Raw genomic sequence first — 57,137 nt, 5'->3', positions numbered from 1 at the left:
CCGTATGTATGGTTACTGACTTCGTCAGTTCTATCCACAACCTCAAAACAGTGTTTTGAGCTGACTTCGTCAGTTCTATCCACAACCTCAAAGCAGTGCTTTGAGCAACCTGCGGCTAGTTTCCTAGTTTGCTCTTTGATTTTCATTGAGTATAATCAGTCTAGACTTGCTTGCTATGAACTAGGGATTTGATAGGAATATCAAGATAAGAAAAAACAGCCGAGGGTAATCCTTTCGGCTGTTTTTGATGGGGGAAACTAAAGTGTAATGCTGTTGCTTTTAGAGATTTTCATAAATAAGAGCAAGGAACCTACTGTTAGAACAGTTAGGATAGTTGACAAGGCTGCGGCTACACCGTAATTTCCTCTGAGAACCTCTGTATAAATGGCTACAGTCATTGTTCTTGTTTTGACATTGTAGAGGAGGATAGAAGTAGAGAGTTCTGAAATCATTGTGACCCAAGATAGGATGGCTCCAGAAATAATACCAGATAGCATCATTGGAGTTGTAATCTTGGCAAAGGTATTGAGACGGCTACTTCCTAAGCTCTCAGCAGCTTCTTCAATACTTGGGGCTATTTGTTGTAAGCTAGCAACAGATGAGCGAATAGTATAAGGCAATCTTCTGACAGATAGGGACATAATCAAGATGAAAGCAGTTCCTGTAATCATAAGAAATCCACTTCCAAATAGGCCAGTATTGAAGGAAGAAATGAAGGCAATCCCTAGAACGGTTCCTGGTACAATATAAGGTACCATACTGAGGCTGTCAATTAAGTTTGTAAACAAATTCCGTTTTCTAACGGCTAGGTAGGAGATAAATGTTGCGAATAAGACAACTAGGACTAAGGCAATCAAAGGGATACGAATGGTATTGAAAATAGCAGAGCCCATACGATTGAAAGCTACCTTGTAACTGTTTAGAGAATAACCTTTGACAAATACCATACCTGATGTTTTTAGGAAAGAGGTATAAATCAAGTAGATTTGAGGTAAAACAGAGATAAAGATAATTCCGTAGACTGTTGCATAAATGGCAGCCATTTTTCCTTTTGTAGTTTTTTTAGGCTCAATTGGATGGAGCGAATTCATGCTGAAACTGTAGCGATTTGCAATGTGTTTTTGGATAAGGAAAATTGCCAAGGCAATGATAATCGCCATAATTGCTAAAGCAGATGCGAAAGCAGAATTTCCTCCAACCTCGCTAATGAATTGGGTATAAATCAAGACCGGGAAAGTCCGATATCCTTCACCAATTAACATAGGCGTTCCAAAGTCTGAGAATGCTCTCATAAATACAAGCAAGGCAGCAGCTAGTAAGGTTGGAACGAGGAGAGGTAAAACAACCGTTACGATACGCTTAAATCCGAAGGATCCCATGCTTTCAGCGGCTTCAAGTAGAGAATTATCAATACTCTTCATTGTCCCAGCAACGTATAGAAATACCAGTGGGAATAGTTGCAGTGTAAAGACAAGTACAATTCCTTTGAATCCATAAATATCGATAGCTGGAAGATGAAGGGCATTTGTCAGGAATTTAGTAATGACCCCATTTCGTCCCAGCAAGAGAATCCAGGAGTAGGCTCCCACGAAAGGAGCTGACATGGAAGCAATGATAATCAATATTTGTAGAAATTTCTTCCCCTTGAAGTCATACATAGAGAAGAGATAAGCTAATAGGGTTCCTACAACTAAGGAAGTGACAGTAGCGGTAATGGAAACCTTGAAACTGTTGACAAGTGTCTCAGAGTAGTAGGCTTTACCAAAGAAAGTGACAAAATTAGCTAGTGAGAATTGTCCTTCATGTATGAGTGCTTGCTTGAGCACGGTAACGATAGGATAAACGAGAAAGACAAGATAGGTAAGAAAGATGAAGAAAGAGGAGGCTGTCCAAATATTTAGTTTTTTACGTTCCATGGTTGACTCCTTTTATCAGGTTTTGTGAACCATCTGCAGAAAAGACGTTTAATTTTTGAGTATTGATTCGTAGACGAATACGATCGCCTTTTTGTAGATCTTCTTCAAAAGTTGATTCTTCGCTAACTTGAATTTTTGAGGCAAAGCCTGTCTCGATGAAGTACTCCGTATTTAGTCCAAGATAGACGCTATCGCTAATAGTTCCTTCAATATCTCCAGATTCATCTTTGATAAACTCTTCAGGACGAATGCTTACATGAATAGCTTGTGCTTCAGCCTGATCAAGGGCTGGCATTCGAAGAGCATAGCCATCTGAAAAGACGATATAAGCGCCGTCGCTCCGTTTTTCAAGAGTGGCAGGGATAATATTTGTGCGTCCGATAAAGGTTGCTACAAACTCATTAGCTGGTTTATGATAGAGTTCTTTTGGCCGACCGATTTGTTGAATGACCCCATCTTTCATAACAGCAATTTGATCTGAAATAGCCATAGCTTCTTCTTGGTCGTGGGTCACATAAACGGTTGTAATTCCTACTTCGTGTTGGATTTCTCGAATAGCTTGACGCATATCCAAGCGAAGTTTGGCATCTAGGTTACTAAGTGGCTCGTCCATGAGGAGAACACTTGGATTAACAGCTAAGGCACGTGCCAAGGCGACACGTTGTTGTTGTCCACCACTGAGTTTATCGGGCTTTCGATCCGCATATTGAGCAATTTGCATGAGTTCAAGATACTTGTTGGTCTGTTGAATCAATTCTTCTTTTGGAACCTTCTTTTGCTTGAGACCAAAAGCGACATTATCTCGGACAGTCAAATGTGGGAAAATAGCGTAGTTTTGGAAAACCATGCCAATATTGCGTTTGCTGGGTTCCATATTATTGATTTTTGTATCATCGAAGTAAAATTCTCCACCTTCGATACTGTTGAAACCTGCAATCATACGAAGAAGGGTCGTTTTCCCACATCCTGAAGGTCCAAGAAGGGTAAAGAGACTTCCTTTTGGAATTGTAATGTTCAAATTCTCAATAACAGGGACATCGTGGTAGATTTTTTTGGCGTTAATAATTTTGATCTCACTCATAGTGAACCTCTTTTACTGTTTAGATTGGATATCTGTAAAGACTTCGTTGTATTTCTTAACGATATCTGATTTATTTTTGATGACATAATCATAATCTTCAGTGAGTGTTTTGATTTTGTCAATTGGTTTCATGTTTTCGCTTGTTTTGGCATTTTTACGAACAGGACGGTTAGTAGTGGTTGTACCAAGTGTATCTTGTACTTCTTGAGAGATGATGAAATCGATAAATTTCTTGGCATTTTCCATGTTCTTAGCTTTTTTAACGATAGCAGCACTAGCAGGTAGGAAGACTGTTCCTTCTTTTGGATAGACAACTTTGATGTTAGCTCCGTCATTTAAGAGTTTAACAGCTGGATCTTCATAAGAGAGACCAACAGCCATTTCTCCATCAGCGACTGCTTTATAGACACCAGATGAACTTGAACCGATTTTACCATCAATAAGTGTGAAGAGATCTTTTACATAAGACCAAGCCTTATCATCTTTGTAACCACCTTGAGCTTGTAGCATATTTGTTAATTGAGCAAAGGCGCTAGAAGAGTTTGCTGGGTCAGCAGTTGCGATTTTTCCTTTTAGTTCAGGTTTGAGAAGGTCGCTATATCCTTCGATGTTCATGCCTTTCGTTAAATCAGGATTGACGATTAAAACACTACCATCTAGTGTATAAGGTGTAGAGTAACCAGTTGTGTTTTGATATTCTTTGATAACATTATCATTTTCTTTTGATGTATAGTTTTCAAAGAGTTCTCCGTGGGTAGCATATTGTGTATAAGAACCACCAAAGATGACATCAGCTACAGGAGCTTCTTTTTCTGACTCTAGTTTTTTGAAAAGTTCTCCAGTACCAGCTTGAATCAGTTCTACTTTGATACCATATTTCTCTTCAAAGGCAGGAATAGTTGCTCCGATTAAGCCCTCTGAGTTTGGTGAATAAACGACTAGCGAACCGCCGTCTCCTTTATCAGATGAACCGCCATCGGCAGATTCATTAGAAGAACAAGCAGCAAGACCAAAAAGGGCTAGTCCGCAAGCAGCATAATACATCCATTTCTTTTTCATGATGGATACCTCCGTTGTGTTATTTAAGTTTATTTTAAAACAATGTAAGCGTTTTTAAAACCGACAATTCTATTCTATTAGAGTAAAATTCTCTACAAAAAGAAGAATAGCTTATTTTACTATTCTTCCGAGTGATTTCAATTCCTTTGGGGAAATATGGAGATACTTTTTAAATACTTTGGCAAAATATTTATAGTCTGAAAATCCAACTTGGTCAGAAATGTCGCTTAGAGGGGAGTTGGGAGATTCAGCCATCTTATCTATAGCTTGTTTCAGACGATATTGTAAGATATATTCATTTAGAGTCATGGGGAAGTCTTCTTTGATCACTTTATATAGATAGCTTTCGCTATAGTTTAAAGCTTCAGCAATAGTCGAAATCGTAAAATGCTCTGCATAATGCTTGTGGACAAAGGAAATAATTTGTTGAATGATTTGGTTTTGTGTATCAATCTGTTGGATAGAGGTGAGTAAAGTTTGATATTCTTCTAAAAAAGGAGTTTCTTGATAGGTGCTACCTTGTAATCGCAAAACAATGTTTTGAAGACATTCTGTCAATTCCTTGGTATCAATTGGCTTGGATAAGAAATCAACTGCTCCATATTGCATGGCTTTTTTGGCGTTTTGAAAATCGTTATAACCTGATAAGATAACTTTTTCATAGGAGAGGGTACGAGTGGCTTCAAACATCATAAAAGCATCCATAATTGGCATTGTGATGTCTGTTAAGACAATATGAGGTTCTTTTTCTTGGATGAGTTTCATTCCCTCTTGACCGTGACTGGCAGTTCCTACGACTTGGATACCCAAGGCAGAGTAGTCTACGGCAATCTCTAGCCATTTTCGAATGAGGTGTTCGTCTTCTACGATAATGAGCTTAAACATGAGTTAGTCCTTTCGTTATAAATTTGACCCAAGTTTCTCCTTGGCGATTGACTCCTAAATCTAGCTGGACATCAGAAAAGAAATTACTCAATCGTTTGTAGCTGTTCACGATGCCATGCTGGGTATGAGGGCTTTCTAAAGAGTCTAAAATAGCGAGTCGCTCTTGTTTTGTGAGTCCTCCAGCATTATCTTTGACTAAAAAAGTCAGAGAATCTGCTTCCAAGGTAATTTGGATATCAATATGAAGATCAATACGGTATTGCATCCCATATTTTATAGCATTTTCTACTAGAGGAAGCAAGAAAAGTTTAGGAATAGATTGATTATCGACAGTTTCTGGGCAGACAATATCATAAGAAAAGTGCTCAAAACGAATCTTATGAATCATCAGGTAATCCTCTATAATCTTTAAATCTTGGCAAATGGTTGTTTCTTTTTCTAAATCGGTGATACTGTAGCGAAGAATGCGCGTGAGGTTTTGAATCAGGTCTTGTGTGAGAGCAGCATCCATTAAAGAAGTGATTTTAATCGTCTCAAGTGTATTGTAGAGAAAATGAGGATTGAACTGAGCTTCCAGCATTTTTCTTTCAAAAATCCACTTTTCTTTTTCTATGGTTAGCATTTTTTGATGAAGTTGATCTAATTCGTACAACATATTGTTGATTTTTTCTGCCATAAACTCAAACTCATCCCCTGTTTGTAGAGAAAGCCTTTTTTCTGCTTGTTTAGGAATTTCTTGAAGTTGGTAAACCAAACTTTCAATAGGAACAGCATTGTGTGTCGCAATTTTATGAGCAATTCGCCTTGCTTGCCAAAAGTAGAGGAAGAATATACATAAGGTGAGAATGGAGGCTAGGCCGAGTAAGCTAGGAATGGGAAAAAAGGATTGAAAAGTATAGATTGAAAAAATAGCACCGACTTTTTCTTTTTGAACAATAAGCGGTTCATTCGCATACCAGTGGGTGCGAGAGTGTAGGAGTTTTTCATCAAATTTTTCAAGAGTGGAGCGAGTAAACTGATTTGTATTGTTGGAGAACATATTTCCAAAGCTATCGGTAATGATGTATTTGGAATTGATCATTGGGAAACTTGAGATGAAATCATTCTCATTTACGAAAGCAATAGTATAGGCCTTAACTCGTTGGTTTTGAAGTAGTGGTTTGATAAAGAGTGTGTAATGTTGCTTATCTGAAGAGAGTGCAATTTTTTCTGTAACTTTATCTTGAGAAGGATTTTGAATGAGCAGTTTTAGATAGTAGGGAGATAAAATACTTTCTTGATGATTTCGATTGGTACTAAATAGTAATTCACCTGTATCGTTTAGAATAATGAGGTCAGAACTAAGTTTTAATTTAGCTTTTGTCTCGTAAAATAAGCTAAAGACTTCTCGCTCTGTGTGTTTGCCATCCAAAAATCCAAGAATCATTTTATGGTTCATGGTAGTCAGGAGCTCATTATTTGCTTCTTTCATTTCTTGAACCTGTTTTACAATCTGTCTTGTATCTTTGGAGAGTTGCTGCTTTTGTAAAAAATAGGAAAAACCAAAAAGTAAAATGAGCAGTAAAAGGGAGGTCATAAAGGCTGCGATAGAGCTTCTATGGAGAATTTCTTTTTGGAGAGATTTTTTAAAGGAATGAGACATCTGCTACCTCCTTGGAAGGGTTTTCTGTTATAAGTATAGCAGTTTAAAAATTTTAGAGCAAGGTAAAATAGAAAAGTATAGAATAGAACGAGACCAAATTCTCTCAAAAATGGTATAATAGTAACATCACAAAATTGGAGAGAGACCATGAGTTTTTACAATCATAAAGAAATTGAGCCTAAGTGGCAGGGCTACTGGGCAGAACATCATACATTTAAGACTGGAACAGATGCATCAAAACCTAAGTTTTATGCTCTTGATATGTTCCCTTATCCATCTGGAGCGGGTCTGCACGTAGGACACCCAGAAGGTTATACTGCAACCGATATTCTCAGCCGCTACAAACGTGCGCAAGGCTACAATGTCCTTCACCCAATGGGTTGGGATGCTTTTGGTTTGCCTGCAGAGCAATATGCTATGGATACTGGTAATGACCCAGCAGAATTTACAGCTGAGAACATTGCTAATTTCAAACGCCAAATCAATGCGCTTGGATTTTCTTATGACTGGGATCGTGAAGTCAGTACAACCGATCCAAACTACTACAAGTGGACTCAATGGATTTTCACCAAGCTTTACGAAAAAGGCTTGGCCTATGAAGCGGAAGTGCCAGTAAACTGGGTTGAGGAATTGGGAACAGCCATCGCCAACGAAGAGGTCCTTCCTGATGGAACGTCTGAGCGTGGAGGCTATCCAGTTGTCCGCAAGCCAATGCGCCAATGGATGCTCAAAATCACGGCTTACGCAGAGCGCTTGCTCAATGACTTAGATGAACTAGATTGGCCAGAGTCTATCAAGGACATGCAACGCAACTGGATCGGTAAATCAACTGGTGCCAATGTAACCTTCAAGGTTAGGGGAACTGATAAGGAATTTACTGTCTTTACCACTCGTCCTGATACCCTTTTCGGTGCGACTTTCACTGTTTTGGCTCCTGAGCATGAATTAGTAGATGCTATCACAAGTACAGAGCAAGCAGAAGCAGTAGCAGACTATAAACACCAAGCTAGCCTCAAGTCTGACTTGGCTCGTACAGACCTTGCCAAAGAAAAAACTGGTGTTTGGACTGGTGCTTATGCCATCAACCCTGTCAATGGTAAGGAAATTCCAATCTGGATTGCGGATTACGTTCTTGCTAGTTACGGAACAGGTGCCGTTATGGCTGTTCCTGCCCACGACCAACGTGACTGGGAATTTGCCAAACAATTTGACCTTCCAATCGTCGAAGTACTTGAAGGTGGAAACGTTAAAGAAGCTGCCTACACAGAGGATGGTCTTCATGTCAATTCAGACTTCCTAGATGGACTCAACAAAGAAGACGCTATTGCCAAGATTGTGGCTTGGTTGGAAGAAAAAGACTGTGGACAAGAGAAGGTTACCTACCGTCTCCGCGACTGGCTCTTTAGCCGTCAACGTTACTGGGGTGAGCCAATTCCAATCATTCATTGGGAAGATGGAACTTCAACAGCTGTCCCTGAAAGTGAATTGCCACTTGTCTTGCCTGTAACCAAGGACATCCGTCCTTCAGGTACTGGTGAAAGTCCACTAGCTAACTTGACAGATTGGCTTGAAGTGACTCGTGAGGATGGCGTCAAAGGTCGTCGTGAAACCAATACTATGCCACAGTGGGCAGGTTCAAGCTGGTACTACCTCCGCTATATTGACCCACACAATACTGAGAAATTGGCCGATGAGGATCTTCTCAAACAATGGTTGCCAGTAGATATCTACGTGGGTGGTGCAGAGCATGCCGTTCTTCATTTGCTTTACGCTCGTTTCTGGCACAAATTCCTCTATGACCTTGGTGTTGTTCCAACAAAAGAGCCATTCCAAAAACTCTTTAACCAAGGGATGATTTTGGGAACAAGCTACCGTGACCACCGTGGGGCTCTTGTGGCAACCGATAAGGTTGAAAAACGTGACGGTTCTTTCTTCCATGTGGAAACAGGAGAAGAGTTGGAGCAAGCACCAGCCAAGATGTCTAAATCCCTCAAGAACGTTGTTAACCCAGACGATGTGGTGGAACAATACGGTGCCGATACCCTTCGTGTCTATGAAATGTTCATGGGACCACTTGATGCTTCGATTGCTTGGTCAGAAGAAGGTCTGGAAGGAGGCCGTAAGTTCCTTGACCGTGTTTACCGTTTGATTACAAGCAAGGAAATCCTTGCGGAAAACAATGGCGCTCTTGATAAGGTCTACAATGAAACAGTCAAATCTGTTACTGAGCAAATCGAGTCTATGAAGTTCAACACAGCTATTGCCCAACTTATGGTCTTTGTCAATGCGGCTAACAAGGAAGACAAGCTCTATGTTGACTATGCCAAAGGATTTATCCAATTGATTGCCCCATTTGCACCTCACTTGGCAGAAGAACTTTGGCAAACAGTTGCAGCAACAGGTGAGTCAATCTCTTACGTAGCTTGGCCAACATGGGACGAAAGCAAACTAGTTGAAGACGAAGTCGAAATTGTTATCCAAATCAAAGGAAAAGTCCGTGCTAAAGTCATGGTTGCTAAAGACCTATCACGCGAAGAATTGCAAGAAATTGCTCTAGCGGATGAAAAAGTCAAAGCAGAAATTGACGGTAAGGACATCGTGAAAGTGATTAGTGTACCGAATAAATTGGTTAACATTGTTGTGAAATAAGATAGGAATCCTTCAGAGTAGAATCTGGAGGATTTTTTGAATGAAAATATAATTCTGTTTCCACCATCTCACCACTTAACCTCTCATTTCAACCACTTATCTCAAAAGTCGATTTTTCTTTCATACTTTTTGTTAAACTAGTGAGATAAAAGGAGGGAAGAAATATGATTTTACAAGCTAAACATTTGACCAAATGGTACGGCGATTATATGGCTGTTGACGATATTCAGTTAGAGTTTGAAAAAGGGAGTTTTAATGCTATTTTGGGTCCCAATGGTGCAGGGAAATCAACCACTATTTCCATGTTAATCGGTTTGAAAAAGCCGACACAAGGTCAGATTCGATATGCACCAAATACGAAAATCGGAGTTGTTTTTCAATCTAGTGTACTGGATGAGATGTTGACGGTTAGGGAAAATCTTACGATTCGTGCTCAACAGTATAAGGAGATTGTAGCAAGTCGTGTGGATGATTTGATCCATCAACTGGGTTTGACTGCTTTCCAGAAGCAACTATATGGGACTTTGTCAGGTGGGCAAAAACGTAGGGTTGATATAGCGCGTGCTCTTCTTTCACAGCCAGATATTCTTTTCTTAGATGAACCAACGACAGGTCTAGATATTCAGACTCGCAAAGCCATTTGGGATTTACTGTCTCGACTACAAAAGGATGAAGGGATGACTATTATTTTAACGACTCATTATCTGGATGAAGCGGATGAAGCGGATCAGATCTATATCGTTGATCATGGGGAAGTGATTGCGCAAGGTTCTGCGACTGCTATCAAAAGTCAGTATGCATCTAATATCCTAAAAATTCGTTTTAAGGAAATGAAGGATTTAGAAAAGTTGCTACAGACTGGAATGACAGTAAAGAGAGAAAATGAGTTGGAATATATTTTTTATCCAAGGACGTCACAGGAAGCTATTGAATATTTGGCAAAAGTTCGAGAAGAAATTGATTCTTTTGAGTTTCGTCCAGGTACCATGGATGATGCCTTTATTGCACTTACAGGAAGAGAGGTTCGCTAATGTTAGCTTTATTGAAACGGAATTTTATCTTATATTTTCGTAATCGTTCAGGAGTATTTTTCTCATTATTGGGGGCATTGATTTCCTTCCTCCTTTATATCATTTTTTTGCAGAAGAACTTGACGGATGCTTGGTCTCAACTCCCTGATAATACGAATCTTTTAAATAACTGGCTGATGGGTGGGACCTTAGCTGTGACTGGGATTACAACCAGTTTTACGGCTCTTACACAAATGGTGCAGGATCGTGAAAATCAAGTGGATCAAAATCTTTTCTTGACAGATTTAGGTAGCTGGGGTTTACAGGTGTCCTATCTAATCAGTAGTATTGCGATCTCTTTTCTCATGCAGGTGTTTATGTTTGCTGTTATGGGGCTTTATTTTAAAGAAAGTCCAGTTATCAGTCATTTACCGGAAATTGCTTTGATTATGTTGTTAAGTAGTCTGCTTTCAAGTTTGATAAATATTCTCTTGATTTATCGTTTTCAATCTGTAGATAGTCTTGGCAAACTGGCAACTATAGTGGGAACTGCTTCTGGATTTTTAGTAGGAACTTATGTCCCCATTGGAGTTTTACCTGATTTTGCACAGATTATCATGAAGTGTACCCCTACAACTTATATTGCTTCTCTTTATCGACAAATTTTAATGAAAGAACCATTAGAGACCGCATTTACAGGAAATAGCAGATTGTTAAAGGAATTTCAAGAAAAAATGGGAATCCAAATCAACTGGCAAGAACTATTGACAAAGGAAGAGACATACTTTATAGTGGTTATTATCAGTCTCGTCGCTATTCTTATTTGGCTTTTATTTGTTAAAGTGTTTAGCAGGAGAAAATAAAAGTATATTGGAGAGAAAATGAAGATTCGTTTTGAAATGAAGGCAGAGTTTTCAGAAAAGGACCCACATATTGTAATTCAGGCAGCTCAATTAACTGACCAAGCAAGAGAAGTCATGGAGTATTTAGAACAATTTTCAAAAACCAATCAGGTGGTCATTCCTATTCGAACAGATGATTATCTGGTCATGGTGAAGATTGAGGATCTTATTCTAGCTGATATTGACAAGAATTTATTAACCATTTATACGGTAGATGGGATTTATAAAACTAAGGAAACATTGATAAACTTTCAGAATCGGATTAATCGGCGTAACTTTATACAGATATCACGCCATTCAATTATAAACATTGACCACTTAGAATCGTTATCAGATAGTTTTTCAGGGAACATGATGGCTAAAATGACTCGGGGTATCAAGTCTAGTGTGAGTAGGAAATACGTCAAGTCCTTAATGAATTATCTAGGTTTATAGGAGGAAATCATGAAACGATTAATTGATTATTTTGTATCGGGAATGCGTACGGCTTCCTTCTTTTATTTGAGTATGATGGTGTTGACTCAGTTTTATCCAGGTATTACCTATCCTGAACCAATGATAAAAAATATTCTAGCTCTGTTTTTAATGGGTGGAATTATGGGGGTATTGACTTTAATACTTGAAAAGCTAGAGTTTCTTGCTTTTAGTATACGTGTAGGAGTTCATTTATTAGTGACAGCTACTATTTTAGTATTGACCTCTCTATTTTTTGGTTGGGGTTCAGCCTTGTGGAGTCCCTTGCTTTGGTTCTTTTTCTTGTTAATTTATGGATTGATATGGTTGTATCAAATCTGGCAAACTCACAAACTCACCCAACGAATTAATCAAGCCTTAGAGGATAAAAGACAGAAAACGGGTCACTAATATAGTGTTGAGGATGAAGCTTGAAGACAGTGCCAGTTTCCAAAGAGAACAATTTGTGATATAGTATTTTCAGCGTAAAACAAGGAGAAGAAAAATGCCAGTAAACGAATATGGTCAGATGATTGGTGAGTCAATGGAAGGTTATACACCCGGTGCACTGCCTTCTATTGATTTTTTAGAAGGGCGTTATGCTCGAATAGAGGCTCTCTCGGTAGAAAAGCATGCGGAGGATTTATTAGCTGTTTATGGCCCTGATACGCCTCGGGAGATGTGGACATACCTCTTTCAGGAACCAGTGACAGACAGAGAGGAACTGGTTACCCTCTTAAATCAGATGTTGGCTCGTAAGGACCGTTTTTACTATGCAATCATAGACAAGGCAACTGGTAAGACTTTGGGAACTTTTTCTCTCATGCGCATTGACCAGAATAACCGAGTAATAGAAGTGGGAGCTGTCACTTTTTCTCCAGAGCTCAGGGGGACACGGATAGGGACAGAAGCCCAGTATCTCTTGGCTTGCTATGTCTTTGAGGAGCTTAACTATCGTCGCTATGAGTGGAAATGCGATGCTCTTAACCTGCCATCAAGACGAGCAGCGGAGCGTTTGGGCTTTATTTATGAAGGAACCTTCCGTCAGGCAGTGGTTTATAAGGGGCGTACGAGGGATACGGATTGGTTGTCCATGATTGATAAGGACTGGCCTCAAGCCAAAGCTCGTTTAGAAATATGGTTGGCTCCTGAAAATTTTGATAAAAATGGACGGCAATACAAGAGCTTGAGAGAACTCTAAGAGGTGTTGAGATGATTACTATTAAAAAGCAAGAAATTGTCAAGCTAGAGGATGTTTTGCATCTCTATCAGGCTGTCGGTTGGACAAATTATACCCATCAACCTCAGATGCTGGAGCAGGCCTTATCTCATTCATTAGCGATTTATGTGGCACTTGATGGCGATGCTGTGGTGGGCTTGATTCGTTTGGTTGGAGATGGATTCTCATCAGTATTGGTTCAGGATTTAATCATTTTACCAATCTATCAGCGTCAAGGGATTGGTAGTGTCTTGATGAAAAAGGCTTTAGAGGATTACAAAGATGCCTATCAAGTCCAGCTGGTGACAGAAGAGATAGAAAAAAACGTAAAATTTTATCGTTCTATGGGTTTTGAAGTCTTATCCACCTATGATTGTATAGGAATGACTTGGGCGAATCGAGAAAAATAACAAAACTTGTTTTTTCTTAAGCAAAGTTTAAGGATGGTCTAGTATCATATAGTCATTAAATAAAGACCTCCTAATTTTATTTAATGAAATCCTAAAACTTTTTTTCATCATAATCTCCTAATGAAGTCACCTAATCAGGTGACTTTTTTGTGGGGTGAGGTGATGCTGATAGAAATTTTTAAAAAATGCTAGAATTTGAGAAAAGTTAAGCTAGTTTTAAGCTTTGTCTTGTATCATATAGTTATTAAATAAAGACCTCCTAACTTTATTTAATAAAATCCTAAACTTTTCTTTTTCATAATAATCTCCCTTAACTCCACCCAATCAGGTGGAGTTTTTTGGCTCTATTTCAGGCTTTTCGGGAGTTTTCTAAACATCATTTTCCGATAACTTTCGCTTAATCTTGAACGTCTTGTCGTACAGCGGTTAAAGAGTAAAGTTTTGACAAATTTTGTGAACTGTGGGATAATGGAGAGGAATTAAGGATTAGTTCTATATCATGGACTAGAAAAGACCCCAAGCTAACTTCCACATTAAGCTTGGGGTCTTTTTTGACACTATTTGTCCTTGTTTAGCCATTTATCGACTAATACTCTTCGAAAATCAAATTCAAACCACGTCAGCTTCACCTTGCCGTACTCAAGTACAGCCTGCGGCTAGCTTCCTAGTTTGCTCTTTGATTTTCATTGAGTATAAGCGAAGAACAACACCGACTACAATCGGTCCGATGATAGTTTTAAGGATTAGTTCCATCATGGGCTATCTCACCTCCTTTCGTAGGCGGTGTAGCAGTGCCGAATAATATTATACCACATATGTGTTAAACTTAGGAGTCACCCAATCAGGTGGAGTTTTTTTGGCTCTATTTCAGGCTTTTCGGAAGTTTTCTAAATATCATTTTTCAATAGCTTTCTCTAAATCTTATAAACTTTATTGGACAGATTCTAAAGTTGTAGAAGCTGAATGGATGAGGATATAAACCTTTGACAAAATTCGTGAACTATGGGATAATAAAAAGGAATTGAGTACTAGTTCTATATCATAGGCTAGAAAAGACCCCAAGCTAACTTCCACATTAAGCTTAGGGTCTTTTTTGACACTATTTGTCCTTGTTTAGCCATTTATCGACTAATCGAAGAACGACACCGACCACAATTGGTCCGATGATAGTTTTGAGTACTAATTCCATCATGGGCTACCTCCCCTCCTTTCGTAGGCGGTGTAGAAGTGCCGTATAATATTATACAACCAACATAAGTGCTAAACTCGGGAGGCACCAATCCAGTGGCTTTTTTGTTTGTGGCTTGGTTTTTTGATATAATAGAGCTATGAGTAGAATTTTAGATAATGAGATAATGGGGGATGAGGAGTTAGTAGAACGCACGCTCCGTCCTCAGTACTTACGTGAATATATTGGGCAGGACAAGGTCAAGGACCAGCTACAAATCTTTATTGAGGCTGCCAAAATGCGGGATGAAGCGCTGGATCATGTGCTCTTATTTGGGCCTCCAGGCTTGGGAAAAACGACCATGGCCTTTGTTATTGCCAACGAACTAGGTGTAAATCTAAAGCAGACCTCTGGGCCTGTCATTGAAAAAGCCGGTGATCTGGTAGCAATTTTGAATGATTTAGAGCCTGGGGATGTCCTTTTTATTGATGAGATTCATCGCTTGCCAATGTCAGTGGAAGAGGTGCTTTATAGTGCTATGGAGGACTTCTACATAGATATTATGATTGGGGCTGGTGAGGGTAGTCGTAGTGTTCATTTGGAGTTACCACCTTTTACCTTGATTGGTGCGACGACTCGGGCTGGTATGCTCTCAAATCCACTACGGGCACGTTTTGGGATTACAGGCCATATGGAGTATTATGCCCATGCTGACTTGACAGAAATTGTCGAGCGGACGGCAGATATTTTTGAGATGGAAATCACTCATGAGGCAGCATCTGAGTTGGCCCTACGTAGTCGTGGGACCCCTCGTATTGCCAATCGTCTCCTCAAGCGCGTGCGCGATTTTGCCCAGATAATGGGGAATGGGGTTATCGATGATGTTATTACCGATAAGGCTTTGACTATGCTGGATGTTGACCACGAAGGTTTGGACTATGTGGATCAAAAAATCCTTCGCACCATGATTGAGATGTACGGTGGTGGCCCTGTCGGATTAGGAACTCTTTCTGTCAATATTGCCGAGGAGCGTGAGACTGTAGAAGACATGTATGAGCCTTACTTGATTCAAAAAGGTTTTATCATGCGGACACGGTCTGGACGGATGGCGACTGCTAAGGCATATGAGCATTTGGGGTATGAGTACAATGAAAAATAAGCAAGAAATTCTAGAGGCTTTTAGAAAAAATCCAGATATGATGGCTATTCTGACTATCATCCAAAACCTGGAGTTGACAGATTCCTGGTTGGCAGCAGGTTCTGTCAGAAATTTCATCTGGAATCTCTTGTCAGACAAATCACCTTTTGACTTTGAAACAGATGTAGATGTGATTTTCTTTGATCCGGATATTTCTTATGAGGAAACCTTATTACTGGAGAAAAAACTGCGAGAGGACTTTCCTCAGTACCAGTGGGAATTGAAAAATCAAGTCTATATGCACCAGCACAGCCCTCATACTGCTCCCTATACCAGTTCCCGTGATGCTATGAGTAAGTATCCAGAACGATGTACGGCTGTTGGACTGCGCTTGAATGAAGAATCTGCTTTGGAACTCTTTACTCCATACGGTCTGGAGGATATTTTGAATTTTCAAGTTCGTCCAACTCCTCATTTTTTAGAGAATCAAGAACGAATGGAACTCTATCAAACACGTTTATCCAAGAAAAATTGGCAGGAGAAATGGAAAAATTTGATTTTTAAAAATACTTAAGGAAACTTTAAGCTAGGGAGTGTACACTAAGTTCATAAGTTAAGAAGACCTTAACTTAAACTCCTAAAACTTTTTCATAATAATCTCCCTATAAAAATAAAGTCGCCCAATCAGGCGGCTTATTTTTTTGAAAAATGGGCTTGGTGCCTGAGAATAAATAGCTTAGTGATAGAAGAAAATGGGGAAATATGGTATAATGAAACGATAGATTTTTGAATAGGAATAAGATCATGTTTGGATTTTTTAAGAAAGATAAGGCTGTGGAAGTAGAGGTTCCGACACAGGTTCCTGCTCATATCGGCATCATCATGGATGGCAATGGCCGTTGGGCTAAAAAACGTATGCAACCGCGAGTTTTTGGACATAAGGCGGGCATGGAAGCATTGCAAACCGTGACCAAGGCAGCCAACAAACTGGGCGTCAAGGTTATTACGGTCTATGCTTTTTCTACGGAAAACTGGACCCGTCCAGATCAGGAAGTCAAGTTTATCATGAACTTGCCAGTAGAGTTTTATGATAATTATGTCCCGGAACTGCATGCGAATAATGTTAAGATTCAAATGATCGGAGAAACGGACCGCCTGCCTAAGCAAACCTTTGAAGCTCTGACCAAGGCTGAGGAATTGACTAAGAACAACACAGGTTTGATTCTTAATTTTGCTCTTAACTATGGTGGACGTGCTGAGATTACACAGGCTCTTAAGTTGATTTCTCAGGATGTTTTAGATGCCAAAATCAACCCAGGTGACATCACAGAGGAGTTGATTGGTAATTATCTTTTTACCCAGCATTTACCTAAGGACTTACGAGACCCAGACTTGATTATCCGTACCAGTGGAGAATTGCGTTTGAGTAATTTCCTACCATGGCAGGGGGCCTATAGTGAACTCTATTTTACAGATACCTTGTGGCCTGATTTTGACGAGGCGGCCTTGCAGGAAGCCATTCTTGCCTACAATCGTCGTCATCGCCGATTTGGAGGAGTTTAGGAGGAAATATGACACAGGATTTACAGAAAAGAACCTTGTTTGCAGGGATTGCACTGGCTATTTTCCTACCGATTTTGATGATTGGGGGACTCTTGCTTCAGATAGCAATCGGAATCATAGCCATGCTAGCCATGCATGAACTTTTGAGGATGAGAGGTCTAGAGACCATGACTATGGAGGGCCTCTTGACCCTCTTTGCAACCTTTGCCTTGACCATTCCCTTGGAGAATTACCTGACTTTTTTGCCAGTTGATGGGAATGTGGTTGCCTATAGTGTTTTGATTTCAATCATGTTAGGAACGACTGTGTTTAGCAAGTCTTATACGATTGAGGATGCGGTTTTCCCTCTTGCTATGAGCTTCTACGTGGGCTTTGGATTTAATGCTTTACTAGATGCTCGTGTTGCAGGTTTGGACAAGGCTCTCTTAGCCTTGTGTATCGTCTGGGCGACAGACAGTGGTGCCTATCTTGTTGGGATGAACTATGGGAAACGAAAGTTAGCACCAAGGGTATCGCCTAATAAAACCCTTGAGGGTGCCTTGGGTGGTATTTTAGGAGCGATTTTAGTAACCATTATCTTTATGATAGTTGACAGTACAGTTGCTCTTCCATATGGAATTTACAAGATGTCAGTCTTTGCTATTTTCTTTAGTATTGCTGGACAATTTGGTGATTTACTAGAAAGTTCGATCAAACGTCATTTTGGTGTTAAGGATTCTGGGAAATTTATCCCTGGACATGGTGGTGTTTTGGATCGTTTCGATAGTATGTTGCTTGTATTTCCAATCATGCACTTATTTGGACTCTTTTAATCAAAAGACGGAGGAAACGCTATGCTCGGAATTTTAACCTTTATTCTGGTTTTCGGGATTATTGTAGTGGTGCACGAGTTCGGGCACTTCTACTTTGCCAAGAAATCAGGGATTTTAGTACGTGAATTTGCCATCGGTATGGGACCTAAAATTTTTGCTCACATTGGCAAGGATGGAACGGCCTATACCATTCGAATCTTGCCTCTGGGTGGCTATGTCCGCATGGCCGGTTGGGGTGATGATACAACTGAAATCAAGACAGGAACGCCTGTTAGTTTGACACTTGCTGATGATGGTAAGGTTAAACGCATCAATCTCTCAGGTAAAAAATTGGATCAAACAGCCCTCCCTATGCAGGTGACCCAGTTTGATTTTGAAGACAAGCTCTTTATCAAAGGATTGGTTCTGGAAGAAGAAAAAACATTTGCAGTGGATCACGATGCAACGGTTGTGGAAGCAGATGGTACTGAGGTTCGGATTGCACCTTTAGATGTTCAATATCAAAATGCGACTATCTGGGGCAAACTGATTACCAATTTTGCAGGTCCTATGAATAACTTTATCTTAGGGGTTGTTGTTTTCTGGATTTTAATCTTCATGCAGGGTGGTGTCAGAGATGTTGATACCAATCAGTTCCATATCATGCCCCAAGGTGCCTTGGCCAAGGTAGGAGTACCAGAAACGGCACAAATTACCAAGATTGGCTCACATGAGGTTAGCAACTGGGAAAGCTTGATCCAAGCTGTGGAAACAGAAACCAAAGATAAGACGGCACCGACTTTGGATGTGACTATTTCTGAAAAGGGGAGTGACAAACAAGTCACTGTTACTCCGGAAGAAAGTCAAGGCCGTTACCTTCTAGGTGTTCAACCGGGAATTAAGTCGGACTTTCTATCCATGTTTGTAGGTGGTTTTACAACTGCTGCTGACTCGGCCCTACGAATTTTATCAGCACTGAAAAATCTGATTTTCCAACCGGATTTGAACAAGTTGGGTGGACCTGTTGCCATCTTTAAGGCAAGTAGTGATGCTGCTAAAAATGGAATTGAGAATGTCTTGTACTTCTTGGCAATGATTTCCATCAATATCGGGATTTTTAATCTTATTCCGATTCCAGCTCTGGATGGTGGTAAGATTGTGCTCAATATCCTAGAAGCTATCCGCCGCAAACCATTGAAACAAGAAATTGAAACCTATGTCACCTTGGCCGGAGTGGTCATCATGGTTGTCTTGATGATTGCTGTGACCTGGAATGACATTATGCGACTCTTTTTTAGATAATCGAGGAATATTATGAAACAAAGTAAAATGCCTATCCCAACGCTTCGCGAAATGCCAAGCGATGCTCAAGTTATCAGCCATGCTCTTATGTTGCGTGCTGGATATGTTCGCCAAGTATCTGCAGGTGTTTATTCTTACCTACCACTTGCTAATCGTGTGATTGAAAAAGCTAAAAATATCATGCGCCAAGAATTCGACAAGATTGGTGCCGTTGAGATGTTGGTTCCTGCCCTTCTCAGTGCAGAATTGTGGCGCGAATCAGGTCGTTACGAAACTTACGGTGAAGACCTTTACAAACTAAAAAACCGTGAAAAATCAGACTTTATCCTAGGTCCAACACACGAAGAAACCTTTACAGCTATTGTCCGTGATTCTGTTAAGTCTTACAAGCAATTGCCACTCAACCTTTACCAAATCCAGCCTAAGTATCGTGATGAAAAACGCCCACGTAATGGACTTCTCCGTACACGTGAGTTTATCATGAAGGATGCTTACAGCTTTCACGCTAACTATGATAGCTTGGACAGTGTTTATGATGAGTACAAGGCTGCTTATGAGCGTATTTTCACTCGTAGTGGTTTAGACTTCAAGGCTATTATTGGTGACGGTGGAGCCATGGGTGGTAAGGATAGCCAAGAATTTATGGCCATTACATCTGCTCGTACAGACCTTGACCGCTGGGTTGTCTTGGACAAGTCAGTTGCCTCATTTGACGAAATTCCTGATCAAGTGCAAGAAGAAATCAAGGCAGAATTGCTCAAATGGATAGTCTCTGGTGAAGATACCATTGCTTACTCAAGTGAGTCTAGCTATGCAGCTAACTTAGAAATGGCAACAAACGAGTACAAACCAAGCAACCGTGTTGTCGCTGAAGAAGAAGTGACTCGTGTTGCAACGCCAGATGTTAAGTCAATCGATGAAGTTGCAGCCTTTCTCAATGTTCCAGAAGAACAAACGATTAAAACCCTCTTCTACATGGCAGATGGTGAGCTTGTTGCAGCCCTTCTAGTTGGAAATGACCAACTCAACGAAGTCAAGTTGAAAAACTACTTGGGAGCAGATTTCTTTGACGTTGCTAGCGAAGAAGAAGTGGCGAATCTTGTTCAAGCAGGATTCGGTTCACTTGGACCAGTTGGTTTGCCAGAGAATGTTAAAATCATCGCAGACAGGAAGGTGCAAGATGTCCATAATGCAGTTGTGGGTGCTAACGAAGATGGCTACCACTTGACTGGTGTGAATCCAGGCCGTGATTTTACTGCAGAATATGTGGATATCCGTGAAGTTCGTGAGGGTGAAATTTCACCAGACGGGCAAGGAGTCCTTAACTTTGCGCGTGGTATCGAAATTGGTCACATCTTTAAACTTGGCACTCGCTATTCAGCAAGCATGGGAGCAGATGTTTTGGATGAAAATGGTCGTGCTGTGCCAATCATCATGGGATGTTACGGTATCGGTGTCAGCCGTCTCCTTTCAGCAGTGATGGAGCAACACGCTCGCCTCTTTGTTAACAAAACACCAAAAGGTGAATACCGTTACGCTTGGGGAATCAACTTCCCTAAAGAATTGGCACCATTTGATGTGCACTTGATCACTGTCAATGTCAAGGACGAAGAAGCGCAAGCCTTGACAGAAAAACTTGAAGCAAGCTTGATGGGAGCAGGTTACGAAGTCTTGACAGACGACCGTAATGAACGTGTCGGAGTCAAATTCAGCGATAGTGACTTGATTGGGCTGCCAATCCGTATCACTGTTGGGAAGAAAGCGGCTGATGGCATCGTAGAAGTTAAGATTAAAGCGACTGGTGACACTATCGAAGTTCATGCAGATAATGTGCTCGAAACGCTTGAAATCTTAAGCAAGAAATAAAAACTATAATCAGAAGAAAAACAAGGAAAAAATGTAACTAGTTTTTACCTTGTTTTTTCTGTATAATGGGAAAAATGAGTAGATAAAGAGGTAAGTGTATGCTAAGATTTCCAAAGGATTTTGTCTGGGGATCCTCTACTTCTGGACCACAAACAGAAGGACGTGTAGCTGGTGACGGTAAGGGAGATAATCTCTGGGATTATTGGTACCAAGTGGAGCCAAACCGTTACTATAATGGGATTGGTCCAGATAAGACATCGACCTTTTATGAAAATTGGGAAAAGGATATTGAGCTACTGTTAGAAACTGGTCACACGGCCTTTCGGACTTCTATTCAGTGGTCACGGATTTTTCCACAAGGGCGTGGGGAAGTCAATCCTCAAGGTGTGGATTTTTATCGTAAGGTCTTTGAGGCTATTAAGGCCAAAGGGATTCGTCTTTTAGTCAATCTTTATCATTTTGATTTGCCTTTTGCCCTTCAAGAGGATGGTGATGGTTGGGAAAATAAGGGGACTGTCTCAGCTTATGAAGACTATGCTCGTTTTTGTTTTGAGACTTATGGAGATTTAGTGGATCAATGGATTACCTTTAACGAGCCAATCGTTCCTGTGGAATTTGGCTATTTTTACGATGCCCATTATCCACATAAGGTGGATGCAGAAGCGGCGGTTAAAGTAGCCTACCACACACAATTGGCTAGCAGTCGGGCGGTTAAGGCTTGTCATGAACTCTTGCCTGATTCCAAGATTGGGATTGTCCTCAACTTGACACCGGCTTATCCACGTAGCCAGCATCCTGCTGATGTCAAGGCTGCTAGTATTGCGGACCTTTTTCAGGCCCAATCTTTCTTAGATCCGTCTGTTTTGGGGACTTATCCACAGGAGTTGGTAGAAATCTTACATGAATACGGTCTCTTGCCTGATGCTACGGAGGAGGAGTTGGAAGTCATTCGTGACAATACAGTGGATTTCCTTGGTGTCAACTACTATCAGCCTTTGCGTGTTATGGCACCTCGATTTGCTAAGCATCCAGAGAGTCCACTCTTACCCGAACATTTTTACGAGCCTTATGTGATGCCTGGACGTAAAATCAATCCTCATCGTGGCTGGGAGATTTATGAGCAAGGGATCTATGACATTGCTCAAAATATCAAGGAAAATTATGGTAATATCGAATGGATGTTGACAGAGAATGGTATGGGTGTTGAAGGGGAAGAAAAATTCCGTCAAGATGGGATGATTCAAGATGATTACCGTATTGGCTTTGTAAAAGGTCATCTTCGTGAACTTCACCGTGCCATTAAAGATGGAGCCAACTGTAAAGGATACTTAATCTGGACCTTTATTGATTGCTGGTCATGGCTCAATAGCTATAAAAATCGCTATGGTTTGGTCGAATTAGACTTGGAAACGCAAGAACGTCGTCTGAAGAAATCAGGGCACTGGTTCAAGGAATTAAGCGATAATAATGGGTTTTAAAAAGAACTCTGACTGATTATCCCAATTGGTCAGAGTTTTTTGCTTACAGGAGCTTAATTTGAACTATACCAATTTTTACTCTTGACAAGTGAAAGAAACAAGTATATACTGTTTTTGCTGGTTCTATAAAAGAGGAATTAGACTATACCAATTTTAAGGAGAAAGCACAGCTGGTCTGTGTCGTATATACTATGTGTGGAATTGTTGGTGTTGTTGGAAACACAAATGCAACTGATATTTTGATTCAAGGACTTGAGAAGCTCGAATACCGTGGCTATGATTCTGCGGGAATTTTTGTCCTAGGTGGTGCTGAGAACCATTTGGTGAAGGCTGTTGGTCGTATCGCAGAATTGTCTGCCAAGACAGCTGATGTTGAGGGAACAACTGGTATCGGACATACTCGTTGGGCTACTCACGGGAAACCAACGGAAGACAATGCTCACCCACACCGCTCTGAGACAGAACGTTTTGTCTTGGTTCACAATGGAGTGATTGAGAACTACCTTGAAATCAAGGAAGAATACCTTGCAGGTCACCACTTCAAGGGGCAAACAGATACGGAAATTGCCGTTCACTTGATTGGAAAATTTGCGGAAGAAGATGGCTTGTCAGTTCTTGAAGCCTTCAAAAAAGCTCTTCACATCATCCGTGGTTCTTATGCTTTTGCCTTGGTTGACTCACAAACTCCGGAAGTCATCTACGTGGCTAAAAATAAATCACCACTTTTGATTGGTCTTGGACAAGGCTATAACATGGTCTGCTCAGATGCTATGGCTATGATTCGTGAAACCAACCAATACATGGAAATTCATGACCAAGAGTTGGTAATCGTCAAGGCGGATAGTGTGGAAGTTCAAGACTATGATGGCAACAGTCGTGAGCGTGCTAGCTACACTGCTGAACTTGACTTGTCTGATATCGGTAAGGGAACTTATCCTTACTACATGCTCAAGGAAATTGACGAGCAACCAACGGTTATGCGGAAACTTATCCAAGCCTACACAGATGAGGCTGGTCAAGTTGTCGTAGCCCCAGCTATTATCAAGGCTGTTCAAGACGCAGACCGTATCTACATCCTTGCAGCTGGAACATCTTACCACGCAGGATTTGCTTCTAAGAAAATGTTGGAAGAATTGACAGATACGCCAGTTGAACTTGGAATCTCATCTGAGTGGGGCTACGGTATGCCACTTCTCAGCAAGAAACCACTTTTCATCTTTATCAGCCAGTCTGGTGAAACAGCGGATAGCCGTCAGGTTTTGGTCAAGGCTAATGAAATGGGAATCCCAAGCTTGACAGTGACAAATGTCCCAGGTTCAACCCTTTCACGTGAAGCTAACCATACCATGCTCCTTCACGCAGGTCCTGAAATTGCCGTAGCCTCAACCAAGGCCTATACAGCGCAAATTGCAGCCCTTGCCTTCCTTGCAAAAGCAGTCGGAGAAGCAAATGGCAATGCCAAAGCGCAAGCCTTTGATTTAGTTCATGAGTTGTCAATCGTAGCTCAGTCTATCGAATCAACTCTTTCAGAGAAAGAAACCATTGAAGTCAAGGTTCGTGAGCTACTTGAAACAACTCGTAACGCCTTTTACATCGGACGTGGTCAAGATTACTACGTAGCCATGGAAGCAAGTCTCAAACTTAAAGAGATTTCTTACATCCAGTGTGAAGGCTTTGCGGCAGGAGAACTCAAGCACGGAACTATTGCCTTGATTGAAGAAGGAACACCTGTTTTGACTCTCTTGTCAGATCCAGTCCTTGCCAACCACACTCGTGGAAATATCCAAGAGGTGGCAGCCCGTGGTGCAAAAGTCCTCACTATCGCAGAAGAAAATGTTGCTAAAGAGACAGACGATATCGTCCTTACGACTGTACACCCTTACCTCTCACCAATTTCAATGGTCGTACCAACGCAATTGGTCGCTTACTTTGCAACCCTCCACCGTGGTCTTGATGTGGACAAACCACGTAACCTTGCTAAATCAGTAACGGTAGAATAGAATCTATGAATATACGGGCGTAAAGCCATAGGTTTATCCTATAAGGTTTTACAGCCTATTTTTTATGTTACAAATGATGATAGGGGTTTACTTTTCAATAATTATAGCAGATTGAATTTAGAACAGTACACAGGAATACTAAAATATTTCTAGAAATTAATTTGAATTTTCCAATTGATTTGTTCGTATCTTATTTCAAACTACTATAAAAAGAGGAAGCTGGGCAAAAACTCAATTTGAAGAGAAAATTCAGTAAATCTTTCCATGATAAAACGCATCATATTAAGGTTTTGTACACCTGATATGATGCGTTTTATCATTTTTAAGCCTTTTTGCCCAGCCTCGTCAAAAGTAAAGTTTTGGCACAAAATCTGTGACAAAACTTTAGTTTTAAAGGTTTTTAACTTTGTATATACTAGTTTTAAGAAAAGGAGGATGATCCTAATGGAAGAAAAAGTATCATTGAAAGTCAGAGTTCAAAAACTAGGGACATCGCTTTCAAATATGGTTATGCCCAATATTGGAGCATTTATTGCTTGGGGAGTGTTGACTGCCCTCTTTATCGCTGATGGCTATCTGCCAAATGAACAGTTAGCTACTGTTGTTGGTCCTATGTTAACGTATTTATTGCCAATCCTGATTGGTTACACAGGTGGATATATGATCCATGGTCAACGTGGTGCCGTTGTAGGAGCTATTGCTACTGTTGGTGCAATCACAGGTTCTAGTGTTCCTATGTTTATCGGAGCTATGGTAATGGGCTCACTGGGAGGATGGACTATCAAGAAATTTGATGAAAAGTTCCAGGAAAAAATTCGTCCCGGATTTGAAATGTTAGTTAATAATTTCTCAGCTGGTCTCGTTGGTTTTGCATTATTGCTTTTGGCTTTCTACGCAATCGGTCCAGTCGTATCGACTCTTACTGGAGCTGTTGGGAATGGTGTTGAGGCTATTGTTAATGCTCGCCTCCTTCCTATAGCTAATATTATCATCGAACCGGCTAAAGTCCTTTTCCTCAATAATGCCCTCAATCATGGCATTTTTACTCCTCTGGGAGTAGAACAGGTAGCTCAAGCTGGTAAGTCAATTCTCTTCCTATTGGAAGCTAATCCTGGACCAGGCCTGGGAATTCTATTAGCTTATGCTGTATTCGGTAAAGGTTCTGCTAAATCTTCTTCTTGGGGGGCAATGCTTATTCATTTCTTCGGAGGGATTCATGAAATTTACTTTCCTTATGTTATGATGAAGCCTACTCTATTTTTAGCTGCTATGGCAGGAGGTATCTCTGGAACTTTTACTTTTCAACTCTTAGACGCTGGTCTTAAATCTCCAGCTTCACCAGGTTCTATTATTGCGATTATGGCTACGGCGCCAAAAGGCGTTTGGCCCCATCTAAATGTTCTTCTAGGTGTTTTAGTGGCAGCAGTTGTTTCTTTCCTTGTAGCAGCCCTTATTCTTCATGCAGACAAGTCAACTGAGGATTCGCTCGAAGCTGCTCAGGCGGCTACCCAAGCAGCTAAGGCTCAGTCTAAAGGTCAGTTAGTATCAACTTCTGTTGATGCAGTTGTTTCGACAGACTCAGTGGAAAAAATCATTTTCGCCTGCGATGCTGGTATGGGAAGCTCTGCTATGGGAGCTAGTATTCTTCGAGATAAGGTTAAAAAAGCAGGTCTAGAGATTCCAGTATCTAATCAGGCAATCTCAAATTTGCTTGATACACCAAAAACATTAATTGTTACTCAGGAAGAACTGACACCAAGAGCTAAAGACAAGAGTCCAAGTGCTATTCATGTTTCTGTTGATAATTTCTTAGCGTCCCCTCGTTATGATGAAATTGTAGCTTCATTAACAGGAGCTTCTCCAATAGCAGAAATTGAAGGAGATATACCAACTTCAGCATCAGTAGATAGTCAGGAAATTGACCTTAACCATATTGATGCTGTAGTAGTTGCTTATGGTAAAGCACAGGGATCTGCAACTATGGGCTGTGAAACGATTCGGGCTATCTTTAGAAACAAGAATATTCGTATTCCAGTTTCTACTGCCAAAATTTCAGAATTAGGTGAATTTAATTCTAAAAACATAATGATTGTAACAACTATTTCTTTACAGGCAGAAGTGCAGCAAACAGCACCGAATTCTCAATTTCTTATTGTGGATAGTTTAGTAACAACACCAGAATATGACAAAATGGCTGTTAGAATGTACAAATAGAACTAGAGGTTTCTAAATTACGAATGCTATTAACCAAACGAGAAGAACAATTATTGAAGGCTTTCCTACATGTAGGGAAGCTTTCAATGCAAGACATGACTGAAATCTTACAGGTTTCATCTAGAACAATTTATCGAACTTTATCAGATTTGACAGATAGCATGGAGCAATATGGAATCGAAATAACGAAGCATGGGAAATACTATATTTTGACTGGAGAGTTGGATGATTTGCCGACAGAACTTGAAGTGTTAGTTGAGTATAGTCCCCAAGAAAGACAAGAGTTGATTACCTATCGCCTTCTGACTGAGAGTGGTTTTGTCACCAATGAAGCATTGCAAGAATGCATGAAAGTCAGTAATGTAACTATTATTCAGGATATTTCAGATATTGATAAGCGTCTTTTAGACTTTGATCTGAAAATTGAACGACAAAAAGGTTATCGTATTTCTGGTGATTCAGTTGGTAAGAGAAGATTTTTGGCTATTTTACTGACAAACTGTATCTCAGTAGCAGATTTTTCAACCGGTAATTTTGGGAGCTTTGATATTTTAGAAGCAGATAGAACTAGGCTGGCCAGTCAGATTGTTAATAAGCAACTGTCAGGTTTTCCAGATATGGATGCTAGGATGAAGATGTTTTTTGCGATCTTGTTATCTCTTATAGGTCAGGAGCAAAACATTGAAAATTCACCTAATACTAGTAAGCAGGCTTTGGAAATTTCTCAAAAAATTTTTCAAGCTTACTCTAAGCAGACTGCACAATTTTATAGTATTCAGGAAATTATCTATTTTGCGAGCATCTTGGATGAATTAATCATTAAACGTCAGGACAATCCGCTCTTTACGGAGAAATTTGATGGTGAATTTTTCTACAATATTTCAAATCTGATTGATACGGTTTCCATGTATACCAAGATTGACTTTTTTAAGGACAAGGTTTTATTCAATTTTCTTTTCCATCATATTCGGCTCAGTTTAGGCGTCCCTATCCTTTTTCAGGGTGAAAATTTGCCAGAATCTGTCCAGATTTTAGTTGAAAGGAATAAATTTCTTTATACAGTCATCAGTCTTTTAGTGAATGATATTTTTCCGAAATATCTTCATACAGAGTATGAGTATGGCATGATTGCCCTACATTTTATCTCTAGCTTAGGCCGTAGTCCAGAGATTTATCCAGTCCGTGTTTTGCTTTTAACGGATGAACGTCGGGTCACTAGAGATTTATTAGTCAGTAAAATTAAGAGTGTTGCTCCTTTTGTAGAGTTGATAGATATTCAGTCTCTAGTAGATTACCACAGTATTGATCTCAGTCAGTATGATTATATTTTATCTACCAAGCCGCTGACTAATCAGGAAATCGATGTAATTTCTAGTTTTCCAACCGTCAAAGAATTGCTTGAATTGCAGGAACGACTTCAGTATGTACAGGCACATCGTACAATTGTCGCGCGTGATGCTATCGCTCCAGAGAAAAGTTATGACTTGCAAGATTATTTAATATCTAGTAGTCAGCTTTTGAGTCAATTCGAGTTGGTTCAATTGGAAAATAATCAATCATTTGAGCACACGGTAGAACAAATCATCCAATATCAGAAGAATGTGAGTGACAGAGATTACCTAACAAGAAAATTGTTATCTCACTTCCAGAATAGTCCTATGGCTATTCCTAATACTGGTCTGGTGCTTTTACATAGTCAGTCTAGCAAAGTAACAACAAATAGTTTTACTATGTTTGAACTCAAACTACCTATCTCCGCATTGTCAATGAAACGAGAGGAAGAAGAGGTCAAAAGGTGTCTGCTAATGCTAATGTCTAAAGAAGCTAGCGAGGAAGCGAGAGATTTAATGACAGCTATCAGTCAGTCGATTATTGAAAATCATCTTTATACAGAGATTTACAAGACGGGAAATCAATCCATTATTTATCAGATGCTAAATACTATTTTTAACGAAAAAATTAAGAAATTGGAGAACTAATATGAAACTTGAAAAACATTTGATTAAGCTTAATAAACAATTTTCTAACAAGGAGGAAGCTATTTGTTATTGTGGGCAAGTTCTTTATGAGGGTGGATATGTTAATGAAGACTATATTGAAGCCATGATTGAGCGAGATAAAGAGCTATCTGTTTACATGGGTAACTTTATCGCCATACCGCATGGAACAGATGCAGCAAAAAATGATGTCCTCAAGTCTGGTATTACAGTCGTTCAAGTCCCTAGAGGGGTTGATTTTGGGAATGTATCTAACCCTCAAGTGGCAACGGTTCTTTTTGGTATTGCTGGTATTGGTAATGAACACTTAGAAATTATTCAGAAAATTTCTATCTTCTGTGCAGATGTAGATAATGTTCTTAAACTAGCAGATGCTCAGTCAAAAGAGGAAGTATTGCGCTTATTTGATGCTGTTGAATAATTGAATTTCGTCATTTGTCATCTAGTATATATGTCCCTCAAATAGGAAAAGGAGAAATTGAATGAAACATTCTGTTCATTTTGGTGCCGGTAATATCGGTCGTGGTTTTATAGGTGAAATTCTATTTAAAAATGGTTTCCATATTGATTTTGTGGATGTCAATAATCAGATAATTCATGCTCTAAATGAAAAGGGCAAGTATGAAATTGAAATTGCACAGAAAGGACAGTCTCGTATAGAAGTAACTAATGTGGCTGGCATTAATAGCAAAGAAGATCCTGAGCAAGTCATTGAAGCGATTCAAAAGACGGATATTATTACTACTGCAATCGGACCTAATATACTCCCTTTTATCGCTGAACTTCTAGCCAAAGGAATCGAAGCTCGCCGAGTTGCAGGAAATACACAGGCATTGGATGTTATGGCCTGTGAAAATATGATTGGCGGGTCTCAATTTCTTTATCAAGAAGTCAAGAAATATTTAAGTCCGGAAGGTTTGACATTTGCTGATAACTACATAGGTTTTCCAAATGCTGCAGTAGACAGGATTGTTCCAGCACAAAGTCACGAAGATTCCCTTTTTGTTGTGGTCGAACCCTTTAATGAATGGGTCGTGGAAACCAAGCGTCTTAAAAATCCAGATTTACGTCTAAAAGATGTGCATTATGAAGAAGATTTAGAACCCTTTATTGAGCGAAAACTTTTTTCAGTCAATTCTGGACATGCAACTTCAGCTTACATTGGTGCGCATTATGGTGCCAAGACAATTTTGGAAGCTCTTCAAAATCCTAATATCAAATCTCGGATTGAATCTGTATTAGCTGAAATTCGGAGTCTCTTGATTGCCAAATGGAACTTTGATAAAAAAGAATTGGAGAATTATCACAAAGTCATTATAGAACGGTTTGAAAATCCTTTCATAGTGGACGAAGTTAGTCGCGTAGCTCGTACTCCAATCCGAAAATTAGGCTATAATGAACGATTCATCCGGCCGATACGTGAATTGAAAGAACTCAGTTTGTCATATAAAAACCTACTTAAAACAGTTGGCTATGCCTTTGACTATCGCGATGTAAATGATGAAGAAAGTATTCGATTAGGTGAATTGTTGGCTAAACAATCAGTCAAAGATGTTGTTATACAAGTTACAGGTTTAGACGACCCAGAATTGATTGAGCAAATTGTAGAGTATATTTAATCTTTTTCGAAAATCTCTTCAAATCAGGTTAGCATCCATCTGCAACCTCAAAACAGTATTTTGAGCTGACTTCATCAGTTCTATCTACCACCTCAAAGCAGTGCTTTGAGCAGCCTGCGGCTAGCTTCCTAGTTTGCTCTTTGATTTTCATTGAGTATTAGAATAATTTTTCAAATTGAAGGACAGAGTAGATAGGGAGAGTCACAATGGTAGAATTGGGAATTTCAACATTTGGGGAAACAACGGAGCTTGAAGGGATTGGGCAAACTTACAGTCATGACGAACGCATTCGCCAGTTGCTAGCAGAGGTTGAACTGGCTGACAAGGTTGGTTTGGATGTGTATGGGATTGGTGAGCACCATCGAGAGGATTTTGCAGTATCAGCCCCAGAGATTGTCCTGGCAGCTGGGGCAGTCAATACCAAGAAAATCCGTTTGACCAGTGCAGTCAGCATTCTCTCGAGCATGGATCCGATTCGCTTATTCCAACAATATGCCACTATCGATGCTTTGTCAAATGGACGTGCGGAGATTATGGCTGGAAGGGGTTCTTTCACGGAATCATTTCCTCTGTTTGGCTATGATTTGAAAGACTACGAAGCCCTTTTTGATGAGAAATTAGACTTGCTCCAGTTAGTCAATGAAAAGACAAAGCTAGACTGGAAAGGTCGATTGACCCAAACGATTGCTGGTAAAGAAGTTTATCCTCGTCCAGTTCAGGACAAATTACCCTTGTGGATAGCGACAGGTGGTCATGTCGAATCAACAGTAAAGATTGCTCAGGCAGGCCTACCGATTGTCTATGCCATTATTGGTGGTAACCCTCGTTATTTTAAAAAGTTGATTCAGGCTTATCGTGAGATTGGGAGCGAAGCAGACCATGCCAGTCATGAACTAAAGGTTGGGGTCCATTCTTGGGGGTGGATTGCTGAAGATGGCGAGCAGGCTGTGAAAGATTATTTCCATCCGACCAAGCAAGTAGTGGATGCTATTTCCAAAGATCGTCCACACTGGCAAGAATTGCGTTATAAGCAATATTTGGAGCAGGTAGGATCAAATGGCGCCATGTTTGTGGGCAATCCAGATCAGGTGGCCGAAAAATTGATTCGCATGATAGAGGATTTAGATTTGGACCGCTTCATGTTGCACCTACCTCTTGGTTCTATGCCTCATGATCAGGTTCTGAGAGCTATTGAACTATTCGGAACACAAGTAGCACCCAAAGTCCGGGCTTACTTTGCCATGAAAGAGGCTTAATAAAAAATACTAATCAGGCTGATAAAAAATCTATATAACAACTATTTTAAAAAGCAATAAACAGAAAAAATCTCTGAAAAGCTAGTAAAATCAAGCTTTTCAGAGATTTTTTTCTCTATTGATATAAACAATCCCAATCAAGTCGATAGTCAATATATATTGGGAAAAGGTCAAAAGGAGTGGTAAGATGGTTTCAATCCAAATGGAAGGAGAGAAGTATGACAAGTAAAAGAGAGCTAGTTTTTAGAGCTATTCGAGGAGAAGAGGTGGAACGGGTTCCTGTTGGCTTTTGGTTTCATTTTGTAATACTGGAGGAAAAAGGACAAGGTTTAAATAATCCACGTATCTTTCAAAAAAGTGTAGAGGGACATCGGAAGTACGTTGAAAGAATCCATCCTGATTTTGTCAAAATGATGAGTGACGGATTTTTCATTTATCCAAGTAATGTCTACAGTCCTAAGGTTACAAGTCTTCAGGAGTTAGCTTCTATTGAGTCGATTGGTGAAAACCATCCTTGGATTCAGCAACAAGTAGAAGTGGTAGAGGCTATTCGAGCAACCTTCACTGAGGACATTGCATCATTTTACAATATTTTTTCTCCGATCTCCTATTTGAAAAGGTGGTTTCGTACAGAGACTTCTAGAGGTGATAAGGAGGTTTCAGATCTTTTTCTTGAAAATCCAGAGCTATTCAGGGATGTTTTAGACGTGATAGCTGAGGATATCGCTATCCTAACTAAAAAAATCATTCAGGATGGTGGAGCAGATGGAATCTATCTCAGTACACAAGAAATTCAGGATGAGCGCATCACAGCAGAATTGTATCAGACCTATATTGAGCCAAGTAACATAAAGGTTTTAGAAGCTGCCAATCAGGTAGGTGGGGTAAATATCCTGCATATCTGCGGTTTCCAAGGTGCCAGTAACAATGTGACTATTTTCAAAGATTATCCAGCCCAGGTTTTCAATTGGGCAACCCACCATGAAGCAGTCAGTTTACCTCAAGGTCAGGAGCTATTTCATGGCAAAGCGGTCTTGGGTGGTTTTGAAAATGGGAAGCAGAGCCTGCTTTATGGAGGTAGAAAGGCTGCACTACAAGAGGAAACCAAACGATTGTTGGCTGAAGCTGGGACTAGAGGAGTCCTTCTTGGAGCGGATTGCACGGTTCCAGATGACTTTGAATTAGAAAGATTGGACTGGATTCGTCAGGCTGCTATGTTAGAATAGGAGAGCCTTATGAAAAGAAAAAAGTGGCTATTGGTAGGGACGGCCCTCGGCTTTGTCATCTTACTTGCGATCAGTCTTACAAAGGGACTTGCTTGTAAGGAAGGGCCAAGATGTCATGGGATTCAGGATTTTCAGAAGAGAAGTCTTCCCTTTATTCAAACCAATGATATTGCCAGTGTTTTATTAGTTGAAAAAGAAAGAAATGGAAAATAGAGATGTCAGAAAAAAGAGACTGGGTTTTAAAAGCATTTAGAGGAGAAGTGGTTGGCCGTGTACCTGTAGGTTTTTGGCACCACTTTACATCAGAAGAGGAATGGTTAAAGGGATTTTCCAATCCTGTGATTATTGAAAAGAACATACAAGGTCACAAACGTTTTATCCGTGACCTACATCCAGACTTTATCAAGTTGATGAGTGATGGCTATTTTGCTTATCCAAATCCAGTTATTGCCAAAGGAAAGTCACTCCAAGAGCTGTCGGAGATTCAACCTCTGGGTGAAGATCATCTGTGGATTAGAGAGCAGGTAGAATTAGTGAAGAAGATTAAGCAGGAGTTTACGGAAGATATTGTTGCTATTTACAATATTTTTGCGCCTGTGACCTACCTCAAATGGTTACTTGGAGAAGTGTCTGGTGGAGATGATCTCATTGCAGACTTCTTAGTTCAAGATTCTCAGAAATTGAAAAAAGTACTTGATGTGATTGCGCAAGATATCGCTAGCTTGAGTCAAGCTATTATTAAAGATGCAGGAGTAGATGGTATTTATCTCAGTGTGCAAAGTATTCAGGATGCGCGTGTTTCTGCTGAAGCCTATCAGGAGATTATTGAGCCGAGTGAACTGACTGTTTTAAATGCGGCTAAGTCGGTTGGTGGGGTAAATATCCTTCATATCTGTGGCTATGAAGGAGCCCGAAACGATATTCATATCTTTGCCGACTATCCAGCTCATGTTTTTAACTGGGCAGTTGGTCCAGAAGGGATTAGCCTAAAAGAAGGTCGTGAGATTTTCAAGGGTCGTGCTGTTCTGGGAGGATTTGAAAACGGTAAAGACGGCCTTCTCTATCGAGGCAGTAAGGAAGAAATTCAGGCTGAAACCAAACGATTGGTAGAAGAAACAGGGAAAGATGGCCTCATACTTGGAGCAGATTGTACCATTCCAAACGATATTGCAGTGGAGCGTATCCAGTGGGTGAGAGAAGCAGTAGCTAAATAAAGGAGAAGAATATGAGTAAGAAAACATGGATTGTTGGTGGAGTTGCGGTTGTGGCAGTGCTTGGAGCAACGATTATTGGTAGGACTTTGTCGGGAGCATCTGCTAAAGGTGCAGATGCAGCTTCGTCTGGACAAGTAACAACTTTAAAAGTTGCCCATACTCAAAACTATGTCCCTTATGATTTTATTGACGAAAAAGGGGAATCAGATGGTTATGAAGTCGCTGTTTTAAAGGCGGTGGATGAGAAATTAGCAGATTATAAATTTGAGTATACTGGAACTAGTGATGATGATCTCTTGATTGGACTTGAGTCTGGCAAGTACGATATTGGAACTAAAGGTGCTTGGTATACAGATGAACGGGCTAAGAAATTCATTATTCCATCTGAGCCAGTAGGAGCCAGCATTATTGGTTTTACTGTCAGAAAAGGAGATGAAGCTAAATATAAGAATATTGATGATTTCGCCAAAAATAAAGGGAAATTAGTACCCATCTCTCCTCAAAATGCCCAGTGGAATGTGATTAATAGCTATAATGACAAGCACAAGGATACACCAATTGAGTTGACAGCTGCTGAATCTTTCAAGGTGGCAGATGCTTATGCTTGGGTTTTAGAAGGACGTTATGATGCTTTCTTTGACATCAAGTTGTCTTTTGAAAAAGCAGTGACAGCAGAGGATGGTTCTTACCACCAATATGCGGACAAACTTAGCTGGTTCCCTTATAAAGGAATTCCAACCTATCCCTTGATTCACCGTGATGAAAAGGGTGAGAAGTTTGCTAAAGAGTATGAAAAAGCGATTAAAGAATTAAAAGAAGATGGAACTCTAGCTAAACTTTCTCAAAAATACTTCAAAGAAGATGTTTTTAGCTACGTTGATAGAGATTAGATGAGCAGTCAGGCGTGTTATACTCTTCGAAAATCTCTTCAAACCACGTCAACGTCGCCTTGCCGTAGGTATGGTTACTGACTTTGTCAGTTCTATCCACAACCTCAAAACACTGTTTTGAGCAATCTGCGGCTAGTTTCCTAGTTTGCTTTTTGATTTTCATTGAGTATTAGAAAGAGGTTTACATGGTTTCATATGACTTTTCAAGAGTGTTCCAATTTTTACCCACCTTATGGCAGGCTCTTCCGATGACCTTGTCCATTCTCTTTTTTACTACAATCCTTGGTTCCCTTTTCGGTGGCTTACTGGCTTGGGCTCAAGTGGGAGAAGACAAGACTTTTGCAGGTCTTTCTAAGGGCTATATTTTCACTCTTCGCTGTACTCCCCCCATTGTCTTACTGTTTTTAGTTTTTTATGGTTTACCTGAATTTTTAAAATGGTGGCTGAATTTAGATATCAACAACTGGTCTAAGACGGTCTTCGTCTTATTCACCATGGTCTTGCTATTTGCGGCTATCATTGCAGAAGTATTTAAGGCGTCCTATCAGGCAATTCCCAAAGGTCAGATGGAAGCTGGAGTCAGTATTGGTCTGACCCCTAGTCAGACATTTTGGAGAATCATTTTTCCTCAGGCTTTTCAAGTGGCTCTTCCAAATATGACGACCGCTATTCTAAATTTGATGCGGGACGCTGCCCTAGCCTATACGATTGGTTTTGTGGATGTCATGGGAGCTGGGAATCTCTTAATCAGTCGCAATTTGGGGAATTACTCTCTTGAAACCTATACAGCGGTTGCCATTCTTTATTGGGGTGTAGCCTTGGCTGTTTCCTTCTTGAGTCGCTTGTTAGAAAAATCTTTGGAAACGAAAGGGAGATAGGATATGGATTTAGACTATATTGCGAAAACTTTTTTAGAGACCTTAAAAGGGGTGCCAACCACCTTAATCATTATGATTGTAGCCATGGTCTTAAGTTTTGGACCAGCCTTGTTTTTAGCTCTGGGACAAATATATAAAGTCAAAGGTGTTCGAACTTTCTCTCTCGTGTATCTAGCTTTTATAAGAGCAACACCTCCGATTTTGCTGATTCTTTTCTTTTATAGTTTGTTTCCGAGTTTGCTCAATCAATTTCTCAAAAGCATAGGGAGTGATGTTGATATCTTTAAACTCAATCCGATCTATTATGCTTTTATTATCTATAGTTTGATGACAACAGGTAGTTTATCAGAAATCTTACGTTCGGCTATTTTGACTGTGGATAAGGGACAATTAGAAGCTGCACAAGCGATTGGTTTAACCACTAGTCAGGCTTATGTGAGGATTGTTTTTCCACAGGCCTTGCAATCAGCCTTGCCCAATCTGGCTAATCTAGTCATAAATATTGTAAAAGGAACCTCTTTGGTCTTTGTGATGACCATTAAGGATATTACAGCCATTGCCCGTGTTGAAGCGTCTTATGGTTATCAGTATTTTGAATCCTATTTTGTGATCTTTTTACAGTACATTCTTATTTGCGGATTGATTCAATGGGGCTTTTCAATCTTAGAGAAACGCTATATTCAAAGAAGAAAGGGACAAGTAGTGCCCAGTACAGGTTTAGCATAGGAGGAGACAATGTTACAAGTAGAACATGTTGCAAAAAAATTTGGAGACAGACAAGTCCTGGGAGATGTTAATCTCAAGGTCAACCAAGGGGATGTGGTTGTAATATTGGGGCCATCTGGATCAGGTAAAACGACTTTTCTCAGATGTCTCAATCATTTAGAAAAAGCCGATAGTGGCTCTTTGAAGCTTGCTGATAAAGAATACGACCTTGGAAAATTGACTAAAAAAGATATTTTAGAAATTCGCAAGAAGACTGCTTTCGTTTTTCAACATTATAATTTATTTGCTAATAAAACGGCCTTGGAAAATATTTTGGAGGGCTTGATTATTGCTCGGAAAATTCCTAAGGAAGAAGCAACAAAACGTGCGGAAGCTGCCTTAGAAAAAGTTGGTTTACTAGCTTATAAAGCTTACTATCCCTCTCAGCTTTCTGGAGGCCAGCAACAACGAATCGGTATTGCGCGTGCCATTGCTGTGAAACCAGAGGTCATTTTATTAGATGAGCCAACATCGGCCTTGGATCCAGAGTTGGTAGGGGATGTTTTAGATGTTTTAAAACAGTTAGCTAAAGAAGGAGTTACTATGGTAGTAGTGACTCATGAGATGGGTTTTGCTAGAGATGTAGCCAATCATGTTATTTTTATGGACGGTGGGAAAATTGTTGAAGAAAATAATGCCCATGATTTCTTTAGTCGTCCAAAAGAAGAACGAACCAAGCAATTTTTGGCACGAATACTCTCGGATGCGACCTATAGTGTAGAATATATGATTTGATAGATAGGCTTATCAGGGCAAAAATCAATCCCCCGAGCGTTAAGGCTTGGGGGATAGTTCTATAGGAGGGCTAGTTTAGTTCTCTTTTTTATTTTTTAGTAAGAAACCGAGACCAAGGAGCGCAAGGAGGCTGATTCCTGCAAATAGGAGTTTGTTTTCGTTTTTGATTCCTGTATTTGGAAGTTCAGCTTGTTTATCTGGGGTTGCAGGTATATTTTCCTTGCTAGAGCTTTCTACCGATTCGTTTCGAACCGCTTCTTTTACAGATGATGCTTGTGCTTCTTGTGCTGGTTGTGAAGCTTGTGAACCAGTTGTAGCTTGGCTAGGTTTATTTTCTGAATCAGCTACTGTTGCAGATGGTTTAGTAGAATCAGGTTTAGCTTGTGGAGCTGGATCTTGATGTGCAGGGAGAGAAGCTTCATTTTGATGTTCAGGCTTGGAAGGGCTTGAGTCTGGTTTCTCTTCTGCAGTTGACTCATGGCTAGTTCCATTTTGAGAGACTCGAAGAACAGTAGCTGTAAGGGCATTCAATTTCAAGCCTTTTTCAGTCCATTCAAGTCCTTTCGGGTTGGCAATTCCGACTGGTCCTGCTTGGTTCTCATCTGCCAAAACTTCAGCATTTCTTAGATGGGCAAAGGCAGTTCCCAAATTAAATTCGCGAGCTTTTTCGTCCGCATTGACAAAGACTGCGTAGATATCACCGTTTGGAGCAGTGATTTGGTAGCCAATCACTACATCCTCTTTTTCTACACCATTTTGACCTGGGACAGTGATGAGGTGGACACGGTCTTTAATATCTTGGAGACTCTTAAGTCGGAAGGCATCTGTAGATTGACGAAGGGCAATCAAACCTTTCATGTAGTCACGGCTCTTGACATTTTCAGGATATGCTTTTCCATCTGTAGCCTTAGTCCAGTCAAACTTGTTGACTGCATCGCTAGAATCGTAAGAGTCATGGATGAAGTAAGGATAGTCAAACGGATTGCCATCCTTATCACGCAACAAGTGAGATTTGTTTGGTTGTTTGTCCTCTGCTACTGGAGTCTTGTAGGCTGGGTCACGGAATTGTTTAGTACGTCCATATTCCTGACCGGAGTGGATAAATGGAGTTCCTTGAGCTGTCAAGACCATGAGATTTCCAAGTCGTAAACGACGGTGGATTTCAGCATAGTTCTCAGCCTTGCTTGGGTCTTTTTTGATAGACTGGGCAATGATGTCAAAGAGGGTCAAGTTATCATGGGCTGCGATGTATTGGATGACATCTCCAGGACTGTCTGCTTCAAAGTTGGTTGGTTGAGCAATGAGATTTTTGAAGACAGTGTTGACATCACGCTTGCCACCTGTGATAAAGGCAGGTTGACCTTCGTTTGGATAACCAGATTTGAGGTTGTTACGGATGTCATCTGAAAAGACAGCGACAGTATCGGTATGTTTCATCCAATCTTGGTCAGCAGCTTTAGTAGGCATATTTTCATCACCAGCATAGGTTCTCCAACCTTCACCAAGCATGATTAGGTTTGGATTGAGGGCGCGTGCAGCCTTGTAAGCTTCTTCGATAGAAGCGGCGTCATGGTCTCCCATCATATCGAAACGGAAGCCATCCACTTTGTAGGTATCAACTAGATATTTGATAGAGTCAACTAGGATCCGTTTGCTCATATGGTGGGTTGTCCCCAAGCGTCCACCACCAAAGCTAGTTCGAGGTGTCCCATCAGCATCCATAAAGTGGTAGTAGTTTGGTTCTAAATCTTCAAAGAGATCGACTTTGGCTGTATGGTTATAAACTACGTCTAGGATAGCTCCCATGCCACGTTTGTGGATTTCGTTGATGAGGTTTTTAAATTCTGCGATTCGTTTTTCTGGATTCTTAGGATCGCTTGAGTACATACCAGTCAATGAGAAGTAGTTTTGAGGGTCATATCCCCAGTTGTAGTTGCTGTTGCTTGAAGCGTAGTCAGACAAGCGTTCATGGTTTTTCAATTCATTGACAAAGTAGTAAGACAAGACTGGAAGGAGCTGGATGTGGGTCACACCTAAGTCTTTGAGGTAGTCTAGTTTTTCAATAAAGGCTTCAAAGGTACCAAATGGTTTGGTCAAGTCTTTTGCAATGGCAGGATCTGAAGTGAAATCACGCACATGAGCTTCGTAGATAACGGCGTCTTCACGAGTCTTGAAATTGTGAATCTTACCATAAGTTAAGTCTTGCGGTCCGAGTTTAGCTGGATCTACAAAGGCGGCTTTAGCCACTTTATGGGCATCGTCAATCTTGGCATCGTCGCTATTCCAAGCAGCAAGAGATTTAGCGTAAGGATCGAGTGCAAGAACAGTTTTCCCCTGACGCTCGATTTGGTATTGATAGTAGTATCCAGTGAAATCGGTGATTCCGAGTTTGTTTGTGCTGTCTAGAGTTTGTTTCCAAGTTCCTCTTTCCCCTTTTTCAAGAGCGACAGTTCCAACTACTTTGTCAGGGTCATTCTTGTCGTAGACAACGACAGAAACCTTATCAGCACTTGGTGACCAGAGGGTCAAATCAACTTGTTTTCCTTCTTCTTTAAGATCAGCTCCAAGTTTACCATCATAGCTGTAAGCCTCATCTTTCAGGCGCCAGCTTGTTTTGGTAGTGAATTGGCCGGAATTGTAGCTAACAGTATATGGGTGTTTTGTGTCAGAGAAATCTCCGCTGTAGGTCACTTTTTTACCAGCTTCATCTATTGCAACATCGGTGATAGCTACTTTATTTCCTAGGTGATTAGTGATGTTGGAGTGTTTGAGGATATCCTCTTTTTTAGCACCGACAAGTGTTGAAAAACTACTTTCAATGCTAGAAGTTCCTACGTGTTGGGCACCTGTCATACGGATATCATGGACATAGTATGGATTTGTGTAAATTGATTCGTCATCGTCTTTTAGGAAAATTTGGCTATGATTTTTCAAATCTGTAAACTTATAATCTTCTTTACGGATTTTCACGTCGTCTCCTTCTTTGCTCTCATCTAGTAATAAAAATCCAAATTCTCTTGCGGCTTCATTAAGAGGAATGTCGATATAGCGGCCATATTTGCCTGTAGCCGTAAAGTCTGTTTCGTCAGGCCATTGAGCGCTACTTGGATTTTTCACATCTCCCCAGTACCAGAGAGATTTCTTGTCATAGTTGCCATCTGTGCGGTAGTAGTTGACGCGAACAGTTCCTGCAGGCTGTGGCTCGTAAGAGAAAACCTTGTAATCTTGGTCTAACCAAGCCTCGTTCATTTTTGGAACTAGTTTTTCTATAGATTTATCGCCGGTTAGATTTTTTCCAGCTGTATTGTTGATGAGGAAGCTAATTTTCTTGGCTTCTTCTCCCTTTAATTTGACATCTAGGTAATAGCCGTAGTCATCTTTTTTGGCATCCTTGAAGGACAAGGCTCCGTTTGGCCAATTTTCAGATGGTTTTTCAACATCGTCCCAAGTCCATAGTCCTTGAGCATCCTTGTTTTTTTCAGGAAGTTTTTTGACATGGATACGGAAGTAGTTATCTTCGATGGGCTCTTCTGCCTTAGTTTCAGTCGTTACTGGACTAGTGGAAGTAGTTGTCTCACTTGAACGATCTTGTCCAGTTTGTGGTGCTGGATCGGCTGGGCTTGCAACAGGAGTGGTCGCCTCTGTTGCAGGTTTTTCTTCTTTCTCTAGGGAAGCGCTTGCATTATTAGGTGAAGAAAAATCGCTTTCTTTCTTACCAGTGCTAGTTGCTGTATCAGTAAGAGGCTGGGCAAGGGCAGTAGTAGTTTCACTATTATTTGCGTTAGTGGTCGGTGTACTTTCGTCTGCTGAGATAGTTGGTGTAGCCATGGCAAGCAAGACAAGGCTTGCGCCGATAAGGACAGAACCAGTTCCATTTTTGAGGGAACGGATGCTGTAGACCATTTTTTTCTCAGTTTGAGCTGGTGTTTTTCTCATGATGATTCTCCAATCAATAAATTTCTATACCAGTATAGCATGTAGTAAAACAATATGCAAGCGTTTTCTTTGGTTTGTCAAAGAAATTCTTACTTTTGAGAAGTTTTCCGTATTATTTTATATATCAGTATAAATAATGGAAATAATACTCAATGAAAATCAAAGAGCAAACTAGGAAACTAGCCGCAGGCTGTACTTGAGTACGGCAAGGCGACGTTGACGTGGTTTGAATTAGTATAAAAATGTCACATAAGCAAAGCCGTATTATTAGGAAGATGATGTGTTCCCAGCTATTTTTATTCAGAAATTGCTCTCTAATATTTCTTTTAAAAAGCTCATCTAGTGAAACTATAAATAGGAAAAGAAAAAAGTTAGTGTTTTTCAAGTGTTATCTAGTTTCCAAACTATAGTATTTACTGGAAATCGAAAGAAAATATCAGAAAAATTCAGCAAACGTTTTCTTCTTATTTTCTTGACTTTTTTGCTGGTTTGTGCTTGACTTTTACTTGAAATTTGATAGACTATAAACAAATAGGAAAGCGTATTCATTTAAAAACGGAGGAATAAGGAATGAATCAAGAAAAACGTTTGCATCGCTTTGTCAAAAAGTGTGGACTCGGTGTGTGTAGTGCTGTTGTTGCGGCATTTTTATTGAACGCTCAGGGAGTAGCTTTGGCTACAGAGCAAGGGAATCGTCCAGTTGAGACAGAAAACATCTCTCGTGGAAAACAAGCTAGTCAAAGTTCTACTGCTTATGGAGGAGCTGCTACACGAGCAGTGGATGGTAATGTTGATAGTGACTATGGGCACCATTCTGTAACGCATACAAACTTTGAAGACAATGCTTGGTGGCAAGTCGATCTTGGAAAAACAGAGAATGTTGGAAAAGTTAAACTTTACAATCGTGGAGATGGGAATGTAGCTAATCGTCTTTCTAATTTTGATGTTGTTTTGTTAAATGAAGCAAAACAAGAAGTTGCTCGTCAACACTTTGATAGTTTGAATGGGAAGGCAGAACTTGAAGTTTTCTTCACCGCCAAAGGCGCTCGTTATGTAAAAGTGGAGTTGAAAACTAAAAATACCCCATTGAGCTTGGCAGAAGTGGAAGTATTCCGTTCAGCAACAACTCAAGTTGGACAGGACAGAACCGCACCAGTAGTAAATCAAACATCAGCATTGAAAGACTACCTTTTTGGTTTAACTTATAATCCTTTGGATATTTTAACTCGCAAGGGAGAAACCTTAGAAAATCGCTACAACACAAGTGCTAAGGAACAAAATGGAGAGTTTGTCGTTGTAGAAAAAATCAAGAAAACCCTCTCTACAGGCACAGCAGATGTTTCCATCAATGGAAATCAAAATGTCTTCCTAGGTGGCTTGTATAAAGCCAACCAAAATCTGCTAGAAAATCAGCCAGAATTGATTAGTCTTGCCCGTGCAAAGGGGACAGTCAGCGTCGATTTACCTGGTATGATTCAGTCTGACAGCCGAATTGAAGCAGATCCTACAACTAGTGGTATGCAGTCTGCGATGAATACCTTGGTTGAAAGATGGACAAAGAATTACTCATCTAGCCATTCCGTTCCTGCCCGTGTTCAGTATGAATCAACTACAGCCTATAGCATGAACCAATTGAAAGCAAAATTTGGTGCAGACTTTGAAAAAGCAGGCGCACCGCTCAAGATTGACTTTGAGGCTGTGCAAAAGGGTGAAAAGCAAATTGAAGTTGTAAACTTTAAACAAATTTACTATACAGCGACATTTGATGCACCGACCAATCCAGCAGCTGTATTTGACAAGAGTGTGACACCTGAAGATTTAAAACAAAGAGGCGTTGATTCACAAACTCCACCTGTATATGTATCAAACGTTTCTTACGGACGTCAAATCTATGTTAAGTTTGAGTCAACAAGTAAGTCTACTGAATTAAAAGCAGCTATTAATGCGGTTATCAAAGGTGCAACAATTGCTCCAAATTCTGAATGGAGCCGTCTATTGAAGAATACTTCTGTAACAGCAGTAATTGTAGGAGGTAATGCTAGCGGTGCTGCCAAAGTTGTCACAGGAACAGTCGAAAACTTGAAGGAACTCATCAGAGAAGGAGCTAACTTTAGCGCTCAAAGTCCAGCTGTGCCAATCTCATATAAGACTGCCTTCCTAAAAGATAATGCCCAAGCAACTTTACAAAATAGTACAGACTATATCGAAACGAAGGTTACTTCTTACAAAAATGGTTTCTTGAAACTTCATCATAAGGGTGCTTATGTTGCGCGTTACTACATTTATTGGGATGAAATTACATATGATGAACAAGGAAATCCAGAAATCCGTTCACGTCAATGGGAAGATAACGGAAAAAACAGAACTTCAGGCTTCCAAACAGAGATTCAATTTAGAGGAAATGTCCGTAATCTTCGTATCAAGGTTCAAGAAAAGACAGGTCTTGTATGGGAACCATGGCGTACAGTTTACAACCGCACAGACTTACCACTAGTACAACAGCGTACAATTACACATTGGGGAACAACTCTAAACCCTAAAGTTGATGAAAAAATTGTGAATGAGTAACGATTTGATTTACTTGATTCGATAGTAAACAGTGAAGAGGAGGAACTTCGATTCCTCCTCTTTTATGATTGACTTTTGAGAGAATGAAAAGGGTAACTTCTATAGCAGCTTGAAACTAGAATAGTACGTTGCTGCTATTAAAACATTTCTAGAAATTAAGTTGACTTTCCCAATAGATTTGTTCATGTCTTATTTCAATTCAATATAAAACTAACTTCCAGTTTTCCACAACCTAGCTTTTAGTATGAGAAAAACGCGTTGTTACAGACATAAGGAGATTTTTGAGAAGTGGGCAATCCGTGCAATCAGATTTGACGGATGTTGGATGCATGATGCGATTGCGCTTAATTTCCTTTGAAATCGTTGACGGACCTTTTCCCATCTTCTCAACGATGGAACGGAAAGTCTCACACTTAATTCCACCATAAAAATCCGTTTTAGACTAATTTCCACTTCGGCTAATCAAGTGGAAGTTAGTTTGAGAAGTTAGCCAGTGAAAAGATTAGCAATAAAAAAGAAAAACATCTTGACAAGCAAGGGAAAATTTTGTTACAATAATAGACGGTACTTTTTACTTTTGGTCTCTCAAAAGTGTACAGGGACGTGCTGACAAATGTTGCAAAAGTACACACAGATGATAGCTGTCACCAAGTGTATCATCACCAAAAATAAAAAAACACAGGAGTATGTAGATGCCTACAATTAACCAATTGGTTCGCAAACCGCGTAAATCAAAAGTAGAAAAATCTAAATCACCAGCTTTGAACGTTGGTTACAACAGTCATAAAAAAGTTCAAACAAACGTTTCTTCACCACAAAAACGTGGTGTTGCAACTCGTGTTGGAACAATGACACCTAAAAAACCTAACTCAGCCCTTCGTAAATTCGCTCGTGTACGTTTGAGCAACCTTATCGAAGTTACTGCCTACATCCCAGGTATCGGACACAACTTGCAAGAGCACAGTGTGGTGCTTCTTCGTGGTGGACGTGTAAAAGACCTTCCAGGGGTACGTTACCATATCGTCCGTGGTGCACTTGATACTGCAGGTGTTAACGATCGTAAACAAGGCCGTTCTAAATACGGTACTAAACGTCCAAAAGCATAAGGAAAGGGGATAAAGAGAAATGAGTCGTAAAAATAGAGCTCCAAAACGTGACGTATTGCCAGATCCGCTTTACAATTCACAACTAGTTACTCGTCTTATCAACCGCGTTATGCTTGATGGTAAACGTGGTACAGCTGCTTCAATCGTTTACGGTGCCTTTGAGCAAATCAAAGAAGTTACTGGAAACGATGCACTTGAAGTATTTGAAACAGCTATGGAAAACATCATGCCTGTACTTGAAGTACGTGCACGTCGTGTTGGTGGTTCTAACTACCAAGTCCCAGTTGAAGTTCGTCCAGAACGTCGTACAACACTTGGACTTCGTTGGTTGGTAACAATCGCTCGTCTTCGTGGTGAACACACAATGCAAGACCGTCTTGCAAAAGAAATCTTGGATGCTGCTAACAACACTGGTGCAGCTGTTAAGAAACGTGAAGACACTCACCGTATGGCTGAAGCTAACCGTGCATTCGCACACTTCCGTTGGTAAGATTAAGATACTAAGGGCGTTAAAAAAGCGACTGAAAATTAGGAAGCTTGACGAAGAATCGAAGATTCTAGGAGAGCTTATCTATTTTCCGAGCTTTTAGCCCGGGTTCAAATTAGCTAAATCGATTAGTATTAGCTATAACTCAACTTACCATCTCGTAAGTCGAAACCAACAATAGCATGAAAACATTGAGAACGGGTAGGTCCTGCCTATCCGTTTTTATTAAAATCGTGTTATAATAGAATAGAAATCAAAAATAAATAGGAGAAACAAACCTCATGGCACGCGAATTTTCACTTGAAAAAACTCGTAATATCGGTATCATGGCTCACGTCGATGCCGGTAAAACAACAACTACTGAGCGTATTCTTTACTACACTGGTAAAATCCACAAAATCGGTGAAACTCACGAAGGTGCGTCACAAATGGACTGGATGGAGCAAGAGCAAGAACGTGGTATCACTATCACATCTGCTGCGACAACAGCTCAATGGAACAACCACCGCGTAAACATCATCGACACACCAGGACACGTGGACTTCACAATCGAAGTACAACGTTCTCTTCGTGTATTGGATGGTGCGGTTACCGTTCTTGACTCACAATCAGGTGTTGAGCCTCAAACTGAAACAGTTTGGCGTCAAGCAACTGAGTATGGAGTTCCACGTATCGTATTTGCCAACAAAATGGACAAAATCGGTGCTGACTTCCTTTACTCTGTAAGCACACTTCACGATCGTCTTCAAGCAAACGCACACCCAATCCAATTGCCAATCGGTTCTGAAGATGACTTCCGTGGTATCATCGACTTGATCAAGATGAAAGCTGAAATCTATACTAACGACCTTGGTACGGATATCCTTGAAGAAGACATCCCAGCTGAATACCTTGACCAAGCTCAAGAATACCGTGAAAAATTGATTGAAGCAGTTGCTGAAACTGACGAAGAATTGATGATGAAATACCTCGAAGGTGAAGAAATCACTAACGAAGAATTGAAAGCTGGTATCCGTAAAGCGACTATCAACGTTGAATTCTTCCCAGTATTGTGTGGTTCAGCCTTCAAAAACAAAGGTGTTCAATTGATGCTTGATGCGGTTATTGACTACCTTCCAAGCCCACTTGACATCCCAGCGATCAAAGGTATTAACCCAGATACAGACGCTGAAGAAACTCGTCCAGCCTCTGACGAAGAGCCATTTGCAGCTCTTGCCTTCAAGATCATGACTGACCCATTCGTAGGTCGTTTGACATTCTTCCGTGTTTACTCAGGTGTGCTTCAATCAGGTTCTTACGTATTGAACACTTCTAAAGGTAAACGTGAACGTATCGGACGTATCCTTCAAATGCACGCTAACAGCCGTCAAGAAATCGACACTGTTTACTCAGGTGATATTGCTGCTGCCGTTGGTTTGAAAGATACTACAACTGGTGACTCATTGACAGATGAAAAAGCTAAAATCATCCTTGAGTCAATCAACGTTCCAGAACCAGTTATCCAATTGATGGTTGAGCCAAAATCTAAAGCTGACCAAGACAAGATGGGTATCGCCCTTCAAAAATTGGCTGAAGAAGATCCAACATTCCGCGTTGAAACAAACGTTGAAACTGGTGAAACAGTTATCTCTGGTATGGGTGAGCTTCACCTTGACGTCCTTGTTGACCGTATGCGTCGTGAGTTCAAAGTTGAAGCGAACGTAGGTGCTCCTCAAGTATCTTACCGTGAAACATTCCGCGCTTCTACTCAAGCACGTGGATTCTTCAAACGTCAGTCTGGTGGTAAAGGTCAATTTGGTGATGTATGGATTGAATTTACTCCAAACGAAGAAGGTAAAGGATTCGAATTCGAAAACGCAATCGTCGGTGGTGTGGTTCCTCGTGAATTTATCCCAGCGGTTGAAAAAGGTTTGGTAGAATCTATGGCTAACGGTGTTCTTGCAGGTTACCCAATGGTTGACGTTAAAGCTAAGCTTTACGATGGTTCATACCACGATGTCGACTCATCTGAAACTGCCTTCAAGATCGCGGCTTCACTTGCCCTTAAAGAAGCTGCTAAATCAGCACAACCAGCTATCCTTGAACCAATGATGCTTGTAACTATCACTGTTCCAGAAGAAAACCTTGGTGATGTTATGGGTCACGTAACTGCTCGTCGTGGACGTGTAGATGGTATGGAAGCACATGGTAACAGCCAAATCGTTCGTGCTTACGTTCCACTTGCTGAAATGTTCGGTTACGCAACAGTTCTTCGTTCTGCATCTCAAGGACGTGGTACATTCATGATGGTATTTGACCACTACGAAGATGTACCTAAGTCAGTACAAGAAGAAATCATTAAGAAAAACAAAGGTGAAGACTAATCTGTCCTCACTTTAGAAGGAAGTCACTTAGTGGCTTCCTTTTGTCTTTAGAAAATACCTCTAAATATGGTAAAATAGTAGGAGAATAATGTGAGGAAAATGAATGTCAAACAGTTTTGAAATTTTGATGAATCAATTGGGGATGCCTGCTGAAATGAGACAGGCTCCTGCTTTATTACAGGCTGATATTGAGCGAGTTGTGGTTCATAAAATTAGTAAGGTATGGGAGTTTCATTTCGTATTTTCTAATATTTTACCGATTGAAATCTTTTTAGAATTAAAGAAAGGTTTAAGCGAAGAATTTTCTAAGACAGGCAATAAAGCTGTTTTTGAGATCAAGGCTCTGTCTCAAGAATTTTCAAATCAGCTCTTGCAGGCCTATTATAGAGAAGCTTTTTCTGAAGGGCCATGTGCTAGTCAAGGTTTTAAATCTCTTTATCAGAATTTGCAAGTTCGTGCTGAGGGCAATCAACTCTTTATTGAGGGTTCAGAGGCGATTGATAAGGAACATTTTAAGAAGAATCATCTTCCTAATTTAGCCAAACAACTTGAACAATTTGGCTTTCCAACTTTTAATTGTCAAGTAGAGAAAAATGATGTGCTGACCCAAGAGCAGGAAGAGGCCTTTCATGCTGAAAATGAGCAGATTGTTCAAGCGGCCAATGAGGAAGCGCTCCGTGCTATGGAACAACTGGAACAGATGGCACCTCCTCCAGCGGAAGAGAAACCAGCCTTTGATTTTCAAGCAAAAAAAGCTGCAGCTAAACCGAAGTTAGACAAGGCGGAGATTACTCCTATGATTGAAGTGACGACGGAGGAAAATCGTCTGGTCTTTGAAGGGGTTGTGTTTGATGTAGAGCAAAAAGTGACCAGAACAGGGCGTGTTTTGATCAACTTTAAAATGACGGACTACACTTCAAGTTTTTCTATGCAAAAGTGGGTTAAAAACGAGGAAGAGGCCCAGAAGTTTGACCTCATCAAGAAGAATTCTTGGCTCCGAGTTCGAGGGAATGTGGAGATGAATAACTTCACACGCGATTTGACTATGAACGTACAGGATGTGCAGGAAGTTGTTCACTATGAGCGGAAGGATTTGATGCCAGAAGGTGAGCGTCGGGTTGAGTTTCATGCTCATACTAACATGTCGACTATGGATGCTTTGCCAGAGGTCGAAGAGATTGTTGCAACAGCTGCTAAGTGGGGACACAAGGCGGTTGCTATCACAGACCATGGGAATGTCCAGTCCTTTCCACATGGCTATAAGGCGGCTAAGAAAGCGGGAATCCAGCTGATCTATGGGATGGAAGCCAATATCGTGGAGGACCGTGTCCCTATCGTCTATAACGAAGTGGAGATGGACTTATCAGAAGCAACCTACGTGGTCTTTGACGTGGAAACGACGGGACTTTCAGCTATCTATAATGACTTGATTCAGGTTGCGGCCTCTAAGATGTACAAGGGGAATGTTATTGCTGAATTTGATGAATTTATCAATCCTGGGCATCCCTTGTCAGCTTTTACTACAGAGTTAACTGGAATTACAGATGATCATGTCAAAAATGCCAAACCACTAGAACAAGTTTTGCAAGAATTCCAAGAATTTTGCAAGGATACGGTCCTAGTTGCCCACAATGCTACCTTTGACGTTGGCTTTATGAATGCTAATTATGAGCGTCATGATCTTCCAAAGATTAGTCAGCCAGTTATTGATACGCTGGAGTTTGCTAGAAACCTCTATCCTGAGTATAAACGCCATGGTTTGGGGCCTTTGACCAAGCGTTTTGGTGTGGCCTTGGAACATCACCACATGGCCAACTACGATGCGGAAGCGACTGGTCGTCTGCTTTTCATCTTTATCAAAGAGGTAGCAGAAAAACATGGTGTGACCGATTTAGCTAGACTCAACATTGATCTAATCAGTCCAGATTCTTACAAAAAAGCTCGGATCAAGCATGCGACCATCTATGTCAAGAATCAGGTAGGTCTAAAAAATATCTTTAAGCTGGTTTCCTTGTCTAATACCAAGTATTTTGAAGGAGTGCCACGGATTCCGAGAACGGTTCTAGATGCCCATCGAGAGGGCTTGATTTTAGGTTCAGCCTGTTCAGAGGGTGAAGTTTTTGACGTGGTCGTTTCTCAAGGTGTGGATGCGGCGGTTGAGGTGGCCAAGTATTATGACTTTATAGAGGTCATGCCACCGGCTATCTATGCGCCCTTGATTGCCAAAGAACAGGTCAAGGATATGGAGGAACTCCAGACCATTATCAAGAGTTTGATAGAGGTTGGAGATCGCCTTGGCAAGCCTGTTCTGGCTACGGGAAATGTTCACTATATCGAACCAGAAGAAGAGATTTACCGTGAAATTATCGTCCGTAGTTTGGGACAGGGTGCGATGATTAACCGAACTATCGGTCATGGTGAACATGCCCAACCAGCTCCTCTGCCAAAAGCCCATTTTAGAACGACCAATGAGATGTTGGATGAATTTGCATTCTTGGGAGAGGAACTGGCTCGTAAACTGGTAATTGAAAATCCCAATGCCTTGGCAGAAATCTTTGAACCTGTTGAGGTCGTTAAGGGTGACTTGTACACGCCTTTCATTGACAAGGCTGAAGAAACGGTCGCTGAATTGACCTACAAGAAAGCTTTTGAGATTTATGGAAATCCACTGCCAGATATTGTCGATTTGCGGATTGAAAAAGAACTAACTTCCATTCTGGGAAATGGATTTGCCGTGATTTATCTAGCCTCGCAGATGCTGGTGCAACGTTCCAATGAACGGGGTTACTTGGTTGGTTCTCGTGGATCTGTCGGTTCCAGTTTCGTTGCGACTATGATTGGGATTACGGAGGTCAATCCTCTCTCTCCTCACTATGTCTGTGGTCAGTGTCAGTATAGCGAGTTTATCACAGACGGTTCTTATGGTTCAGGATTTGATATGCCCAATAAGGACTGTCCAAACTGTGGTCACAAACTCAGTAAAAATGGGCAAGATATTCCTTTCGAGACCTTCCTTGGTTTTGATGGAGACAAGGTTCCCGATATTGACTTGAACTTCTCGGGAGAAGACCAGCCTAGCGCCCACTTGGATGTGCGTGATATCTTTGGTGAAGAATATGCCTTCCGTGCAGGAACGGTTGGTACGGTAGCTGCTAAAACTGCTTATGGCTTTGTAAAGGGCTATGAGCGAGATTACGGGAAGTTTTATCGTGATGCAGAGGTGGAGCGTCTCGCCCAAGGGGCGGCTGGTGTCAAGCGAACGACAGGACAACACCCAGGGGGAATCGTTGTTATTCCTAACTACATGGATGTCTACGACTTTACGCCTGTCCAGTATCCAGCGGATGACGTGACGGCTGAATGGCAGACCACTCACTTTAACTTCCACGATATTGATGAGAACGTCCTTAAACTTGATGTACTGGGACATGATGATCCTACCATGATTCGAAAACTCCAGGACTTGTCTGGGATTGATCCTAATGAAATACCTATGGATGATGAAGGCGTGATGGCCCTCTTTTCAGGGACAGATGTGCTAGGGGTAACACCTGAACAAATCGGAACACCAACTGGGATGTTGGGAATTCCAGAATTTGGAACCAACTTTGTTCGAGGGATGGTCGATGAAACCCATCCGACGACTTTTGCAGAATTGCTTCAATTGTCTGGACTGTCCCACGGTACCGACGTTTGGCTGGGCAATGCCCAAGATCTGATTAAGCAAGGAATAGCAGACCTATCGACTGTTATCGGTTGTCGGGACGACATCATGGTTTACCTCATGCATGCTGGCCTCGAGCCTAAGATGGCCTTTACTATCATGGAACGGGTACGTAAGGGCTTGTGGCTGAAGATTTCCGAAGAGGAGCGAAATGGCTATATCGAAGCTATGAAGGCTAATAAGGTGCCAGAGTGGTATATCGAGTCCTGTGGGAAAATCAAGTACATGTTCCCTAAGGCCCATGCGGCAGCCTACGTTATGATGGCCTTGCGTGTAGCCTACTTCAAGGTTCACCACCCGATTTATTACTACTGTGCTTATTTCTCCATCCGTGCCAAGGCTTTTGATATCAAGACCATGGGAGCGGGTTTGGATGCCATCAAACGCAGAATGGAAGAAATCTCTGAAAAACGGAAGAACAATGAAGCTTCTAATGTGGAAATTGACCTCTATACCACTCTTGAGATTGTCAATGAGATGTGGGAGCGTGGTTTCAAGTTTGGAAAACTCGATCTCTACCGTAGTCAGGCGACAGAGTTCCTTATCGATGGAGATACCCTCATCCCGCCATTTGTCGCTATGGATGGTCTGGGAGAGAACGTTGCTAAGCAGTTGGTGCGAGCGCGTGAAGAGGGAGAATTCCTCTCTAAAACAGAATTGCGCAAACGCGGTGGCCTCTCATCAACCTTGGTTGAAAAGATGGATGAAATGGGTATTCTTGGAAATATGCCAGAGGATAACCAGTTGAGTTTGTTTGATGAGTTGTTTTAAAAGTTTGAAATGTCTTGTGTAGGTTTGAGGTTGTATCATGATGGAAAAGAAAAAAAGAGCAACACCCTGGAAACCAGGGAAAGTTATTTCCATACGTTTGCGAAATGGCGTTTATGTATTAGCACAAATGGTGCGTGATCCCTATCTGGTATTTTTCAACCATTTTAATGAGGAAAATAACTGGAAGGGAGTGACCTTGAAAGATGAAGATATCCTCTTTTGTAAGGCTGTTACTCGCCAGTTTCTACGCTATAGTCCTGTAGCGATTGTCAAAGAAGTTACCCCCCTGTTAGATTATGAACTGCCTAAAGAATGGATTTATAGCCATATTGGAGGGCATCCTATTACTGTTTCGGTAAAGGGAAGGGAGCGCCAACTTGCTGGTTTTGGTAGACGTTGTTCTTTGGTTCTGGCGGATAAAGACAGTGGACTACCAGAAGATAATCCACTTATGGGACTCTTCCAATCTTATATCATACCAGATATCAAAGAACAGGATTGGGATCGGGTAGGTCAGGCTGAACTTATGTCTATTGAAGTATTTCCAACACTCAACGAACGTCTCTATCTTTGCTTTCTTTATGGGAAAAATATAATTCCAGAACAAGATATCTCTTTAGGAAAGCCTCTACCTGATGACTATGAAACCTATATAGATATCCTCACAAATAGTCCAGAGGCACGACGCCTCTACCTAGGAGAGCATGAAGAATAAGAAAGGACATTTCATGAAACTAAGAATTTTTGCGGAAGACAAGCCGGCTAAGAAGGTGTTTGAGTATCAATTGGAACTTGCTGATCAAACAATTCTTCTATCAACAGCACTCTTGTCAGGTGCTATTGCTTTAGCAGGATTATTCTCTGCTTTGAAAGAAAAATAAAAATAGAAAAGAGAAAATTACATGGTTTTACCAAATTTTAAAGAAAATCTAGAAAAATATGCGAAATTATTGGTTGCGAACGGAATCAACGTGCAACCTGGTCACACTTTGGCTCTCTCTATCGATGTGGAGCAACGTGAGTTGGCTCACTTAATTGTCAAAGAAGCTTACGCTTTGGGTGCGCATGAGGTTATCGTTCAGTGGACAGATGATGTCATTAACCGTGAGAAATTCCTCCATGCGCCGATGGAGCGTCTGGACAATGTGCCAGAATACAAGATTGCTGAGATGAACTATCTTTTGGAGAACAAGGCTAGCCGTCTTGGAGTTCGTTCTTCTGACCCAGGTGCCTTGAATGGAGTGGACGCTGACAAGCTCTCAGCTTCTGCCAAAGCTATGGGACTTGCTATGAAGCCAATGCGTATCGCAACGCAATCTAACAAGGTTAGCTGGACTGTAGCAGCCGCTGCTGGACTTGAGTGGGCTAAGAAAGTCTTTCCAAATGCTGCGAGCGACGAAGAAGCAGTCGATCTCCTTTGGGACCAAATCTTCAAAACTTGCCGAGTCTACGAAGCAGACCCTGTTAAGGCTTGGGAAGAGCATGCAGCTATCCTCAAGAGCAAGGCAGATATGCTTAATAAAGAACAATTTTCAGCCCTTCACTACACAGCGCCAGGGACTGATTTGACCCTTGGTTTGCCGAAGAACCACGTTTGGGAATCAGCTGGTGCTATCAATGCACAGGGCGAAGGATTCTTGCCAAATATGCCGACAGAGGAAGTCTTCACAGCGCCTGACTTCCGTCGTGCAGATGGTTATGTCACTTCTACAAAACCGCTTAGCTATAGCGGAAATATCATTGAAGGTATTAAGGTGACCTTTAAGGATGGACAAATCGTTGATATTACTGCTGAGAAGGGTGATCAGGTCATGAAAGATCTTGTCTTTGAAAATGCGGGTGCGCGTGCCTTAGGTGAATGTGCCTTGGTGCCAGATCCAAGCCCAATTTCTCAGTCAGGTATTACCTTCTTTAACACCCTTTTCGATGAAAATGCGTCAAATCACTTGGCTATTGGTGCAGCCTACGCAACTAGCGTTGTTGGTGGAGCGGAGATGAGCGAAGAGGAGCTTGAAGCTGCGGGGCTTAACCGTTCAGATGTTCACGTGGACTTTATGATTGGGTCTAGTCAAATGGATATCGATGGTATCCGTGAGGATGGGACACGTGTACCACTCTTCCGTAACGGAGATTGGGCAAATTAAGGAGATAATATGTTAGGAAGTATGTTCGTTGGTCTCCTAGTGGGATTTTTAGCAGGTACTCTGACCAATCGTGGAGAACGCATGGGATGTTTTGGAAAAATGTTTCTCGGTTGGATTGGTGCCTTTATAGGGCATTTGCTTTTTGGGACTTGGGGACCGATAATAGCAGGAACTGCCATCATTCCGGCAGTACTAGGTTCCATGATTGTCTTAGCGATTTTCTGGAGACGAGGAAGTTAATTTCTTAAATCTGATACTCAATGAAAATCAAAGAGCAAATTAGGAAACTAGCCGCGGGCTGCTCAAAGCACTGCTTTGAGGTTGNNATATATACGGCAAGGCGACCTTGACGCGGTTTGAAGAGATTTTTGAAGAGTATGAAACGAAAAGGAGGTTGGTCATTGTACCAGCCTCCTTTTGAGTATGATATAATAGTTCTATGAGATTAGATAAATTTTTAGTTGCCTGCGCTGTGGGAAGTCGGACTGAGGTCAAAAACTTGCTCAAGGCTGGGCGCGTGACGGTAAATGGTAAAAAAGAAAAATCAGCTAAATTGCAGATTGATGAAGAAAGAGATGAGATTCGCTTTGATGGGCAAGTGTTGGAGTATGAAGAGTTTGTCTACTATATGATGAACAAGCCCCAAGGAGTTATCTCAGCGACTGAGGATCCCAAGCACAGAACCGTTCTGGACTTGTTGGATGATATTGCTCGGAGCAAGGAAGTTTTCCCAGTAGGGCGCTTGGATATCGATACGCATGGACTCCTGCTCCTGACCAATGACGGTCAGCTTGCCCATGCTCTTCTTTCACCCAAGCGTCATGTGGATAAGACCTATCTGGCTCAGGTCAAGGGAATTATGACACAAGAAGATGTGGAGATATTTGCTGAGGGTATTCCTCTCAAAGACTTTACTTGTCAACCCGCTAGACTGGAGATTCTTTCCACAGATGCAGAAAAGAATCAGAGCCAAATCCGTGTGACTATTGCAGAAGGAAAGTTTCATCAGGTCAAGCGTATGGTGGGCTACTGTGGCAAGGAAGTGGTGGACTTGCAACGATTGACTATGGGAACTTTAGTATTAGATGAGAACCTGGAACGAGGGGAATGGCGTCGCTTGACCAAGGAAGAATTAGAAATTCTCCTTGCTAGTATTGCTTAATTTGATTTATATTTGAAAAAGGTGAGGAAGAATGTCCTTGCCTTTTATGTTTTTTAGTTGCTTCCTTTGTGAAAAGAGTTATAATAGACTGTAGAATAAAAGGAGGAATCTATGAACGCGATTCAAGAATCATTTACTGATAAACTATTTGCCAACTATGAAGCAAATGTAAAATACCAAGCGATTGAAAATGCTGCTAGCCACAACGGAATTTTTGCAGCTCTGGAACGTCGCCAAAGCCATGTAGACAACACACCTGTTTTCTCATTGGATTTAACCAAGGACAAGGTCACTAACCAGAAAGCGTCTGGTCGTTGCTGGATGTTTGCGGCTCTCAACACTTTTCGCCACAAACTCATCTCGCAATACAAATTGGAGAACTTTGAGTTGTCACAAGCCCACACTTTCTTCTGGGACAAGTATGAGAAATCAAACTGGTTCTTGGAGCAAGTCATTGCGACTGCAGACCAAGAATTGACGAGCCGTAAGGTTAGCTTCTTACTCCAAATACCACAACAAGATGGTGGTCAATGGGATATGGTCGTTTCCCTCTTTGAAAAATACGGTGTCGTGCCTAAGTCAGTTTATCCTGAGTCTGTTTCATCTAGTAGCAGCCGTGAGCTAAATGCAATCCTTAACAAATTGCTGCGCCAAGATGCTCAAATCTTGCGTGACTTACTAGCTTCTGGCGCAGACCAAGCGACTGTTCAAGCTAAGAAAGAAGACCTCTTGCAAGAGATCTTTAACTTCCTTGCCATGTCACTAGGACTACCACCACGTAAATTTGACTTTGCTTATCGTGATAAGGATAATAACTACCAAAGCGAAAAAGGTATTACTCCACAGGAATTTTACAAGAAATATGTCAATCTTCCTTTAGAAGACTACGTTTCTGTTATCAATGCTCCAACTGCTGATAAACCATACGGTAAATCTTACACAGTTGAGATGTTGGGAAATGTCGTTGGTAGCCGTGCGGTTCGTTACATCAACGTTCCAATGGAGCGCTTGAAAGAATTGGCGATTGCCCAAATGCAAGCAGGTGAGACTGTTTGGTTTGGTTCTGATGTTGGCCAGCTCAGCAACCGCAAAGCTGGAATCCTTGCGACAGATGTTTATGACTTTGAATCAAGCATGGACATTAAACTTACTCAAGACAAGGCTGGACGTTTGGACTATAGCGAAAGCTTGATGACCCACGCCATGGTCTTGACAGGTGTTGACTTGGACGAAAATGGTAAATCAACCAAGTGGAAGGTTGAAAACTCATGGGGAGACAAGGTCGGTACAGATGGTTACTTTGTTGCCTCAGACGCTTGGATGGACGAATACACTTACCAAATCGTTGTCCGTAAGGAATTGCTGACAGCAGAAGAACAAGCTGCCTATGAAGCAGAACCAATTGTGCTTGCACCATGGGATCCAATGGGTGCCTTGGCAGAATAATACTCAATGAAAATCAAAGAGCAAACTAGGAAGCTAGCCGCAGGCTGTACTTGAGTACGGTAAGGCGACGCTGACGTGGTTTGAATTTGATTTTCGAAGAGTAT

Annotated in this window: 46 protein-coding genes and 1 pseudogene; 38 read left to right on the top strand and 9 right to left on the bottom strand. The window is 40.9% G+C overall.

Annotated features, from left to right (window positions below; all coding sequences use genetic code 11):
• Positions 1-257: 257 nt before the first annotated feature.
• The 5 genes from HT699_RS04340 to HT699_RS04320 all read right to left on the bottom strand — a co-directional run bounded on the left by HT699_RS04340 (position 258) and on the right by HT699_RS04320 (position 6,583).
• Positions 258-1,916 carry an iron ABC transporter permease gene (locus HT699_RS04340; RefSeq protein WP_119941694.1) on the bottom strand — a complete coding sequence of 553 codons (1,659 nt, stop codon included), beginning with the start codon at positions 1,914-1,916 and terminating at the stop codon, positions 258-260.
• The gene (locus tag HT699_RS04335) at positions 1,906-2,997 is read right to left on the bottom strand and encodes an ABC transporter ATP-binding protein (protein WP_023939666.1); all 1,092 of its coding nucleotides are present in this window, start codon (positions 2,995-2,997) and stop codon (positions 1,906-1,908) included. Before HT699_RS04335 ends, HT699_RS04340 begins: the two co-directional genes overlap by 11 nt.
• A gap of 12 nt (positions 2,998-3,009) precedes the next feature.
• Positions 3,010-4,056: an ABC transporter substrate-binding protein gene (locus HT699_RS04330; RefSeq protein ID WP_000731166.1), complete on the bottom strand. Its 1,047-nt coding sequence runs from the start codon at positions 4,054-4,056 to the stop codon at positions 3,010-3,012.
• Between the two features lie 111 nt (positions 4,057-4,167).
• Entirely contained in the window at positions 4,168-4,941 is a 774-nt protein-coding gene (locus tag HT699_RS04325) for a response regulator (RefSeq protein WP_081005516.1), read from the bottom strand.
• Positions 4,934-6,583, bottom strand: a complete 1,650-nt coding sequence (locus HT699_RS04320; RefSeq protein ID WP_172934120.1) for a histidine kinase — start codon at positions 6,581-6,583, stop codon at positions 4,934-4,936. Before HT699_RS04320 ends, HT699_RS04325 begins: the two co-directional genes overlap by 8 nt.
• Before the next feature lie 147 nt (positions 6,584-6,730).
• Between HT699_RS04320 and leuS the strand changes: the two genes are divergently transcribed.
• From leuS to HT699_RS04285, 7 genes are all read left to right on the top strand, one after another.
• The gene (gene leuS, locus HT699_RS04315; RefSeq protein WP_023932508.1) at positions 6,731-9,232 is read left to right on the top strand and encodes a leucine--tRNA ligase; all 2,502 of its coding nucleotides are present in this window, start codon (positions 6,731-6,733) and stop codon (positions 9,230-9,232) included.
• Positions 9,233-9,396: 164 nt separating this feature from the next.
• On the top strand, positions 9,397-10,263 hold the full coding sequence (locus tag HT699_RS04310) for an ABC transporter ATP-binding protein (protein ID WP_054392770.1): 867 nt from the start codon (positions 9,397-9,399) through the stop codon (positions 10,261-10,263).
• Positions 10,263-11,105: an ABC transporter permease gene (locus HT699_RS04305; RefSeq protein WP_172934119.1), complete on the top strand. Its 843-nt coding sequence runs from the start codon at positions 10,263-10,265 to the stop codon at positions 11,103-11,105. The genes HT699_RS04310 and HT699_RS04305 overlap by 1 nt, the downstream gene beginning before the upstream one ends.
• Before the next feature lie 18 nt (positions 11,106-11,123).
• Positions 11,124-11,579 carry a LytTR family DNA-binding domain-containing protein gene (locus HT699_RS04300; RefSeq protein WP_054392772.1) on the top strand — a complete coding sequence of 152 codons (456 nt, stop codon included), beginning with the start codon at positions 11,124-11,126 and terminating at the stop codon, positions 11,577-11,579.
• Between the two features lie 9 nt (positions 11,580-11,588).
• Positions 11,589-12,008 carry a DUF3021 domain-containing protein gene (locus tag HT699_RS04295; RefSeq protein WP_000825504.1) on the top strand — a complete coding sequence of 140 codons (420 nt, stop codon included), beginning with the start codon at positions 11,589-11,591 and terminating at the stop codon, positions 12,006-12,008.
• Between the two features lie 94 nt (positions 12,009-12,102).
• Positions 12,103-12,798, top strand: coding sequence for a GNAT family protein (locus tag HT699_RS04290; protein ID WP_054392773.1), 696 nt, complete (start codon positions 12,103-12,105; stop codon positions 12,796-12,798).
• A gap of 11 nt (positions 12,799-12,809) precedes the next feature.
• Complete coding sequence (locus HT699_RS04285) at positions 12,810-13,226, top strand: GNAT family N-acetyltransferase (RefSeq protein WP_054392774.1); 417 nt, start codon at positions 12,810-12,812, stop codon at positions 13,224-13,226.
• Positions 13,227-13,865: 639 nt separating this feature from the next.
• Here the strand turns inward: HT699_RS04285 and HT699_RS04280 are convergent.
• Both HT699_RS04280 and HT699_RS04275 read right to left on the bottom strand, forming a co-directional pair.
• Entirely contained in the window at positions 13,866-13,982 is a 117-nt protein-coding gene (locus HT699_RS04280) for a type I toxin-antitoxin system Fst family toxin (RefSeq protein ID WP_138707702.1), read from the bottom strand.
• Between the two features lie 343 nt (positions 13,983-14,325).
• Positions 14,326-14,418, bottom strand: coding sequence for a type I toxin-antitoxin system Fst family toxin (locus HT699_RS04275; protein ID WP_000970382.1), 93 nt, complete (start codon positions 14,416-14,418; stop codon positions 14,326-14,328).
• Between the two features lie 136 nt (positions 14,419-14,554).
• Here HT699_RS04275 and ruvB point away from each other — a divergent pair, with 136 nt between their 5' ends.
• The 20 genes from ruvB (at position 14,555) to HT699_RS04170 (ending at position 37,326) form a co-directional block, all read left to right on the top strand.
• The gene (ruvB, locus tag HT699_RS04270) at positions 14,555-15,553 is read left to right on the top strand and encodes a Holliday junction branch migration DNA helicase RuvB (RefSeq protein WP_078170420.1); all 999 of its coding nucleotides are present in this window, start codon (positions 14,555-14,557) and stop codon (positions 15,551-15,553) included.
• The gene (locus tag HT699_RS04265; RefSeq protein WP_001815451.1) at positions 15,534-16,106 is read left to right on the top strand and encodes a nucleotidyltransferase family protein; all 573 of its coding nucleotides are present in this window, start codon (positions 15,534-15,536) and stop codon (positions 16,104-16,106) included. The genes ruvB and HT699_RS04265 overlap by 20 nt, the downstream gene beginning before the upstream one ends.
• 230 nt (positions 16,107-16,336) lie before the next feature.
• On the top strand, positions 16,337-17,095 hold the full coding sequence (locus HT699_RS04260; protein WP_000466719.1) for an isoprenyl transferase: 759 nt from the start codon (positions 16,337-16,339) through the stop codon (positions 17,093-17,095).
• 8 nt (positions 17,096-17,103) lie between these two features.
• Positions 17,104-17,907, top strand: a complete 804-nt coding sequence (locus tag HT699_RS04255) for a phosphatidate cytidylyltransferase (protein WP_000189868.1) — start codon at positions 17,104-17,106, stop codon at positions 17,905-17,907.
• Positions 17,908-17,928: 21 nt separating this feature from the next.
• The gene (gene rseP / locus HT699_RS04250) at positions 17,929-19,188 is read left to right on the top strand and encodes an RIP metalloprotease RseP (RefSeq protein ID WP_172922813.1); all 1,260 of its coding nucleotides are present in this window, start codon (positions 17,929-17,931) and stop codon (positions 19,186-19,188) included.
• Between the two features lie 12 nt (positions 19,189-19,200).
• Positions 19,201-21,054, top strand: a complete 1,854-nt coding sequence (locus tag HT699_RS04245) for a proline--tRNA ligase (RefSeq protein WP_172922812.1) — start codon at positions 19,201-19,203, stop codon at positions 21,052-21,054.
• 98 nt (positions 21,055-21,152) lie between these two features.
• Entirely contained in the window at positions 21,153-22,532 is a 1,380-nt protein-coding gene (gene bglA, locus HT699_RS04240; protein WP_172922811.1) for a 6-phospho-beta-glucosidase, read from the top strand.
• A gap of 191 nt (positions 22,533-22,723) precedes the next feature.
• Entirely contained in the window at positions 22,724-24,532 is a 1,809-nt protein-coding gene (gene glmS / locus HT699_RS04235; RefSeq protein ID WP_023939116.1) for a glutamine--fructose-6-phosphate transaminase (isomerizing), read from the top strand.
• 444 nt (positions 24,533-24,976) lie between these two features.
• A complete protein-coding gene (locus HT699_RS04230; RefSeq protein ID WP_119919898.1) occupies positions 24,977-26,746 on the top strand; it encodes a PTS mannitol-specific transporter subunit IIBC in 1,770 nt (589 codons plus the stop codon).
• 23 nt (positions 26,747-26,769) lie between these two features.
• The gene (locus HT699_RS04225; protein ID WP_001864364.1) at positions 26,770-28,725 is read left to right on the top strand and encodes a transcription antiterminator; all 1,956 of its coding nucleotides are present in this window, start codon (positions 26,770-26,772) and stop codon (positions 28,723-28,725) included.
• A gap of 1 nt (position 28,726) precedes the next feature.
• Complete coding sequence (locus HT699_RS04220; RefSeq protein WP_000764149.1) at positions 28,727-29,164, top strand: PTS sugar transporter subunit IIA; 438 nt, start codon at positions 28,727-28,729, stop codon at positions 29,162-29,164.
• A 61-nt stretch (positions 29,165-29,225) separates the two neighbouring features.
• Positions 29,226-30,362, top strand: a complete 1,137-nt coding sequence (locus HT699_RS04215) for a mannitol-1-phosphate 5-dehydrogenase (protein ID WP_000682963.1) — start codon at positions 29,226-29,228, stop codon at positions 30,360-30,362.
• A gap of 206 nt (positions 30,363-30,568) precedes the next feature.
• On the top strand, positions 30,569-31,618 hold the full coding sequence (locus HT699_RS04210; protein ID WP_000229791.1) for an LLM class flavin-dependent oxidoreductase: 1,050 nt from the start codon (positions 30,569-30,571) through the stop codon (positions 31,616-31,618).
• A 218-nt stretch (positions 31,619-31,836) separates the two neighbouring features.
• On the top strand, positions 31,837-32,844 hold the full coding sequence (locus HT699_RS04205; protein WP_000202170.1) for a uroporphyrinogen decarboxylase family protein: 1,008 nt from the start codon (positions 31,837-31,839) through the stop codon (positions 32,842-32,844).
• A 9-nt stretch (positions 32,845-32,853) separates the two neighbouring features.
• Positions 32,854-33,057 (top strand): hypothetical protein, encoded by a 204-nt coding sequence (locus tag HT699_RS04200; RefSeq protein WP_000823549.1) that lies wholly within the window; start codon positions 32,854-32,856, stop codon positions 33,055-33,057.
• Positions 33,058-33,059: 2 nt separating this feature from the next.
• Entirely contained in the window at positions 33,060-34,058 is a 999-nt protein-coding gene (locus HT699_RS04195) for a uroporphyrinogen decarboxylase family protein (protein ID WP_050207584.1), read from the top strand.
• Between the two features lie 11 nt (positions 34,059-34,069).
• Positions 34,070-34,948 (top strand): transporter substrate-binding domain-containing protein, encoded by an 879-nt coding sequence (locus tag HT699_RS04190; RefSeq protein ID WP_000039542.1) that lies wholly within the window; start codon positions 34,070-34,072, stop codon positions 34,946-34,948.
• Positions 34,949-35,133: 185 nt separating this feature from the next.
• A complete protein-coding gene (locus HT699_RS04180) occupies positions 35,134-35,826 on the top strand; it encodes an amino acid ABC transporter permease (protein ID WP_004256697.1) in 693 nt (230 codons plus the stop codon).
• A 3-nt stretch (positions 35,827-35,829) separates the two neighbouring features.
• Positions 35,830-36,552, top strand: a complete 723-nt coding sequence (locus tag HT699_RS04175; RefSeq protein ID WP_000362517.1) for an amino acid ABC transporter permease — start codon at positions 35,830-35,832, stop codon at positions 36,550-36,552.
• A 9-nt stretch (positions 36,553-36,561) separates the two neighbouring features.
• Positions 36,562-37,326, top strand: a complete 765-nt coding sequence (locus HT699_RS04170) for an amino acid ABC transporter ATP-binding protein (RefSeq protein ID WP_000942261.1) — start codon at positions 36,562-36,564, stop codon at positions 37,324-37,326.
• 75 nt (positions 37,327-37,401) lie between these two features.
• Here the strand turns inward: HT699_RS04170 and spuA are convergent, their stop codons facing one another.
• Positions 37,402-41,262 carry an LPXTG-anchored pullulanase SpuA gene (gene spuA, locus HT699_RS04165; RefSeq protein ID WP_172934118.1) on the bottom strand — a complete coding sequence of 1,287 codons (3,861 nt, stop codon included), beginning with the start codon at positions 41,260-41,262 and terminating at the stop codon, positions 37,402-37,404.
• A 570-nt stretch (positions 41,263-41,832) separates the two neighbouring features.
• On the opposite strand from spuA, the gene HT699_RS04160 reads away from it, so the two are divergent.
• Positions 41,833-43,830, top strand: coding sequence for a thiol-activated cytolysin family protein (locus HT699_RS04160; RefSeq protein WP_166735762.1), 1,998 nt, complete (start codon positions 41,833-41,835; stop codon positions 43,828-43,830).
• A 257-nt stretch (positions 43,831-44,087) separates the two neighbouring features.
• Here HT699_RS04160 and HT699_RS04155 read toward each other — a convergent pair.
• Positions 44,088-44,248: pseudogene (locus HT699_RS04155) on the bottom strand (helix-turn-helix domain-containing protein); the annotation flags it as partial.
• A 274-nt stretch (positions 44,249-44,522) separates the two neighbouring features.
• Between HT699_RS04155 and rpsL the strand changes: the two are divergent.
• The 10 genes from rpsL (at position 44,523) to pepC (ending at position 57,033) form a co-directional block, all read left to right on the top strand.
• On the top strand, positions 44,523-44,936 hold the full coding sequence (gene rpsL, locus HT699_RS04150) for a 30S ribosomal protein S12 (protein ID WP_001142332.1): 414 nt from the start codon (positions 44,523-44,525) through the stop codon (positions 44,934-44,936).
• Between the two features lie 19 nt (positions 44,937-44,955).
• Positions 44,956-45,426 (top strand): 30S ribosomal protein S7, encoded by a 471-nt coding sequence (rpsG, locus tag HT699_RS04145; protein WP_000087876.1) that lies wholly within the window; start codon positions 44,956-44,958, stop codon positions 45,424-45,426.
• A 278-nt stretch (positions 45,427-45,704) separates the two neighbouring features.
• Positions 45,705-47,786 carry an elongation factor G gene (fusA, locus tag HT699_RS04140; protein WP_000090345.1) on the top strand — a complete coding sequence of 694 codons (2,082 nt, stop codon included), beginning with the start codon at positions 45,705-45,707 and terminating at the stop codon, positions 47,784-47,786.
• Between the two features lie 103 nt (positions 47,787-47,889).
• On the top strand, positions 47,890-52,281 hold the full coding sequence (locus HT699_RS04135; RefSeq protein ID WP_166735761.1) for a PolC-type DNA polymerase III: 4,392 nt from the start codon (positions 47,890-47,892) through the stop codon (positions 52,279-52,281).
• Between the two features lie 37 nt (positions 52,282-52,318).
• Positions 52,319-52,996, top strand: a complete 678-nt coding sequence (locus HT699_RS04130) for a hypothetical protein (protein WP_138706629.1) — start codon at positions 52,319-52,321, stop codon at positions 52,994-52,996.
• Between the two features lie 13 nt (positions 52,997-53,009).
• A complete protein-coding gene (locus HT699_RS04125; RefSeq protein ID WP_119946721.1) occupies positions 53,010-53,162 on the top strand; it encodes a hypothetical protein in 153 nt (50 codons plus the stop codon).
• A 21-nt stretch (positions 53,163-53,183) separates the two neighbouring features.
• A complete protein-coding gene (locus HT699_RS04120) occupies positions 53,184-54,425 on the top strand; it encodes an aminopeptidase (protein ID WP_138704427.1) in 1,242 nt (413 codons plus the stop codon).
• A gap of 9 nt (positions 54,426-54,434) precedes the next feature.
• On the top strand, positions 54,435-54,665 hold the full coding sequence (locus HT699_RS04115) for a GlsB/YeaQ/YmgE family stress response membrane protein (protein ID WP_000901572.1): 231 nt from the start codon (positions 54,435-54,437) through the stop codon (positions 54,663-54,665).
• A gap of 199 nt (positions 54,666-54,864) precedes the next feature.
• A complete protein-coding gene (locus HT699_RS04110) occupies positions 54,865-55,587 on the top strand; it encodes a pseudouridine synthase (RefSeq protein ID WP_138699698.1) in 723 nt (240 codons plus the stop codon).
• Positions 55,588-55,698: 111 nt separating this feature from the next.
• A complete protein-coding gene (gene pepC, locus HT699_RS04105; protein ID WP_050971442.1) occupies positions 55,699-57,033 on the top strand; it encodes an aminopeptidase C in 1,335 nt (444 codons plus the stop codon).
• Positions 57,034-57,137: the final 104 nt, after the last annotated feature.

It is taken from the genome of Streptococcus sp. 1055 (genome assembly GCF_013276815.1).
In the GTDB taxonomy this organism is placed as follows: domain Bacteria; phylum Bacillota; class Bacilli; order Lactobacillales; family Streptococcaceae; genus Streptococcus; species Streptococcus pseudopneumoniae.
This window is presented reverse-complemented; position numbering and strand designations above follow the sequence as displayed.

Coding starts and splice junctions, on each gene's coding strand:
- HT699_RS04340 (WP_119941694.1), bottom strand. CDS start 1,916: ATGGAACGTAAAAAACTAAATATTTGGACAGCCTCCTCTTTCTTCATC.
- HT699_RS04335 (WP_023939666.1), bottom strand. CDS start 2,997: ATGAGTGAGATCAAAATTATTAACGCCAAAAAAATCTACCACGATGTC.
- HT699_RS04330 (WP_000731166.1), bottom strand. CDS start 4,056: ATGAAAAAGAAATGGATGTATTATGCTGCTTGCGGACTAGCCCTTTTT.
- HT699_RS04325 (WP_081005516.1), bottom strand. CDS start 4,941: ATGTTTAAGCTCATTATCGTAGAAGACGAACACCTCATTCGAAAATGG.
- HT699_RS04320 (WP_172934120.1), bottom strand. CDS start 6,583: ATGTCTCATTCCTTTAAAAAATCTCTCCAAAAAGAAATTCTCCATAGA.
- leuS (WP_023932508.1), top strand. CDS start 6,731: ATGAGTTTTTACAATCATAAAGAAATTGAGCCTAAGTGGCAGGGCTAC.
- HT699_RS04310 (WP_054392770.1), top strand. CDS start 9,397: ATGATTTTACAAGCTAAACATTTGACCAAATGGTACGGCGATTATATG.
- HT699_RS04305 (WP_172934119.1), top strand. CDS start 10,263: ATGTTAGCTTTATTGAAACGGAATTTTATCTTATATTTTCGTAATCGT.
- HT699_RS04300 (WP_054392772.1), top strand. CDS start 11,124: ATGAAGATTCGTTTTGAAATGAAGGCAGAGTTTTCAGAAAAGGACCCA.
- HT699_RS04295 (WP_000825504.1), top strand. CDS start 11,589: ATGAAACGATTAATTGATTATTTTGTATCGGGAATGCGTACGGCTTCC.
- HT699_RS04290 (WP_054392773.1), top strand. CDS start 12,103: ATGCCAGTAAACGAATATGGTCAGATGATTGGTGAGTCAATGGAAGGT.
- HT699_RS04285 (WP_054392774.1), top strand. CDS start 12,810: ATGATTACTATTAAAAAGCAAGAAATTGTCAAGCTAGAGGATGTTTTG.
- HT699_RS04280 (WP_138707702.1), bottom strand. CDS start 13,982: ATGATGGAACTAATCCTTAAAACTATCATCGGACCGATTGTAGTCGGT.
- HT699_RS04275 (WP_000970382.1), bottom strand. CDS start 14,418: ATGATGGAATTAGTACTCAAAACTATCATCGGACCAATTGTGGTCGGT.
- ruvB (WP_078170420.1), top strand. CDS start 14,555: ATGAGTAGAATTTTAGATAATGAGATAATGGGGGATGAGGAGTTAGTA.
- HT699_RS04265 (WP_001815451.1), top strand. CDS start 15,534: ATGAGTACAATGAAAAATAAGCAAGAAATTCTAGAGGCTTTTAGAAAA.
- HT699_RS04260 (WP_000466719.1), top strand. CDS start 16,337: ATGTTTGGATTTTTTAAGAAAGATAAGGCTGTGGAAGTAGAGGTTCCG.
- HT699_RS04255 (WP_000189868.1), top strand. CDS start 17,104: ATGACACAGGATTTACAGAAAAGAACCTTGTTTGCAGGGATTGCACTG.
- rseP (WP_172922813.1), top strand. CDS start 17,929: ATGCTCGGAATTTTAACCTTTATTCTGGTTTTCGGGATTATTGTAGTG.
- HT699_RS04245 (WP_172922812.1), top strand. CDS start 19,201: ATGAAACAAAGTAAAATGCCTATCCCAACGCTTCGCGAAATGCCAAGC.
- bglA (WP_172922811.1), top strand. CDS start 21,153: ATGCTAAGATTTCCAAAGGATTTTGTCTGGGGATCCTCTACTTCTGGA.
- glmS (WP_023939116.1), top strand. CDS start 22,724: ATGTGTGGAATTGTTGGTGTTGTTGGAAACACAAATGCAACTGATATT.
- HT699_RS04230 (WP_119919898.1), top strand. CDS start 24,977: ATGGAAGAAAAAGTATCATTGAAAGTCAGAGTTCAAAAACTAGGGACA.
- HT699_RS04225 (WP_001864364.1), top strand. CDS start 26,770: ATGCTATTAACCAAACGAGAAGAACAATTATTGAAGGCTTTCCTACAT.
- HT699_RS04220 (WP_000764149.1), top strand. CDS start 28,727: ATGAAACTTGAAAAACATTTGATTAAGCTTAATAAACAATTTTCTAAC.
- HT699_RS04215 (WP_000682963.1), top strand. CDS start 29,226: ATGAAACATTCTGTTCATTTTGGTGCCGGTAATATCGGTCGTGGTTTT.
- HT699_RS04210 (WP_000229791.1), top strand. CDS start 30,569: ATGGTAGAATTGGGAATTTCAACATTTGGGGAAACAACGGAGCTTGAA.
- HT699_RS04205 (WP_000202170.1), top strand. CDS start 31,837: ATGACAAGTAAAAGAGAGCTAGTTTTTAGAGCTATTCGAGGAGAAGAG.
- HT699_RS04200 (WP_000823549.1), top strand. CDS start 32,854: ATGAAAAGAAAAAAGTGGCTATTGGTAGGGACGGCCCTCGGCTTTGTC.
- HT699_RS04195 (WP_050207584.1), top strand. CDS start 33,060: ATGTCAGAAAAAAGAGACTGGGTTTTAAAAGCATTTAGAGGAGAAGTG.
- HT699_RS04190 (WP_000039542.1), top strand. CDS start 34,070: ATGAGTAAGAAAACATGGATTGTTGGTGGAGTTGCGGTTGTGGCAGTG.
- HT699_RS04180 (WP_004256697.1), top strand. CDS start 35,134: ATGGTTTCATATGACTTTTCAAGAGTGTTCCAATTTTTACCCACCTTA.
- HT699_RS04175 (WP_000362517.1), top strand. CDS start 35,830: ATGGATTTAGACTATATTGCGAAAACTTTTTTAGAGACCTTAAAAGGG.
- HT699_RS04170 (WP_000942261.1), top strand. CDS start 36,562: ATGTTACAAGTAGAACATGTTGCAAAAAAATTTGGAGACAGACAAGTC.
- spuA (WP_172934118.1), bottom strand. CDS start 41,262: ATGAGAAAAACACCAGCTCAAACTGAGAAAAAAATGGTCTACAGCATC.
- HT699_RS04160 (WP_166735762.1), top strand. CDS start 41,833: ATGAATCAAGAAAAACGTTTGCATCGCTTTGTCAAAAAGTGTGGACTC.
- rpsL (WP_001142332.1), top strand. CDS start 44,523: ATGCCTACAATTAACCAATTGGTTCGCAAACCGCGTAAATCAAAAGTA.
- rpsG (WP_000087876.1), top strand. CDS start 44,956: ATGAGTCGTAAAAATAGAGCTCCAAAACGTGACGTATTGCCAGATCCG.
- fusA (WP_000090345.1), top strand. CDS start 45,705: ATGGCACGCGAATTTTCACTTGAAAAAACTCGTAATATCGGTATCATG.
- HT699_RS04135 (WP_166735761.1), top strand. CDS start 47,890: ATGTCAAACAGTTTTGAAATTTTGATGAATCAATTGGGGATGCCTGCT.
- HT699_RS04130 (WP_138706629.1), top strand. CDS start 52,319: ATGATGGAAAAGAAAAAAAGAGCAACACCCTGGAAACCAGGGAAAGTT.
- HT699_RS04125 (WP_119946721.1), top strand. CDS start 53,010: ATGAAACTAAGAATTTTTGCGGAAGACAAGCCGGCTAAGAAGGTGTTT.
- HT699_RS04120 (WP_138704427.1), top strand. CDS start 53,184: ATGGTTTTACCAAATTTTAAAGAAAATCTAGAAAAATATGCGAAATTA.
- HT699_RS04115 (WP_000901572.1), top strand. CDS start 54,435: ATGTTAGGAAGTATGTTCGTTGGTCTCCTAGTGGGATTTTTAGCAGGT.
- HT699_RS04110 (WP_138699698.1), top strand. CDS start 54,865: ATGAGATTAGATAAATTTTTAGTTGCCTGCGCTGTGGGAAGTCGGACT.
- pepC (WP_050971442.1), top strand. CDS start 55,699: ATGAACGCGATTCAAGAATCATTTACTGATAAACTATTTGCCAACTAT.